Raw genomic sequence first — 54,354 nt, 5'->3', positions numbered from 1 at the left:
TTTACCCTGTGGCCATTATGTCCGCCTTTCGGTCATCGACGAGGGGGAAGGCATGGATGAACATACCCTCGCTCGGGCTCGTGAGCCGTTCTTCACCACCAAAGGCGTAGGCAAGGGCACTGGCCTCGGCCTTTCCATGGTCCACGGCTTTGCCCAGCAGTGCGGCGGGTCGCTGATCATCTCAAGCGAGCCGGGACAGGGCTCGACTGTCTCACTCTGGCTCCCAGTGGCTGCTGATGAGATCGACGCGGAGGAGGACGAGTGCCAAAGTCCGACCATCGTTGAGCCCACAGATCAGCCGCTTGTCATATTGGCGGTCGATGACGATGACTTGGTTCTCACAAACACGGCGGGCATGCTCGAGGAATTGGGACATGCCGTATTTCAGGCAGGGTCAGCAGTTGATGCCCTACGAATGCTGACAGAGGGTGACGTGGATCTTGTCATCACCGACCACGCAATGCCTCATATGACGGGAGCGCAACTGGCGGACGCCCTGACTGAAAGCCATCCCGGCTTGCCCGTCATCATCATCACGGGATATGCTGAACTGCCCACCGGCGCCACAAAACGGCTGAGGCTCGACAAGCCATTCAAACAGGCCGATCTAGCGCGCATGGTGGCCTTGGCCCATCATGATCGGGCCGCTGACCGGGTGATTCCGTTTGGGCGATCAGAAGGCTTTTGATCGACCCAATCATTTCTTCAGCATCTCCCACTTTGGTACGCTAAGAGCGGGCACCCCGCTCACTATCACCATCAATTTTCTCAAAAATGCTGCTATAATGATTAAGTTATGATGCTGGCCGTCCAGAATCGCGGAGTGCTCCCGAGGACATGAATATCACCCCAAATTTTGCCAGCCCGCTTGGCGAATGTCCGGACAACGTCGCCACCCTAAGCCCGACATCACATTTCTTCACTTCGCTGCGCACTCGCCTGCATTATGTGGATTGGGGGAACCGCTCCGCTCCCACCTTGATCCTGTTGCATGGCGCCCTGGATCATGCGCGTAGTTGGGATTGGACGGCCCGGGCACTCGCGCGTGACTTCCATGTCGTGGTTCCTGATCTTCGGGGCCATGGCGACAGCGCATGGTCTACCGAAGGCACCTATCTTACGGCGGACTTCGTCTATGACCTCGCCCAGCTAGTGGAGCAGGTTGGGCGGGACAAGGTTGTTCTGGTGGGCCATTCGTTGGGAGGGTCTATCGCGTTGCGCTATGCGGGGCTCTTCCCGGAGCGCGTCGACCGCCTGGTCGCGATCGAGGGGCTGGGCCTTTCCCCCGAGAGGCTTAAGGACAGGGCAGCCCATCCCGCACCCGATCGCTGGCGCGAATGGATCGAGCAGCGCCGCGCGAGCGCTCGCAGGCAGCCGCGTCACTATCCCACGCTCGAAGCGGCAGTCGCGCGCATGCGGGAACGGAACGACCACCTGTCAGGAGAACAAGCGCTGCATCTGACGGTTCATGGCGTGAACCGCAATGAAGATGGCAGCTATGATTGGAAGTTCGATCCATATCTTCGCCAAACGCCGCCGCAAGACATGGTTGGGGATGATCTACCTCAGTTCTGGTCGCGGGTTCACTGCCCCGTACTCCTTTGCTTGGGTCTGGACAGTTGGGCATCGAATCCGGTGAATGACGGCAGGGCAGCGCACTTCCGTGATGCGCGACTGGTAGAATTTGGCGAAGCCGGACACTGGTTGCACCACGACCGGTTTGACGCATTCCTTGCAGCACTACGCGCCTTCCTTTGACTGGAAGGATGCAATGGCATCAAGGTACTGCGCCTTCAATTGCTCTATGAATGAAGCGGCGGGCTGAATTTTCTCGACCGCGCCAATGCCCTGGCCCGCCCCCCAAATGTCGCGCCAGGCCTTTTTCTCATCCTCCGCCATAGCGGCGATATCCATGCCGGCGGCATTCGCCAGCTTGTCGGGGTCCAGCCCGGCGGCCGTAATGCTCGGTCTCAGGTAATTGCCATGAACGCCGGTGAAGTGATCCGAATAGACGATGTCGGCCGCGCTACTGTCTACGATCATTTGCTTATATTCGGGGTCGGCGTTCGCTTCTTCCGTCGCGATGAAAGCAGAGCCGATATAGGCCAGATCAGCCCCCATCATGCGGGCAGCCGCAATCGCTCGGCCGGTTGCGATCGCACCTGACAGGATCAAAGGGCCGTCAAACCATGCGCGGATTTCTTCAACCAGCGCGAACGGCGACAATGTGCCAGCATGGCCTCCTGCCCCCGCGGCAACCGCAATCAGGCCGTCTGCCCCCTTTTCGATCGCCTTCCTCGCGAACATGTTGTTGATGACATCGTGGAACACAAGGCCACCGTAACTGTGGACCGCTTCGTTGACGTCGGCGCGAGCGCCCAGCGAGGTAATCACGATCGGGACGCGATATTTCACGCAGAGAGCCAGATCCTCCTCCAAGCGGGCATTTGTCTTGTGGACGATAAGGTTGACCGCGAAAGGCGCGTCATCCTCAGTCAGCTCCCGGCGGAGAAGTTGAAGCCACTCTTCGAACACGCCTGAAGGCCGTGCGTTGAGCGAAGGAAATGAACCCACGATGCCAGCGCGACATTGAGCGATCACAAGCGCGGGCTGGGACACGATGAACATCGGAGACGCTATCAGCGGCAAGGATAAACGATCTTCAAACAGTTTCGGCAAAGTCATCATCGGCCTTATTCGTCGTTGGCTCTGGCACCCCTTATCGGCGGCCACCTTTGGTCTTCGCGATATCGGACACTCGCAATCAGAAACAGCGCTAATCCCGCACAATCTTAAGCAATCTGCGCTCGACGGGCGCAAGAATGCCCTGAAGTTCAGCACCTCGTTTTAGGATGCTCCCGGCCTCCCCGATCAGCGCCCACATTCCTTGCCGATGACGGAGCGAAGGCCGCTTCTCGATGCGATATTCCGGGCGTTCGGCGGCCCGCCGAAAGGCGGAAAAAACTGCTGCGTCATGGCCAAGATCAATCGCATAGTCACGCCAATGACCGGCGGACACCATCCGGCCATAAAGATCCATGATGCGTTGCAATTCCAGTCGGTCGAACCCCGTCTGCCCCATCGGATTGGCTTGAGATGGGAACGGGGTCACATTGCTCATCAGGCGCGACCACGCTCCTGGAACAAGGGGATATCATCATCACGGGGTTCATGAGCCCCTTCCTGCCGCTGCTCCAGCAGCTCTGCCAGACGCTTCTGCAACTCCTCGATTTCTTGCTGAAGCTGTTCCAGCTTATATTTTTCCGGATCATGGCAGTCGCTACAGGGCGTACCATAGGGCAGGAATTCACGCTGATAAGCGGTGACATCGACAACCATTTGCCGAGCCGGAATACCGACCATGGTTGCGCCATCGGGCACATTTTTCGTGACCACTGCGTTAGCACCCACGCGCGCGCGCGCGCCGACATATACAGGACCAAGCACCTGAGCGCCCGATCCGACGATGACCCCATCGGCCAGGGTTGGGTGACGCTTGCCTGCAATGCCGTTCGCGGGATCGGTGCCGCCAAGTGTCACATTCTGATAAAGAGTGACATCGTCACCGATTTCAGCCGTTTCACCAATCACTGTGAAGCCATGGTCAATGAAGAACCGCTTGCCGATGCGCGCACCGGGATGGATGTCGTTGCCGGTGAGAAAGCGGGAAAAATGATTGACCGCGCGCGCCATGAAATAGAGCCGAAGACCGTAAAGCCTGTGTGCGACGCGGTGAAACCCAAGAGCCCAAACCCCCGGGTACAGGAGAATTTCAGCCCGCGAGCGCGGAGCCGGGTCACGCGATTTGACCGAGTCCAAATAGCCAATAAGATTGCGCAGCATACAGCGGCCCCTGAAAACCGAAGGCTACTACATAGGCCCGCCATAATCCGTTTTCCAGATGCGTGGCTATTTCGGCTTCTGACCATAAAACAGAATGTTTCTTGGAGAGCTATGATATACCAAGCAATGCGGTAGACAATCAACAGGGGCCTTTGAATGACCGATCCCATCCTCGCTCATCTCAGCGAACTTCTACCCTTTATCCTGATCGGTTTCGGCGCCCAGATGATCGATGGTGCTTTGGGAATGGCGTACGGCGTGATTTCCAGCACCCTGCTTCTTGCGTTGGGCGTGCCGCCCAGCCGGGCGTCCGCCAGCGTACACGCCGCCGAAACTTTCACGACCGCTGTCTCGGCCATAAGCCACATCGCCCACCGGAACGTAGATTGGCGGCTATTTTCACGCCTCATCATTCCCGGCGTCATTGGCGGCGTGACGGGAGCCTACATTCTTTCAAACATCGACGGATCAGTGATCAAGCCTTTCGTTCAACTCTACCTGACCGCAATTGGCGTTTATCTGATCTGGCGCGGCTTTCACCTGCCACCTCATCCAAGAGACCCGAAGTGGGTAGCGCCGCTTGGCCTTGTCGGTGGTTTCATGGACGCCTCGGGCGGCGGCGGCTGGGGGCCGATCGTCACCTCGAACCTCCTTATCCAAGGGTCCAGTCCACGGCATACTATCGGCACGGTCAACACCGTCGAGTTCGTTCTGACGCTGGCGATCAGCCTCACCTTCATGCTCCATCTGGGCTGGGAGGCTTTCACGACCTACACCGTCGGTCTGTTGCTCGGAGGCATAATAGCGGCACCCTTTGGCGCAATGCTTGCCCGTCACGTCGCACCCCGGATGCTATTCACAGCGGTTGGTACAATCCTGACGCTCACATCCCTGTTCGGCGTAGCCAAATGGCTTGGATATATCGGCTGACGCTCTTATCTTCGGCTTTCTAATCGAGAAAGGCGATCGATGTCGAGTTACATGCCCACGCTGAAACAGCTGCAATATCTTGTTACGCTGAAACAGCACGGGCATTTCGGCAAGGCAGCCGACAGCTGCTATGTCACGCAATCCACGCTTTCGGCGGGTATCCGCGAACTGGAATCGCTGATCGGCGTGACGCTGGTTGAACGGACGCGAAGGGTGGTGCGCTTCACGGCTCTGGGCGACCGTATCGTGGAGAAAGCGCATCGCGTTCTGCGCGAAGCGGAGGAACTTGCGGCTATCGCCGAAGCCTCGGGCAAGCCGCTCACCGGTGAGTTGCGCATGAGCGTGATCCCAACGATCGCGCCTTTCTTGCTGCCTCGCCTGCTCCCCCGCCTGAGAGCGGACAGGCCCGAACTCAAGCTTTACCTCCGGGAGGAGACGACGCAGACGGCAATCGAGTCACTTCGTCACGGCAACGTGGACTGTGTCCTCCTTGCCCTACCCTTTCCCACCGGGGAGCTGGACAGCGAACTGCTGTTCCAGGACCGGCTATATGTCGCATTTCCTCAAGATGATCCACGCGACCCGCCCGAGTGGGTGGCGCCTGACATGATCGATGAGACGAAGCTGCTATTACTGGAAGATGGTCATTGTCTGAAGGACCATGCTCTTGCCGCGTGCAACCGCCCCGAAATCCGTTCGAGCGCGATGATGATGGGCACTTCCCTCCATACACTGGTTCAGATGGTCGATAATGGCCTTGGTATGACGATCATGCCGGAAATGGCCATTACGGGCGGTATATTGGATCACACACAGATCGCCGTACGGCCTCTGCGATCCGACCGATCGCACCGTGACATTGCTTTGGTCTGGCGTAAGAATAGTCCGAGGGAAAAGGAATTTCGCCTGCTCGCCGAACTTCTGCGCGATGCCGCCGATTTGCCGCAATCCAGTGTAGCCGCCTGATCTTCAGCGGGTCCAATCGCGCGCCTTCGTCTCATCCTCGACGCGCGCCTCCACCCAGGCGGCCGCTCCATCGGCAAAATGCTCCTTCTTCCAGAAGGGCGCGTCAGACTTCAGCCAATCGATCAGAAAGGCGCAACTTTCCAGCGCGGCTGCCCTATGACGAGAGGCCGTGCCGACAAAAACGATGTGCTCACCTGGCTTGAGCTTTCCAAAGCGATGAATCACGCTCACGGCCAAAAGCGGCCAACGCGCGGTCGCTTGGTCGATTATCCGCTCGACCTGAGCTGCCGTCATCGCCGGATAATGCTGAAGTTCGAGTGAAACTAGCGCATTATCGCCGCGCACGACCCCTGTGAAACTGGCAACAGCCCCGCCTCCCGCAGCTTCCAGCAGCGCCAACTCGGCGCCGACGTCGAAATCCTCCGTCTGGATGGCAGCGCGGTTCATCCGCCAGTGACCGGGGGAAAGATCGCCAGCTCCTTCGCTTGCCCGATCAACGTTTCGAGTGGCACAAAGCGCTGATCCAACGCTGCGCGCAGCCGCCCAGTATCACCGAACGCCTCAGCATAGCGGCCTCCCCGTTCCGCAAGCTGCGCAATCAAATTTGCGACACTCATATCGGCGCCAGGCCGATCGACCTGTTCACCATCGCAGCCGATGCTTTCTCGCACCCAAGCGAAATAGAGGATTTCGAGTTTAACCACGCATCAGTCCATATGCTTGATACCGACCCGCAGATAGTCCCAACCGGTGATCAAAGTCAGTATTGCTGCGGCCCAGAGGGTCACGATACCCAGCAACTGAACCAAGGGAAATGCGGGCACCGCGCCCGCCAGGATCAGTGCGCCCAAGGCTATCAGTTGAAAGGTGGTTTTCCATTTGGCCAAGCGGGACACCGGCACGGAAACCTGAAGTCCTGCCAAAAACTCCCGCAGCCCTGACACGGCGATTTCACGCAGTAGAATGATCATGGCGGCAGCAATGTGAATACCCGCGATGTCCCGAGTGGCGGCCAACATCAAGATGACTGCGCCCACCATGATCTTGTCGGCGATGGGATCCAGAAAGACGCCCAGCTTCGAAACGGTTCCTTGGGCTCGCGCCAGATAGCCATCGAAATAGTCGGTGATGCCCATCAAACAATAAAGCCCAAAGGCAAAGGCATAGCCGGTCGTCCAGCGAGCACCGACCTCTGCGGGCCAGAGCAACGCGACAAGCAACGGGACGGTCAGTATCCGCGAAAGCGTCAGCAGATTGGGCAGCGTCAGCATGGCGGCGGACTGCCACAGTCCGCCGCATAGCACAAGCAGCCGTGATGAGGGGCTCGACCGCTTCTCATCCGGATGCGTTGGACAGCCGACGCGGCAGCCGCTAGACCCCGCTCCGCTCGTCCACAGCGAAGAAGACCTTCTTGCCTATGCAAGCCTCACTCAGGCTCCTTAACAAGCGACGTTTCCTGCCGCTTTTCATCACTCAATTGCTCGGGGCCTTTAACGACAACCTGTTCAAAAATGCGATGGTGCTGTTCGTCGTGTACAGCGTCTATAATGACGAACGGTCGGAAACCTGGTTCAGCGCCTTGGCGACGGGCATATTCATCCTGCCGTTTTTCCTTCTGTCCGCGCTGTCGGGCCAACTCGCCGATCAGCGGGACAAGGCCGTCATCATACGATATGTAAAAGCAGCCGAGATCGCCATAATGCTGGTTGGCGCCGTTGGCCTGGGGCTGATCTGGAGCGGCATAGCGATCCATGGCGTGGCCATTCCGCTGTTGCTTTGCGCACTCTTTGCCATGGGCGTCCATTCCACTTTCTTCGGCCCGATCAAATACGCCATCCTGCCTCAGCACCTGCATGATGACGAAGTGCTTGGCGGCACAGGCCTGGTAGAGGCTGGAACTTATATCGCCATCCTTGCCGGAACGATCCTGGCGGGCCTGATTCCCGTGGAGGTCGCAGCCATCGGCATCGTCGTGACAGCTGCGATCGGCTATGTGGCAGGCCGAGAAGTTCCACCCGCGCCTTCGTTGCTGGAAAGGCAGCCGATCGACTTCCACATCATCCGGTCATCGATCGCGCTGGTGCGGGGTACAATGCATATCCGGCGCCTCTATCTGGCCATCATGGCAATCAGCGTCTTCTGGGCCGTCGGCTCAATCCTGTTCATCCAGTTCCCGCCGCTCGTCAAAAATGTGCTGGCGGCGGACAAGTCGGTGGCCAGCTTGTTCCTGGCGATCTTTTCCGTGGGCATCGCGATTGGATCGATTGCGATCAACCGGCTGCTACAGGGGCATGTGTCGGCGCGTTACGCACCCGCATCCGTCATTGGCATGGGCCTGTGCATCGTCGCATTTCACATTGTGTGTGATCTATGGACGCCTGACGGAAGCGGCGCGATGCTTTCGCTGAAGGGCTTTCTTGCCCATCCCCTGGCGCTAGCATTATCGGCATGTCTGCTTGGTGTGGCGACATTCGGCGGCATGTTCGTGGTGCCGCTTTATGCATTCCTCACGACGACGGTCGAAAAGTGCGAAGCTGCCCGCACCGTAGCCGCTAACAACATCGTCAATTCAGGCGCCATGGTTCTCGGATCATTTTTTGCAATTGGCCTCAGCATCGCAGGCATGTCTGTCATCGACCAGCTTTTGCTGGTGGCGGCGCTATGCCTCCCCTGCGCATGGATCGCATGGACCCTTCACAAAGCCTGCGACTGAGGCCCCCGGATCAGAAGATGAAGCTGTAGAATGCCGTAAAAAATGCGCAGAAGCTGAGGACAAATAGCTTCCAGTCACTCTCGTCCGAGGTGGAGGCCGAAACTTCCTTCACCGTCAGGACGTGACGAGGGAGCCGCTGACGAAAAGGATGGCGGGCAGCTTCGTTCGTAAGGATAAGCGGACGCGTTCGCATGGCATCGAGTTAACGCCTGATTCACCATTTCGGCCACCCATTATCGTGGTTAACCCGAGAGTGTCCCGAGACAGGACGCTATTGACTGTATCAATCTGATAATACAGCATGCTGGAGCCAATGAAAGATCCCCTGCCCGCGCCTCAGCCCGATCAGCCACCCCGCGAGTTCGGAGCAGGGCCACCCAGCGCCTTCGCTCCATCCACGCCCTGGCGAAGGCGGTTGCATGTCACAGGATGGATCATCGCTGGACTGCTCGCACTGCTGATGCTCGTGATAGCCTGGCTGGCAGTCACCGCGCCGCTTTCTCGATCGTTGAAGCCGATCGCACCGCCAAGCGTCAGCCTTATGTCCGCCGACGGTCATCTCATCGCCCGTCGCGGCGCGATAATCGATCGCCCCGTTTCGATGGCAGAACTGCCCAAACATGTGCCTCAAGCTTTCATGGCGATCGAAGATAGGCGCTTTTACAGCCATTGGGGCGTCGATCCGAGAGGCATAGTACGAGCCGCTTGGCATAATCTATGGTCGGACGGTTCGTCGCAGGGAGGGAGCACCATCACCCAGCAGCTTGCCAAGGGTGTGTTCCTTTCCAGCGACCGAACTTTCGGACGAAAAGCGCGGGAGGCGCTGATTGCCTTCTGGCTGGAAGCATGGTTGACCAAGGATCAGATTTTCGAACGCTATCTGTCGAACGTCTATTTCGGCGACAATGTCTATGGATTGCGCGCGGCTTCGCTGCACTATTTCAGCCGCCAGCCCGAACGGCTCACCATTCCGCAGGCCGCAATGCTCGCGGGATTGCTGAAGGCGCCCTCTCGCCTCGCGCCGACTACAAATCTGAAAGGAGCACGGGAGCGCGCCGCCCTCGTGACGCAGGCGATGGTGGACGCTGGCTATATCAGCAAGGCCGAACGCAACGGGCTGCGCCCAGCGCGGCTGGACGTGCGCGAAACGCCCGATCCGACGACCGGCACTTATTTCGCCGACTGGGTGCTGCCCGAGGCGCGGGACCGCGCGGGCGCGGTTTATGGAGCACAGACTGTTCCAACAACGCTCGACTGGCGGGTCCAGCGCCTGGCCGAAGCCGCAATCCGCCGGGCACCTCTGGGCCAGGCCGAAGCAGCTCTGGTGGCGATGAAGCCCGACGGCAGCGTCGTGGCCATGGTCGGCGGCAAAAATTATCGCGCCAGCAGCTTCAACCGGGCCGTGCAAGCAAAGCGGCAGCCCGGATCGACCTTCAAGCTCTTCGTATATCTGGCCGCATTCCGATCCGGAATGACGCCGGAGGATTTTATCGAGGACACGCCGATCACCAGCGGGACCTATCGGCCCGCCAACCACGGCGGCAAATATCGCGGGCGCATCACCTTGCGTCAGGCATTCGCGGCGTCGAGCAATGTGGCGGCAGTCAGATTGACACAAAAGGTGGGCGTTGATGCTGTCATAAAGGTGGCGCGCGACCTGGGCATCACGGCACCGCTGACAGAAGATCTCAGCCTTGCGCTGGGCACGTCCGAAATTCCGCTCATCCAGCTCGCGCAGACTTATGCCACCGTGGCTGCGGGTGCCTATCCCGTCATCGCCCACGGCCTGCCTCCGGAAGAACAGGGGTGGTTCGGCCGCCTGATGAGCCGTCAGCGTCACTTCAGCCAGGATCAGCTCGAAATGATCCGCGATCTGTTGTCGTCAGCCGCAAACCGGGGAACGGGCAGCGCAGCGGCACTTCGCACCAGCACATTCGGCAAGACGGGAACCACTCAGGATAGCCGTGACGCGATCTTCGTCGGTTATGCCGGTGGGCTGGTGACGGCCGTCTGGATCGGCAATGATGATAATGCCCCGCTCCCCGGCGGCGCGGCAGGCGGCGGCGTTCCTGCGCGCATCTGGCGAAACTTCATGGCCGGAGCAATCAACGAACCTGTCGAAACACCGCCCGAACAACAGGATAGCGACCTCGTCAACGCAATCGCCAATGTGACGGTGGAAGGGGGCCTGGGCAATATGAGCCTGGGTGTCGATGAGGACGGGGTGTCGGTCAACATAGGCCCCAATCAGCTGCGCCTGCCCATCGGCCAGCCTGAAGCGCCACCCGCCCCCGCCGTCCCGGCTACGCCGCCGCCGCGGATCGTGCCGACACAGCCGACCGATGGAGACCAGGAACCTTGATGTGATTGACGGGTGAGCTGGGCTGGCGGCATGCCACGGCGCGACGACATGCCGCCAATGCCGCAGCCAAACTGCGAATAATCTACCGATGATATCTGCGGCCTTTCTCAGGCGGCCTAGCTGTCCTACAGGGGAAGGATGAGCGCCCCCCTCTACAACAAGGACATATTGCGCCTCGCCGCCAGTATCCCGCATCACCGGCGACTGGCACAGCCGCAGGCAACCGCAGAAAAACGATCGCCCACTTGCGGATCACGAGTGACAGCTGACGTAAGAATGGAAGGTGGGAAGCTGGTCGAGCTAGGTCTGGACGTTAAAGCCTGCGCACTCGGCCAGGCTTCGGCTGCGCTTATGTCGGCTCAGGCAATTGGCCTGACAACAGCCGAACTCGAGACCGCGCGAGACAAGTTGACTGCGTATCTCACTGGCGAAGGCGATGATCTGAATTTCTGGCCGGGGTTGACCGTCCTCGCTCCAGCCCGTGGATATCCGGCGCGTCACGCCTCCATCCGGCTTAGTTTCGAGGCGGTGGCAGAAGCCGCACGCGCGGCGGAGGCCTGATGCCTACTCCCCCTGCGGCGGCGGCGCACGCGCCCCTCAACGCAACCGACCTCCTGCTGTCTGAAGGCGTAATCCTGCTGGGGGCGGCGGTGCTGTTCGTCATGCTGTTTCGCCGTTTCGGCCTTGGCGCAGTGCTGGGCTATCTGGTTGCCGGGGCGTTGGTCGGCCCACAAGGTCTTGGCCTGGTAGGCGGGGCGGAATCGAAGCTGGCGATTGCCGAAATCGGCATCGTCCTGCTGCTTTTCCTCGTCGGCCTTGAACTTCATCCGGCACGGCTCTGGCGATTGAAACGTGACATCTTTGCCCTTGGCCTTGCTCAGGTGGTGCTCTGCGGTTTGGCTTTGACCGCGATCATCTATTTTTCGACCGGCTTCACCTGGGGCGCAGCTATCGCGCTCGGCCTCCCCCTGGCGCTGTCTTCCACGGCACAGGTTCTGCCCAGCCTTAAAAGCAGTGGACGCATCAACTCTCCTTTTGGCGAGAAAGTCTTTTCGATCCTGCTTTTTCAGGATCTGTCGATCGTCCCGCTAATCACCATAGTGGCGGCATTGTCACGCAACCCCGCGGATGTTGGAGGCCCTCCAGGCATCCAACTTGCGGGCCATACGGTTGCTGCCATCGCAGGACTGGTACTGGCTGGGCGTTTCATCCTTCGCCCTCTGCTTCAGCTAGTGGGACGGTTGGGCGAGCGTGAATTGTTCGTGGCAGTCGGATTGTTCACGGTTCTTGCCGCCGCTGCCCTCATGCATGCGCTTCACCTGTCGACGGCGCTGGGCGCGTTCGTCGCAGGCGTGATGCTGGCCGACTCCCCCTATCGGCATGAAATCGAAGCGGATGTAGAACCATTCCGATCGATCCTGCTGGGTCTGTTCTTCCTCGCGGTCGGGATGGTGCTGGACCTGCATGCTGTCGCGGCGAACCCCTTGTTCGTCATCGGCATGGCGGTGATGCTCGTCATGACAAAGGCATTGCTGATCACCGGCCTTGCCCGGCTGTTCGGCATGGAATGGACGCAGGCGATCGGCGCGGGCCTGTTGCTCAGCCAGGGCGGCGAATTCGGCTTTGTTCTTTTCGCCCAGGCGCAAAAGGCCCTTTTGATCGCTCCTCAGGGCGCCAGCCTGTTCAGCGCGATTGTGACCTTTTCCATGGCCACGACGCCATTTCTCATGCTCTTTGCCCGAAGGCTGGAGTTCGCGCAGCCGAAAGGTCAGCGGAATCCCGCTGGCCCGGACGAGGCAACGCGCGGAACCGCGATCATCGTGGGCTATGGGCGTTTCGGACAGACTGTGGCCCAGATGCTGATGGGGCACGGGTTCGAGGTCGTATTGATCGACAAGAAGCCCGCCCAGATCGAGGTATCGAGCCGGTTCGACATGAAAGTCTATTATGGCGATGGCACGCGAATCGATTTGCTCCGCCGATCCGGAGCCGAAGAAGCTCGCTTGATCGCTTTCTGCCATGACGATCCGTCGCTGGACAGCCGGGTACTGGAACCTATCGCCGAGGCATTCCCTCAGGCCGCACTGCTCGTTCGCGCCTTCGACCGGCGGCAATTGCTCGCGTTGAAGGATATGGATCTTGCAGGGATTGTCCGCGAGGTTTTCGAATCCGCCATTTGCATGGGAATCCAGGCGATGGACACGCTGGGCGTGCCGCAGGCGGAAATAGAAGAGGTTGAACGCAAATATCGCGAAAATGACGATCAGCGGCTGACGGTCCAGGGCGAGCAAGGAACGTTGCTGGCCGCCAAGGAACTGATGTTCAGGCCCGGCAGGCGGATGCGCCTGATGGCTCGGGGAGAAGAAGAGGAAAACGCATGATCCCGGTCCTGGCCTCGCTTTCAGCAGCACTCGCCATCGCTGCTGGCGCTTTCGGTGCCCATGGCGCATCCAGCCACGAAGCGGCTGAATGGTTGCGGACTGGCGGCTTATATCAGTTGATCCACGCAGTTGCCGCACTGACACTGTCTAATGGCGCGCGCGGCCCGGCGTTGCTGCTTCTGGCGGGTGCCGCGATGTTTGCATTCACCCTTTATGCCATGGCCGCAGGAGGTCCCCGCTGGCTAGGCGCTGTGACGCCTATCGGTGGCACGTTGATGATTGCGGGGTGGTTGTGGGCGGCTTGGGCCTATTGGCGCGCCTGACAGGCCGCCCTTGCCCCCAAACCCACCCACGCATAGATTGACCCATATGGCCGAACACCATCATCATCACGAACCCACTGGCGCAAGCCTGGCCGACGCAGCCCGCAACGCGCTGGAAGCGCAGAACGAGCAGTGGACGCCGATGCGCGCTGCGATATTCGATGCGCTCGCCGCCGAAGAAAAGCCGACGTCGGCCTATGACATTGCCGACAGCGTCTCCAAGGTTCGCGGAAAGCGAGTGGCGCCGAACAGCGTCTATCGTATCCTCGACCTGTTCGTGGCGAACAACATTGCCATGCGCGTGGAAAGCGCGAACGCCTATATCGCCAACGCACATCCGGGCTGCCATCATGATTGCATCTTCCTCGTCTGCCGCAACTGCAAGGAAGCGACCCATGTCGATAACGATGTGGTGACGAACAACGTCCGCGCCGTGGCGGAACATCAAGGATTCCGGGCAGAACGGCCCGTGATCGAGATACTCGGGACCTGCGCCAAGTGCGTGGCGTGACGCAGGCGTTGCGCTTTGATCCGGAACGGCTTAGCGCGCTTGGGAGTCTATGCCTTTAATGAATGACAGTCCCACAACGCCGCTGCTCGACCAGGTCACCTGGCCCGCGGATCTGCGCACGCTCAAGCCCGAGCAGCTCCCTCAGCTTGCCGACGAACTCCGGCAGGAGGTGATTTCTGCCGTCGGGGTGACTGGCGGCCACCTGGGGTCAGGGCTGGGAGTGGTCGAACTCACCACCGCCATCCATTATGTTTTCGACACGCCCAATGACAAGCTGGTCTGGGATGTGGGCCACCAATGCTATCCGCATAAGGTCCTGACCGGTCGGCGCGACCGCATCCGTACCCTTCGCCAGGGCGGCGGCCTTTCGGGCTTCACCAAGCGGGCCGAAAGTGAATATGACCCCTTCGGCGCGGCCCATAGTTCGACATCCATCAGCGCGGCACTGGGCTTTGCCGTGGCCAGCAAGCTCGCAGGCAAGCCGGGCAAGGGCATAGCAGTGATCGGCGACGGCGCCATGTCCGCGGGCATGGCGTATGAAGCCATGAATAACGCGCGCGAGGCCGGAAACAGGCTGATCGTGATCCTGAACGACAATGACATGTCGATCGCCCCCCCGGTTGGCGGCCTTTCCGCCTACCTCGCGCGCCTGGTATCGAGCCGCGAATTTCTGGGCCTGCGCGACCTAGCCAAGCGGCTTGCGCGCAAATTGCCCCGCCCCCTCCACAATGCCGCCCGCAAAACCGATGAATTTGCCCGCGGCATGGCGATGGGTGGGACCTTGTTCGAGGAACTGGGCTTCTACTATGTCGGCCCTGTCGACGGCCATAATCTCGATCAGTTGATACCCGTTCTGGAAAATGTCCGCGATGCCGCTGAAGGGCCGTGCCTCGTTCATGTCGTGACCCAGAAAGGCAAAGGCTACGCTCCAGCGGAAGCGGCAGCAGACAAATATCATGGCGTCCAAAAGTTCGACGTCATCACCGGTGCGCAAGCAAAGGCACCTCCGGGGCCGCCCAGCTATACTGCGGTGTTTGCCAACGCCCTGGTCGCCGAGGCCCGGCGCGATAGCACTATCTGCGCGATTACCGCTGCCATGCCGTCGGGTACGGGTCTCGACAAGTTCGCGGAGGCTTTCCCTGAACGTTCCTTCGACGTGGGGATTGCCGAACAGCATGCGGTGACCTTCGCTGCTGGGCTTGCGGCACAGGGCATGCGGCCTTTCTGCGCGATCTATTCGACCTTTCTCCAGCGCGCCTATGATCAGGTCGTGCATGATGTCGCGATCCAGAATCTCCCGGTGCGCTTTGCTATCGATCGGGCCGGGCTGGTGGGTGCAGACGGTTCAACCCATGCGGGCAGCTTCGACATCACCTACCTCGCCACGCTTCCCAATATGGTCGTTATGGCCGCTTCCGACGAAGCAGAGCTGGTCCACATGGTCCGCACTTGCGCCACTCATGACAGCGGGCCGATCGCCGTCCGTTATCCACGTGGCAATGGCGTGGGCGTGCCGTTACCCGCGACGCCCGAGAAGCTGGAGATCGGCAAGGGACGAATCGTCCGGGACGGCCGACAAGTCGCCATATTGTCGCTCGGCACCCGTCTTGAGGAAGCGCTGCGCGCCGCTGAGGCGCTGGAAGCGAAGGGCCTATCCACCACGGTAGCGGATTTGCGCTTCGCCAAGCCCTTGGACGAAGCGATGATCCGTCGCCTGCTCACCACCCACGAAGTTGCCGTGACGGTAGAGGAAGGCGCCATCGGGGGCTTGGGCGCCCATGTGTTGACGCTGGCGAGTGATCTGGGGCTGATCGACAATGGCCTGAAGCTGCGTACGCTGCGCCTGCCGGATGTTTTCCAGGATCAGGACAAGCCGGAATTGCAATATGCAGACGCGCGGCTGGATGCAGCAGCGATCATCGACACCGTGTTGACGGCGTTACGGCATAACAGCGCCGGTATAGCGTCAGAAGCCCGGGCCTAGGAACAACCAAATGGTTGCATATCAGGAAGCAAAACGCATATAAGCAGCCTGGAGGTTGCTTATATGGTGGATTCTATCAGTAAAAGCATCGAAATCGCCGCGTCGGTCGAACGAGTTTGGGACGCGCTGATTGATCATGAAAAGTTCGGAGCCTGGTTTCAGGTCGCTCTGGATCAGCCTTTTGTCGCGGGTCAGGCATCGACGGGGCATATGACCTATCCCGGTTTTGAAGAATATCGCTGGGAAGCGCGGGTCGTTGCAATCGAGCCCATGAGGCGCTTTGCCTTTGAATGGCCTGCGACTGGCGGAGACAAGCAGTTGATGGACAGCGGCGTACCGGTGCCGGAATGGACGTTGGTCGAGTTTCTGCTTGAACCCGCGGGCAGCGGCACATTGCTGACGGTCACGGAAAGCGGGTTTGACAAGGTGCCTGAGCCGCGCAGGAGTAATGTCATGCGCTCCAACGACGGCGGTTGGGCAGAGCAGGTGAAGAATATCCGAAAATATGTTGAAGGTTGAGGAAGCGCCTGCGCGGCTGTTTGCCGCATTGGGTGACGTCACACGCTTAGGGTTGATTGGGCGGCTTTCCGATGGGACGGAACGATCGATCGCGCAATTGGGTGAGGGCCTGCTGATCAGCCGTCAAGCGGTTGCGAAGCATCTCGACGTCCTGCTGGGCGCGGGACTGGTGCGCCGCACACGATCCGGGCGTGAGGTGCTTTTCACCCTCGAGCCTGAAGCGATCGCGGACGCGCGAGATTGGCTTGCTCAGGTCTCAAGCCAGTGGGACGAGACTTTGGGCAGGCTCAAGAACTTCGTCGAGAGCCAGCCCTAGTTTCTTACTGCCTTACTGCTGCGGGATCGCAGCGCGGGCGTCCTGCCCGTCACCTTCCGGCGCGGCGATGATTTCGCGGGTCGCGGCGCCCTTGTCGACGACTTCCGTGCCCGGATCGCCAACGGAGGAGCGGATGCCTGCCGCCGCATTGGCACGGCCTGCTTCGTTCAACGCCGCGCTTTCAGCCGCGCTGCGCTGGGCAGGACCGCCGAACATGGTTTCCATGGCAGCACGGCTCGAATCAACCGACGCAGCGGCAGGCGTACCCGGCGCAGGCGGGACCAGCGCATAATCAGGCGGGATCACGAGCGGCGCCTGACGCGAGACGGCGAACTCATCGGGGCGAGCCCGATTAAACAGGCCGCCGCCGCCACCGCAGGCGGACAGCATGGAAATCAGGCCAGCGGCGAGGATCAGTTTACGCATCAGTTCAGTGACTCCGTCTTTGCGCTCTTCTCGCGCAGCAGCAACGCCCGTGCAAGCAGGATCAGCACGCCGATCGTGATCGCGGCGTCGGCCAGGTTGAATATGAGAAATGGCCGCCATTCGCCAAAGTGCAGATCGGCATAATCGACAACATAGCCCAAGCGAACACGATCAACGATATTTCCAATGGCACCCCCGAGGACCAACCCAAGGGCCGCGACATCCTGCCGCGCCTTTTCCCGCCACATCCACACGCCGACAAAGCCAGCGATCAGCATCGTCATGCCCACGAGAAGCCAGCGCATCATGTTCGTGTCGGCATGGAAGAAGCCCATCGAAACCCCACGATTTTCCAGCCAGCGCAGGCGGAATATCGGCAGGATCTCGATCCCTTCATCCATCCGGCTCTTGAGCGCGAGCGGATAGGTGACGGTATATTTGATGAGCTGGTCCAGCGCGAGCGTGACGATCGCGACGATCAGGCCGAGCGGGCGGTGATTGACAGTTGCCATCAGTGGCGCACCACATGCTTTTTTGGTGATGAAGGTGACACGAACATATCCCTGAAAAGCGCCATCATAATATTGTTCACCTGCCGCCGGGCGGTAGGCCGTGGGCTATAGCCGAAGCCTGCGCCTGTAGGACAGAAGGTTTTCAACCTGCCAGCACTTCGTCGCAGCGGTTGCAGAGTGTGCCGTCCTCCTCGACTTCGGGCAGCAGACGCCAGCAGCGACCGCATTTGTGCCACTCGCTCGGCTTGACCACGATGCCGTCTCCGACACCCGTTTCGATGCGGGCGACGATGGCGATTTCGGCGAAGTTCACACCGTCGCTGGCAACCTTCATGCCCATGGCCACATCGGCTTCAAGGCTGGAGCGGATGACCTTTTCGCGGCGGAGGGGTTCGATGGCTTCATTGACCTGATCACGCTGGTTGCGGATTTCAGTCCATTTGTCGTCCAAGCCTTGGTTAAGCCAAGCTGCGTCAACCTCTGGCCATTCCAGAAAATGCACGCTTTCTTCGTGGTTTGGATAGCGACTTTGCCAAACTTCCTCAGCCGTGAAAGGGATGATCGGCGCGGCGTAGCGGACGAGCGCGTGGAAGAGCGTGTCGAGCACGGTGCGATAGGCACGGCGCTTGGGATCGGTCTTCGCGTCGCAGTAGAGGCAGTCCTTGCGGATGTCGAAGAAGAAGGCCGAGAGGTCGCTATTGGCGAAATCGAACAGCGCGCGGGTGTAGCGGCTGAACTCTAGCCAGTTTTCGCTTCCCGCAGCCTTTTCGACCACGCCCTTAAGCTCTGCGTCGAGAGCCGCGAGGCGGTGGAGCATGTAGCGCTCCAACTCCGGCATTTCCGTGACGGGCAGCCTCTCTTCTTCCGAAAAATCCGAAAGAGCGCCTAGCAAGTAACGGAAAGTATTGCGAAGTTTTCGGTATGCGTCGGATGAGCCAGCCAGCACTTCCTTGCCGATGCGGACGTCATCGAAATAGTCGGTACTGGCAACCCATACGCGCAGGATGTCGGAGCCGCTTTCGGCGATGACCTTCAGCGGATCGACTACATTGCCGAGGCTCTTCGACATTTTGCGCCCCTGCCCGTCCAGCGCGAAGCCGTGGGTGAGGACGGCGTCATAAGGCGCGCGGCCACGGGTGCCGCTGCTTTCGAGCAGGGAGGACTGGAACCAGCCGCGATGCTGGTCGGACCCTTCGAGGTACAGATCGGCGCGGACGCCTTCGCCATAGCGGCTTTCTACAACGAAGCTGTGGGTCGAACCGCTGTCGAACCAGACGTCGAGAATGTCGTTGACCACCTCATAGTCGTTGAGGTCGTAGTCGGGGCCGAGCAACGCCTGATGGTCAGCGCCGAACCAAGCATCCGCGCCCCCTGCCTTGAAGGCTTCAACGATACGCTGATTCACGGATTTATCAACGAGATACTCGCCGGTCTTGCGGTGGACATAGAGGGCGATAGGCACGCCCCAGGCGCGCTGGCGGCTGATGACCCAGTCGGGGCGGCCCTCCACCATCGAGCGGATGCGGTTGATCGACCGTTCGGGCACCCAGCGGGTGTTCTCGATCGCGTCGAGCGCCGTACCACGCAGGGTCGCGCCATTGCCTTGGCGGGCGAGGATGGCCTCTTCCTCGGCGCAGCGTGGGATTACGCCATCGCTGATCGCGCGGTCCATTGGGATGAACCATTGCGGGGTGCAGCGGAAGATAATCTTGGCCTTGGAGCGCCAGCTATGGGGATAGCTGTGCTTGAAGTCATCGGACGCGGCGAGCAGGCCGCCCGCTTCGCGCAGATCGGTGCAGATCGGGCCGTCCTTGCTGACGAATTTCGGATTGATGACGCTTCCCTGACCGCCGAGCCAGAGCCAGTCCTCGCGATATTTCCCGTCATTCTCGACGGCGAACACCGGGTTGATGCCGTTCGCCTTGCAGAGCGCGAAGTCGTCCTCGCCATGGTCGGGTGCCATGTGGACGAGGCCGGTGCCCGCGTCGGTGGTGACGAAATCGCCCGGGAGGAACGGGCGCGGCTTGGCAAAGAAGCCGCCGAGGGCGTGCATCGGGTGGCGGGCGACGGCTCCGGCGAGTTCGGCGCCTTTGAAGTGCTTGTGGGGCTGGGCATGGACCAGACCAGAGCGCTCCTTGAACGCGCCGATCAGCGCTTCGGCGACGATGAACTTGCGGCCCTCCCCTTCAAGCAACACATAGTCGACCTCCGGCCCATAGGCCAAAGCCTGATTGACCGGGATCGTCCAGGGCGTCGTCGTCCAGATCACCGCATGCGCGCCGACCAGTTCAGGCGCGTTCGGTGCTTCGACGATCTCGAACGCCACGTCGATCTGCGTCGAGACGATATCCTCATATTCGACTTCCGCCTCGGCCAGCGCGGTTTTTTCGACCGGGGACCACATGACGGGCTTGGCGCCGCGATAGAGCTGGCCGCTCTCAGCGAACTTCAGCAGTTCAGACACGATGGTAGCTTCGGCATCGAACTTCATGGTGAGATAGGGATCGTTCCAGTCGCCCATGACGCCGAGGCGCTTGAACTGCTCCTTCTGCACGCCGACCCACTTGTCCGCATAGGCGCGGCATTGGGCGCGGAATTCCTGCGCGGGAACCTCGTCCTTATTCTGCTTCTTCTTGCGATATTCCTCCTCGATCTTCCATTCGATCGGAAGGCCGTGGCAGTCCCAGCCGGGGACATAGGGCGCGTCCTTGCCAAGCAAGGATTGGCTGCGGACGATGATGTCCTTCAGCACCTTGTTCATCGCATGGCCCATGTGGATGTCGCCATTGGCATAGGGCGGGCCGTCGTGGAGGATGAAGCGTTCGCGGCCCTTCCGCCGTTCGCGCAGCTTGCCGTACAGGTCCATTTCTTCCCAGCGCGCGAGGATCGCCGGTTCCTTTTGCGCAAGGCCCGCCTTCATCGGGAAGTCGGTTACGGGAAGGAATACGGTGCTTTTATAGTCTTTGGTTTCTTGGCGAGGCTGGTCGGTCATGTGGGACTATCTACAGACTTCCGTTCGTTTCGAGCGCAGTCGAGAAACGCGGCGCTGCACTATCTGCTTCTCGACTTCGCTCGAAGCGAACGGGGTTGGAAATGAATGGGCGGGCATTAGGCGAGGTGCGGCGTTCTCGCAAGGATTTGCCGCGCGGCGTCGCAGTCCCTGGCGATCTGGGCCGTGAGGGCTTCCAGGCCTTCATATTTCGCTTCGGGTCGGAGGAATTCGATCAACTGCACCTCGATGCATTGATCGTAGAGGCTTTCGGAGAAATCGAAGAAGTGCGGCTCCAGCAATTCCTTCGGCGGATCGAAGCTGGGACGGATGCCGAGATTGGCCGCGCCGTCGAGGACACGGCCATCGGGCAGCAGGCCGCGTACCGCATAGATGCCATAGGCCGGGCGGATGTAATGGCCGAGATCGACATTGGCGGTGGGGAAGCCAATCGTGCGGCCGACCTTGTCGCCATGCTGGACCAGCCCTTGCACCGCGAAGGGGCGTGTCAACAGCCGCGTTGCCGTGGCGCAGTCTCCGGCTTTTAGAGCGGCACGGATGCGGCTGGAGGAGACCACCTCCCCGCCTTCGTCCGTGATCGGCGCGACGGCTTCGGCGCTCATGCCCCGCGCGGCGCCGAGTTCGGCAAGCGTGGCGACAGTGCCGGTGCGGCCGTGGCCAAAGGTGAAATCCTGTCCCGTGACCACACCCGCGACGCCCATGCCGTCTACCAGCAGATCGACGAAATCCTGAGGACTCAAGGCGGCGAGTTGGCGGGTGAAGGCGAATACCAACATCGCGTCGGCACCGGCGGCGGCGAACAGGCGCTGCCGCTGGTCCAGGCTGGTGAGGCGGAACCAGGGGTTTTCCGGGCGAAACAGGCGCATCGGATGCGGGTCGAACGTCGCGACGATGACGGGACGGCCTTCCGCGCGGGCACGCTCCACCGCGCGGCCAACGACAGCCTGATGACCGAGGTGAAATCCGTCAAAATTGCCCAGCGCCATGATGCTCCCGCGCAAATGGGCAGGGATCGGGACGCCGCTTTCCAGCCGCTCCATGGCGCTGGCTATAGGGAGATGGTCGGGCGCTGGCAATGCGACATCATGGCGCAGCGCGGCGGCGGAAAGTGACGAAGCTGTAGGCGGGATAGGCGCCCTCCGCCGGATGATCGGCGCGGGCTGCCTCCTCCCACTGCGTAGTGTCGGGATAAGGGATCACGGCGTCGCCGGGGGCATCGAAATGCACTTCCGTTAGTTCAATGCGGTCAGCGTGGGGCAGATAGAGCTGATAGACCTCTGCGCCGCCGATCACCATGGCGGCGGGGCCGTCGGCGAGGCGAAGGGCGGACGTGACGTCATGCGCGATTTCTGCCCCCTCCCCGATCCAGCCAGTATCGCGGGTTAGGACGATGTGGCGGCGGCCGGGCAGCAGGCCGGGCAGGCTGTCGAAGGTCTTGCGCCCCATGATCATTGGGTGGCCGATGGTCAGCGCCTTGAAATGCTTGAGGTCGGCGGGCAACCGCCAGGGCAGCCCCCCGTCCTTGCCGATCACGCCATTATCGGCACGGGCGAGGACAAGGACGACTTCCTGGGCCTCGCTCACAGGGTAAGCCGGGTGACGTGGCCCATCTTGCGACCAGGGCGGGCCTCATGCTTGCCATAGAGGTGCAGATGCGCGGCGGGATCGGACAGGATCGCAGCCCAAGCGTCGGCTTCTTCACCGATGAGGTTGTGCATCTGCACTCGCCGTGCCGCCAGTCTAGTGTCGCCCAGCGGCAGGCCGCAGATGGCGCGGACATGGTTTTCGAACTGGCTGGTGACCGCGCCCTCGATCGTCCAGTGGCCGCTATTGTGGACGCGGGGCGCCATTTCGTTGAAGACGGGGCCATCGGCGCTGGCGAAGAATTCCAGCGTCAGGACGCCGACATAACCGAGCGCTTGCGCCACCTGCGCAGCCAGGGCGCGCGCCGCTTCAACTTGTACCTCTATGCGGGGGCCAGCGGGGGCGGTGGAGGTGGAGAGTATGCCATCGACATGGACGTTGGCGGGCGAATCCCAGAAGCGAACTTCGCCGCCCGCGCCGCGCACGAGGATGACGGAAAACTCCTCCTCGAAAGTCACGAAACCTTCCAGGATCGCGCTTTGCTGGCCGATGGCGTCCCAGGCGGCGGGAGCGTCCGCGGGATCATTGATGCGCGCCTGCCCCTTGCCATCATAGCCCATGCGGTTGGTCTTCAGGATCGCACGGCTGCCGATCGCGGCGATGGCCTGATGGAGATCATCAAGGCTTTCGACCGACGCGAAGGGCGCGGTGAGGCCGCCGAGATCACGGACGAAATTCTTCTCGGCGAGGCGGTCCTGCGCCACGCGGAGCGCCTGCGCGCCGGGGCGAACGAGGCCGTGGGTGGAAAGGACTTCGACGGCAGAAGGGTCGATATTCTCGAACTCGTAGGTGACGACGTCGACGCTGTCGGCGAAGGCGGCGAGCGCGGCGGCATCCTCATAGGCGCCGCGAGTCCAGGAGCGGGACACGTCTGCGGCGGGGCCGCTTTCTTCCGGCGCATAGATATGCGTGCGGTAGCCAAGCTGCGCGGCGGCGATCGCGATCATCCGGCCGAGCTGGCCGCCGCCAAGGATGCCGATGGTGGAACCGGGCGCGATGGTCGTCATCTTATTCTGGCGTCTCTGCGACATCGTCGGTCTGTTTTTCGCGCCACATGTCCAGCCGTTCGGCCAGCGCATCATCAGTGGTGGCGAGAATCGAGGCGGCGAGCAGCGCCGCATTGATCGCGCCGGGCTTGCCGATGGCAAGGGTGCCGACAGGGATGCCACCGGGCATCTGGACGATGGAAAGCAGGGAATCCATGCCCTTGAGCGCCTTGGATTCCACTGGCACGCCAAGAACTGGAAGGCGGGTCATAGACGCGGTCATACCGGGAAGATGGGCCGCGCCCCCTGCCCCGGCGATGATGACCTTCAGACCACGGGAAACCGCGCCGGTCGCATAGTCATAAAGGCGTTGCGGCGTGCGATGAGCGGACACGACCTTGCATTCGTGCGGGACGCCAAGCGCGCTCAGCGTCTCGGCCGCGTGGCGCATGGTTTCCCAATCGGATCTCGATCCCATGATAATGCCGACGGTGGCGGCGCTCTCTCCGGTCATTCGCCTGACTTCCCCTGATGGCGCGGAAAGCAAAGCCCCTTAGCCGGAGGACCGGCAAGGGGCAATGCGGGATTTGCGGACTTAACGCTCCGACAGATAATAGCGGTCCTTGGCGGTCAGATCGTCGGCCAGGTCATAGACGATCGGCTGACCGGTCGGGATTTCCAGTTCGGTGATCTCATCGTCCGGAATGCCCGACAAATGCTTCACCAAAGCGCGCAGCGAATTGCCATGAGCCGAGATGAGTACGCGCTTGCCCGCCTTCAGCTCCGGTACGATGCGGCTTTCCCAATAGGGCAGCACGCGGGCGATGGTGTCCTTCAGGGACTCCGTCGAGGGGATGGCGATGCCGTCATAGCGGCGGTCCTTCGACAGGTCGAACTCGCCGCCCGGCTCCAGCACCGGCGGCGGAATGTCGAAGCTGCGGCGCCAGACCTTCACCTGCGCATCGCCATGCTTGGCAGCGGTCTCTGCCTTGTTGAGGCCGGTAAGGCCGCCATAATGGCGCTCATTGAGGCGCCAGTCCTTTTCGACCGGCAGCCAGAGGCGGCCCATTTCCTCAAGCGCTAGGTTCAGCGTCTTGATCGCCCGGGTCTGAACCGAGGTGAAGCAGCGGTCGAAGTCTAGGCCCTTGGCCGACATCAACTGACCGGCAGCCCGCGCTTCCTCCACCCCCTTTTCCGTCAGGTCCACGTCCCACCAGCCAGTGAAGCGATTTTCCAGGTTCCAGGCCGATTGGCCATGACGGATCAGAACGAGTGTGGGCATGAAACGCTTCTCCTGCACATAAGCGCGAATGTTGGCGCCTCCCATAACGCCGGAAATGACGGGCGCAAGCTTGTGCGCCGAGCGGAGCGTCCCACATTGCAGTCGGCCGGACGATCGGATAGCTCGGACAAGCAAGCATAAGGAAGCGGCAATTTGGCATTTGTGAAGGGCGTTTGGCGCATATTGGTCGCGGTCAAGGACGGGCTGGTTCTGCTGTTCCTGCTCGGCTTCTTCGGCCTGCTTTATGCGGCGCTTTCATGGTCGCCCAAGCCCGCGCGCAGCGTGAGCAGTGGCGCACTGCTGCTGAAGCTGGACGGCACCATTGTCGAGCAACCGGCAGAGGTGGACCCCTTCTCGTTGCTGACATCGTCCGGGCCGCAGTCGAAGGAATATCGCCTTTCCGAGATTGTGGACGCGCTGGAAGCGGCCAAGACAGATGGCAAGGTCAAGGCGGTGGTGCTGAACCTCGACGGGTTTCTGGGCGGCGGTCAGGTGGCGCTTTCCCGCGTGGGCAAGGCGCTGGATGCCGTCCGTGCAGCAAAGAAGCCGGTCTTCGCCTTTGCCACCATCTACAGTGACGACAGCTATCAACTGGCCGCCCATGCCAGCGAGGCATGGGTCGATCCCCTTGGCGGCGTAGCGATCCTCGGGCGCGGCGGCTCTGGCCTTTATTACAAGGGGTTGATCGATAAGCTGGGCGTCAACACGCATGTCTACCGCGTCGGCACCTATAAGAGCTTCGTCGAACCCTTCATCCGGACGGATCAATCGCCTGAAGCGCGCCAGGCCAATCAGGCGCTGGCCGATGCCTTGTGGCAGGATTGGCAGGAGGAAGTTGGCAAGGCACGGCCGCGCGCGAAGCTGGCCGCCTATGCCGCCAATCCTGCGGGTGCGGCGGAAGCTGCGCGCGGCAATCTCGCCAAGGCGGCGCAGAGTGCCGGGCTGGTCGACAAACTGGGCGACGAAGCTGCGTTCGGCAAGCGCGTCGCGGAGGTGGCGGGCGAACCCTCCGACGATCGCGTGGGTGATTTTGCCAGCATCGACCTCAGAAGCTATGCGAAGGCCCACCGCGCGCCCAATGATGGCCAGATCGGCGTGATTACCGTGGCGGGCGACATCGTCGATGGAGATGGTGGGCCGGGTAGCGCAGCCGGTGATACGATTTCGGCTCTTCTCTACAAGGCGCTGTCGGAAAAGGACCTGAAGGCGCTGGTCGTCCGGGTCGATTCCCCCGGCGGTTCGGTCATGGCGTCGGAAAAGATTCGGCAGGCCATCATGGAAGCCAAGCGCGAGGGCCTGCCGATCGTCGTGTCGATGGGCAATGTCGCGGCGAGCGGCGGCTACTGGATTTCGACGCCTGCCGACCTGATCTTTGCCGAACCGGACACGATTACCGGCTCCATCGGGGTGTTCGGGATATTGCCGAGCTTTGAAGGAACGTTGGCGAAGCTAGGCATCACGACCGATGGCGTGCGGACCACGCCGCTGTCAGGGCAGCCGGACATTGCGGGCGGCACGACGCCTGAATTCGATCGCATCATGCAGATGGGGATCGAGGATATCTATGGCCGTTTCGTGGGGCTGGTCGCGCAGGCACGGCGTAAATCGCCTCAGCAGATCGACGCCATTGCTCAAGGCCGCGTGTGGGACGGCGGCACGGCGCGGCAGATCGGGCTGGTCGATCGCTTCGGCGGGTTGGAGGAAGCCGTCGCCGAAGCGGCGAAGATGGCCAAGATCGATCCTGCCAAGGCGAAGGTTTACCGTATCGAGAAGGAGCCCGACAAGTTCGCCGAGCTCATCAAGTCGATGTCAGAACGGGACGATGAGGATGTGGATGCTCCCCGCGACATGTTGAGCAGGCAGGCGATGATCCAGCGGCGTTGGGCCATGCAGGCTGTCGCGGATATGCGTGGACTGATCAGTGGCGCGGGTGTGCGGGCTGATTGCCTGGAATGCCGAGGCTATGGCGCACCGCGGCGGGTGAGTGCCGCCGATGAGCGGGGCCTGATGGGGTTACTTGCCAGCCTTTGGCGGTGATGTAGCGCTTTTCCCCTCCACCGCCTGCGGCGGTCCCCCTCCCCATCTGCGATGGGGAGGATTTATGCGTTCTGAACTGTTAACGATCAGCTTTGTAGGTGGGGAGGCCAATGCTTCGCCAGATCGCGAAGGCGCGCAAAAGGAAGCCTAGCAGCGCCGCGACGACGCCCGCTACCGGCACGTCCAGCCCCCACCAGCGCAGCATGACGAACAAGCCGGAAGCGAGGGCCGCTGCCGTTACATAAAGTTCGGGGCGCAACAATATGGACGGCTCATGGGCGAGGAGATCACGCAAGATGCCGCCGACGCAGCCGGTGACCACGCCCATCAGGGCGGCAACGAAGGGCGGAATGCCGTAGCTCATCGCCTTGGCGGCTCCGAACACGGCAAAGGAGACGAGGCCGATGGCGTCGAGCCAATCGAGCGCGCGATCGCTCCACAAGCGGCGCGGCGTGAACCAGATCAGGAGCGCCGCGACCATGCATGTGATTGCCGGAACGGGATCATGCACCCAGAAAACCGGTGCGCCGATCAGCAGGTCGCGAAGGGTGCCGCCCCCTACCCCGGTCACCAGCGCGAAAAACGCAAAGGTCACTAGCGTCTGCCCCAGCCGGGCCGCCGCCAGCGCCCCAGACGCCGCAAACACGAAAATCCCCACGATGCTGAGCGTTTCCAGCACCGGGCCGATCTGTTGAAAGGCGGTGGCGGGCGAAAGCATGAGGCGACCAGCACGGCGAGACATCGGAACCGGCGCCGTGAACAGCGCCGACCCCGATGCCTGTCCCTTATTTCGCCAGTTCAGCCTCGATAGCGGATACCAGCGCCGGATCATCAGGCGTCGTGCCGGGCGCAAAGCGCGCGGCGACGGAGCCGTCCTTGGCAATCAGGAACTTTTCGAAATTCCAGAGCACTTCGGGCTCTTCGGTCGGCGTCATGCCATAGCCGCGAAGCTTTTCGCGAAATTCATCGCCCTCACCCGCAGCTTTGGGCTGCTCGCTGGTCAGGGCGGCGTAGAGCGGATGCTTTTCCGGGCCGGTCACGACGATCTTTTCGAACATCGGGAAATCGACACCGAAATTGGTGGTGCAGAATTCCGCGATCTCGTCATTGCTTCCCGGTTCCTGGCCGGCAAAGTCATTGGCGGGGAAGCCGGCGACCACCAGCCCCTTGTCCTTGTAATCGCGATAGAGCTTTTCCAGCCCTTCATATTGCGGGGTCAGGCCGCATTTGGAGGCGACGTTGACCGCCAGCACCACCTTCCCCGCATAGTTGGCGAGGCTGGCGTCGGCGCCCTTGATCGTCTTGATCGGAATTTGCTGGATCGCAGTCATGATCTTCTCCTTGGGAATCCGGATGGCGCGGACCTTGCCATCATATCGCCGCGCCGAAAAGCCTGCCTGCACCTGCCGTGATCGCCATTGCGAGTACGCCCCAGAACAGCACCCGGCCGACCGACCGGCCTAACTTGCCGCCACCCAGCCGCGCGCCTGCATAGCCCAGCAGGGCAAGACAGATTAGCGAGGTCATAACGACGCTCGCCAGCGCATGGGGCGCCGGGCTGACCGCCGCCGCGATGACCGGAGCGATCGCACCGACGGAAAAGGTCGCTGCCGAAGTCAGTGCCGCCTGAACCGGCCGGGCCGTGCTGATATCCGAAATACCGAGTTCGTCGCGGGCGTGGGCGGCAAGCGCGTCGGCGTCCATCAATTGTCGCGCGACTTCTCCAGCCAGTTCGGGGGTGAGGCCCCGCTCGATATAGATGCCGCGCAGCTCCTGCCATTCCACATCTGGCTGCTGAGCTATCGCATGTTTTTCCTTGGCGAGATCGGCCCGCTCCGTGTCCGATTGCGCGCTGACCGACACATATTCTCCCGCCGCCATCGACATGGCGCCAGCAAACAGGGCCGCTATGCCGGACAGCAGAATGGTTTCGCGCGACGCGCCCGACGCGGCGATACCCGCAAGCAGACTGGCGGTCGATACGATGCCGTCATTCGCGCCGAGAACAGCCGCGCGCAGCCAGCCGACGCGATTGACATAATGAACGGCATGATGCGAGCGCGCCTGGTCAAGAGCGCCTGAAGCTGATCCGTCCATCGCCGCCATTCCTATTCCCCTTCGTTCAGCCGCTCAGTCCCTCGGCCTTTTCCGCGAGTTCCAGCCAGCGTTCCTCGGCCGAATCCTTGTCGGCGCGTGCCTGCTCGATCGCCTTTGTCAGCGCCGCGAACCGCTTGGGATCGCGAGTGTAGAGCGATGGGTCGGCCAATGCCTCCTCATCGCGAACAATGTCCTGTTCCAGCTTTTCGATGGTTTTGGGCAGCAAGTCGAGATCCCGCTGATCCTTGTAGCTGAGCTTGGTCGACGCGGATTTTGGCGGGGGCGGAGCGGCGGCAGCCTTTTTCTCTGCCCGAGGCGCGTTCTTCGGCTGTCGCTTGGCGACCCAGTCCGCATAGCCGCCGACGATCACATCGACTTGCCCCGAACCATCCAGACCAAGCGTCACCGTCACCGTGCGATCCAGAAAGTCGCGGTCATGGCTGACGATCAGCACTGTGCCGTCATAGTCGGCGATCACTTCCTGCAACAGGTCGAGCGTTTCGAGGTCGAGGTCGTTGGTCGGCTCGTCGAGCACCAGCAGGTTCGATTCGCGGGCGAACTCACGGGCAAAGAGCAGGCGTGACCGCTCGCCCCCGGACAGCGTGCCCACGCGCGCCTCGGCCAGCGAGGGGTCGAAGAGAAATTCCTTGAGATAACCGTGAACATGCTTTCGCACGCCCCGCACATCGATCCAGTCGCCGCCCTCCGCCAGCACGTCGCGGACACGCTTATCGGGCTGCATCAGGCTGCGCTGCTGGTCGATGAAGATCATGTCGAGCGACTTGGCCTGTTTGACGACGCCGCTATCAGGCGCGAGTTCGCCGGTCAGGAGCTTCAGCAATGTCGTCTTGCCCGCACCATTACCGCCGACGATGCCGATCCGGTCGCCGCGCTGGATGCGCAGGGAGAAGTCCTTGATGACCGTGCGGTCACCGAAATTCTTGGTCACATGTTCGGCGGTGATGATGCTCTTGGTCTTGCTATCGTCGGCAGCGACGGCGATCTTCGCGACGCCTTGAGGGCCGACCATCGCAGCACGCTGCGCCCGCATTTCCCAAAGCTTGGCGAGCCGCCCCTGATTGCGCTTGCGGCGCGCGGTGACGCCGCGTTCCAGCCAGTGCGCCTCGATCTTTAGCTTGGCGTCGAGCTTCTCGGCGGCACGGGCCTCCTCAGCATAGACGGCCTCCATCCAATCCTCAAAGCCCCCAAAGCCGATCTCGCTGCGGCGGATCGACCCGCGATCCAGCCACAGGGTCTGGCGCGTCAGGCGTGTCAGGAAAGCGCGATCGTGGCTGATGACGATGAAGGCGCCCGAATAGCGGGCAAGCCAGCCCTCCAACCAATCGATGGCGTCGATGTCGAGATGGTTGGTCGGCTCGTCCAGCAGCAGCAAGTCGGGCTCGCTCGCCAGCGCCCGGGCAATCGCTGCGCGGCGGCGCTCGCCCCCGCTGGCGGTCGCGGCCTCGCGCGACAGGTCGATGCCAAGCTGGCTGGCGATCGCCTCCACCTCATGCGCGGGGGGCGCATATTCGCCCGCCAGCGCGAAATCATGCAGGGTGGCGAAGCTGCTGACGTCGGGGTCCTGCTCCAGCATGATGACGCGCGCGCCCGGAACAACCGACCGCGTCCCTTCGTCAGGCTCGATCTGCGCCGCGATCAGCTTCAGCAGCGTGGTCTTGCCCGCGCCATTGCGGCCGATCAGCGCCAGCCGGTCACGATCGCCGACAAAAATGTCGAGATGACGGAAAAGCCAATGGCTTCCTTGGCTGAGACCAAGATTTTCGAAGGAGAATATAGGGGCGGCCATGGCCGTGCAGCTAGGACTTCCGGCGCGCCGGGGCAAGAGCGCGTGGAACCGGATGCTGTCTGACGGCTTTCAACGCCTGTCAGCGTCCATTCATCGCAGCCGTTACAAACGGGCTGCATCGCTTTTCAAGGAGATACGCTCATGAAGTCCGCCCTGGCCCTGATGGCCGCCGCCGCTGTATCGATTCCTGCCATGGCGGTCGCGCAGACCAACGTCACCATCGCCGAAACCGCTCCTGTCGTGACGCTCAACGTAACCGAGACCGTCGAAGCGGCGCCGGATCAGGTCGTGGTCGGCACGGGCGTCCAGACTCGCGCGCCCACAGCCGCGCAGGCTATGCGCGAAAATGCGGCGAAGATGGACCGTCTGATCGCCACCCTTGCCAAGGCCGGGATTCCAAAGAAGGACATTCAGACGAGCGGCATTAATCTCAACGCCCAATATGACTACAGCAATCAGAACGGTCAGCCTGCCGGGCCTCGTTTCATTGGTTATGAAGCGTCGAACCAGCTGACGATCAAGCTGCGCGACATCAAGAAGACGGGGCAACTGCTCGACACGCTGGTCGAAGCGGGCGCAACCAACGTCAACGGCCCGTCCTTCTCTATCGAAGACCCCACCCCGATGCTGGTACAGGCGCGCGGCGCGGCGTTGAAGAGCGCCAAGGCGCAGGCGGATTTCTATGCACAGGCGGCGGGCTATCGTACCGCGCGGCTCGTCTCCATCGCGGAAAGCAATAGCGGCGGCCGTCCGCCGATGCCGATGATGACAGCACGCTTCAAGGCCGATGCGGCGGAGGCGACGCCGGTGGAACCGGGCCAGGTTGGATCGTCCGTGACGCTAACCGTCCAATATGCGCTGGAACGCTGACCGGCACCTGTCACCGCGCTGACGCCACCATTCACCACCTGTTCAATGCTTGTCGCCTATGGCATGCCACATGACGATGAAGCTTAGCAGCCTGATTGCGGGTATGGCCGCCATCGCCGCGATGGTGGCCGTGCCCTCCTCCGCTGAGGCCGGTCAGCGTGGCGAGCAGGACGCTGCGCGCCGGGCTATGCTGGACGGGCAGACCATGCCATTTTCCCTCATCAAGCGGCGCGTAGATGCCGCCATGGGCGGGGCGACCTACCTCGGCGCGGAATTCAATCCATCCTCCAACCGCTATCGCCTGAAATATGTGAAGGACGGCAAGGTGGTTTGGGTTGATGCGGACGGGCGCACAGGCGATATAACCGGCTGGGCGCACTGACGCGCCAATGGGCAAAATACAAAGAAACGGAGCCATATGCGTCTGCTGATCGTCGAAGATGAACCAAGCCTTGGGCAACAGCTCCGCAACACGTTGGAGGGCGCTGGCTATGCCGTCGACCTTGCGACCGATGGCGAGGATGGACACTTCCTGGGCACGACGGAAAGCTATGATGCCGTGGTCCTCGACCTTGGCCTGCCCACGATCGACGGGCTGACGGTGCTGGACCGCTGGCGCAAGGAGGGACGAAGCTTCCCGGTGCTGGTGTTGACCGCGCGGGACAGCTGGTCCGACAAGGTCGCAGGACTGGACGCAGGCGCGGACGATTACCTAGCCAAGCCGTTCCAAAGCGAGGAACTTATCGCGCGGTTGCGCGCGCTCATCCGCCGCGCTTCGGGCAATGCATCGAGCGAACTGATCGCGGGCGACGTCCGGCTGGACACGCGCTCGGGCAAGGTCACGCTGAAGGGCGAGCCGGTAAAACTGACTGCGCAGGAATATAAGCTGCTGTCCTACCTTCTCCACCATAAGGGCAAGGTGGTGAGCCGCACCGAGTTGATCGAGCATATCTACGATCAGGATTTCGACCGCGATTCCAACACGATCGAAGTGTTCGTTACCCGCATCCGCAAGAAGCTGGGCGCGGACGTCATCACGACGATACGCGGTCTTGGCTACAGCCTGGACGAGCCCGCCCGCTAAGGTCTCAAATTCTGCCTCGGGCTGGTTCCGCCAAAGCCCCCTTTTCTGCCGGGACGATCTTCGGCAAGCCCGGGCGAACGGAGTGGGCAACAGACAGCTGTAATGACCAGTCCAGCCTCCCCTCCCACGGTCCATTCGACCGGGTCGCTCAGTCGGCGCATGATCGGCATCGCGGCGCTGTGGATCAGCATCCTGCTGCTGGGTGGCGGACTGGCGCTTGACCGTGTCCTGTCGCAGGCAATCACACGCAATTTCGACGACGGGCTCAATTATGTTCTGACGGCGATGATCGCTTCGGCCGAGATCGGGCCGGATGGCGAAGTGCTGTTCAATCGCCCGCTTGCCGATCAGCGCTTTCTGGAGCCCAACAGCGGTCTCTATTACCAGATCAGCGCCAAGGGGCATGAGGATTGGCGATCGCGCTCGCTATGGGACCGGGCACTGAGGGTGCTGCCCGAGCATGATGATCGCAGCTTCCACGCTTATGACAGCAAGCAGTTTCCGGGCGAAGACTTGCGGATCATGGAGCGGACCATCGTTCTGCCGGGTTCGAATACGCGCTGGATGTTCATGGTCGCGGCTGCCCGTGCCGGGCTGGACGACCAGATCACCACGTTGCGATCCACGCTGACCCAGAGTTTTGCCCTTCTCGCGCTCGGCCTGATCGTACTGACCACGCTTCAGACGCTTTACGGACTGAGGCCGCTGCGCCGGGTGCGCAAGGAAATCGTCAGGATGCGGGCGGGCGAAAAGAGCCGCGTCACCGAACCGATGCCCTCCGAAGTGCTACCCATGGTCGAGGAACTGAACGCCCTTCTCGCTCATAATGAGCGGCAGGCGGAAGAGGCGCGAACCCATGCGGGCAATCTTGCCCACGCGCTGAAAACGCCGCTGACCGTCATCATGAACGCCGCGACCGCGCAATCGGCAGACCTTGGGGAAACCGTCATTCGGGAAGCCACGACGATGCGCAGGCAGGTCGATCACCATCTGGCACGCGCCCGCGCGGTCGGGCGGCGCGGCGCGGCGCAGAGCCGGGCGGAAGTATGGACAAGCCTGCAAGCGGTCGAGCGCGCCGTCCAGCGCCTCTATCCCGAAGCGCGGATCGACATGGATGGCGACAAGGAGGTTGCCGTCAGGGTGGAGCGTCAGGACCTGGACGAGATGCTGGGCAACCTTATCGAAAACGCGGCAAAATATGGTGGCGGCAGCGTGTTCGCCACAGTTGGCCGCGCCGGAACCATGGTCGAGATATTGGTCGAGGATGACGGCCTGGGTATCCCGCAGGAGGAACGGACCCGCATCTTCGACCGTGGCGTCCGGCTGGATTCCGGTAAGCCCGGCACCGGCCTTGGCCTGGCCATCGTGCGCGACGTCGCGGAAATCTATGGCGGGTCGGTGGCGATGGAGGAAAGTGAAGATTTGGGCGGGCTGATGGTACGGCTGCGGCTGCCCGCCGCCTGATGAGGCGGGCGCTTTATCTTGCCGTCGGCTTTATGTCGCTGGGCCTTGGCGCGCTGGGCATTGTCCTCCCCCTGCTGCCCACGGTGCCCTTCATGATATTGGCGGCATTCTGCTTCGCCCGGTCAAGCCCGGCACTGGAGGCCAGGCTGCTCGATCATCGGCATTTCGGGCCGCATATTCGTCGTTGGCGCGACAAGGGTGCGATCAGCCGCCGGGGAAAGCAGGCGGCGCTTGCGGCTTTCACATTCAGCGCAGTGCTGGCGCTGTTCCTGGTGCCTTTCCCTTGGTTCCTGGTCCCGGTCGCGGCCGCACTAATTGGCGGAACATGGATATGGTCGCGACCGGAAGGCGGCGCTTAGCCCTCGATCAGTTCATCGCCAAGATCATGTTGCGGACCTGCGGGAAAACTTCCTTCTCCCACTTACTACCGGAAAACACGCCATAATGACCGGCGCCGATTTGCAGGTGATGCCGCTTCAGATGAGGCCGCAATCCCGTGCAAAGCGCGTGCGCCGCCGCCGTTTGCCCGACCGCGCAGATATCGTCCTTCTCTCCCTCGACCGTCAGCAGCGCCGTCTTGCGAATGGCACCCGGATTGACGAGTCGACCGCGGTGCTTGAGTTCGCCCTTCGCGAGAAGAGTCCGCTGAAACACGCGCTCAACCGTCTCCAGGTAGAATTCGGCAGTCATGTCCAGAACCGCGAAATATTCCTGATAGAAATCCTTGATCTTCTCGGCTTCTTCTTCCTTCCCATCCGCCAGCAACTGATAAAGCTCGCGATGTTGGGCGCCGTGGCGTTCCAGGTTCATCGACAGGAAGGCGGACAGTTGCAGGAAGCCCGGATAGACCCGCCGCCCGGCACCGCGATAACGCATCGGGACGGAAGTGATGAGTTGCCGTTCGAACCACTCGATCGGCCGCTCATTGGACAATTCATTAACGACGGTCGGCGCCGCACGCGGATCGATGGGGCCGCCCATCAGCGTCATGGATCGTGGTGTCGCGGCATCGCCATCTTCGGCCATCAGCGCGACAGCGGCAAAGGCCGGTACGCAGGGCTGGCAAACGGACAGCATGTGCGCGCCGGGGCCAAGCTCCTGCATGAAGGTGATGACATAATCGACATAGTCGTCAAAGCCGAAGCGCCCTGCCGACAACGGAACATCGCGCGCATTCTTCCAATCGGTGATGTACACGTCATGATCGCGCAGCAAGGTCCTCACGGTGCTGCGCAGCAGGGTCGAGAAATGGCCTGACATCGGCGCCACGAGCAGCACGCGCGGCTGTTCCGTTTCCACGTCATCCTTCGCGAAGTGGAGCAGGTTGCCAAAGGGCAGGTCCAGCAGCACTTCTTCCCGCACCGCAACAAGAGCATTCCCGCTACGGACTTCGTTGACGCCATAGGCGCGACGCTTGTGCGTGAGCCGGGCACCTTGGAATACGTCTATTAGCGCGAACATGCGGCGGGGCATGGGCCAATCAGCCACCGGACCCATCTTGTCGCGGAGATTCAGGGCCAGTTCGGCGCCGAAGCGCGCGGGAGCCAGCATGTCTTCCAGAGCCTGATAGCCACTATACAGCATCGTCATAATATGAACGGCGCCCCAAAATGTTCCCCCGGCCGATTCGGCCGCCGTCGTTCGTTATACTGATTTTTCTGTATTGCGCTGCATCATGTTTGATGGAAAACTATAAACATCGGGAGGATCGTCATGGCCGTTGCGGAATTGACCATATCGAGCAAGATCTATTCCTCTTGGTCGCTGCGGGGCTGGCTGCTGTGCCGCCTCGCCGGACTACGCGTCACCGAGAAGATGATCGCTCTTGAAAATCTGGAAAACCGCGCCGAGCTTCTACTGCTGACGCCTTCCGTGCTGGTGCCGCGCCTCACTCATGAAGGTGCGAGCGTCTGGGACACGCTGGCTATCGCAGAATATCTGCATGAACTATATCCGAACGCAGGCATGTACCCCAAGGATCGCATCGCACGCGCCCATTGCCGTTCCATATCGGGTGAAATCCATTCCGGTTTCGCCAACCTGCGATCCGCCCTGCCGATGAACCTGAAAGTCCGGCACAAGAAGTTCCCGATCTTTTCAGGCGCCAAGCCGGATATTGAGCGGGTCGAGGCGATCTGGGCCGAATGTCTGGGTTCCTACGGCGGCCCCTGGCTGTTCGGCGACAGCCCCACGGTGGCGGACGCCATGTTCGCGCCGGTCGTGCAGCGGTTCCTCACTTATGCCGTGGCGTTGCAAGGCCCCGCAGCCGCCTATTGCGACACGGTCAACAGTTGGGACCTGATGCGCGAGTGGATCGAGGATGCCCGGAAAGAGCCGGATGAGGTCGAGGAACTGGACGTCGAATTCTGAATTCCGGCCCAGCCCGTCAACCGCTTAACTTCGCCAGCCAATCGCCGATCATGGCGCGGCCCGCCGAGACCGCGCCCGGCCCATGTTCATCATGGTCGCGCCGCAGGGCCACGCCGCACTGTTTGGCGATGTCGAGATCGGCCCAGAAATGCGTCAACCAGTCTTCGAAGCGGGGGTCCTCGCCCATTTCGGCATGGAATTGCAGCGCCAGCAGATTGCGCCCCCGGCGGAATGCCTGATGCGCGTACGCATCGGTTGAGGCCAGCAGTTCGACGCCACGCGGCAGCTCGAACGTATCGCTATGCCAGTGCAGCACTGGCACGTCCTGAATATGCCGCAGAGGCGAATCCGCGCCCGATCCGTTCAGCGTGACAGGTGCGAAGCCGAGTTCCATCGCCTCACCGGGATAAACGCGCGCGCCGAGCGCCGCCGCGATCATCTGGCTGCCCAGGCATACTCCCAGAGTCGGCAGGTCCTGTTCCAGCCGTGCGGCGAGCTTATCGATCTGCACCGGAATCCAGGGATGAATGTCATGCTCATAAACGCCCATCGGGCCGCCCATCATGATCAGCAGATCGGGCGTACACAAATCCACATGGGCGAATTCGGGGCTGGCGACATCGATCCGCTCAATCTCATAGCCAGCCGCCTCGATCGGCTGGAGAAACCCGGCCGCTCCCTCTCGCGGCACATGACGGACGATCAGTGCTTTTTTCATTGCTGATGAGATGCCTAATCGATCGAACGTGCGCCCGCCACCCCAGCCTTTCTTGAGGAGGCGATAACCCTCCTATCGACCATTCGCAGTCTTGGCCCGCCAAATCCGCCACAGGGCCGTAAAACCGATAGCGCTCCAGACGATGTTGAGCACCATGGATGGAATAGCGCCATGCCACCAGGTGTTGAGCACGAAGAAAGCTGCGCCGAGCGCGTTCATCCACTGGAAAACCACTGAGCTGCCCGACAGTCGCCCGGCCGAAACGAGGATATAGGCGCCCAAAACCAGAAGCGCGCCGAGCCAGCCGACCAGTTCGATGAAAATTGTCATGCCGACCCATTATCAGCGACTTGGGCAAGGCGTGAATAGTTTTCGCGGTGGCGGAGAGGCCGCAGAGATGCCCATAAAAAAAGGCTCTCTCCTTTCGGAGAGAGCCTTCTTCTCTAGCAATTATCCCCGGCTGATCAGGCAGCCAGCTTGCGCAGGACGTACTGAAGGATGCCGCCGTTCATGAAATATTCCAGCTCATTGACGGTATCGATCCGGCAGAGCGCGGTGAAGGTGAAGGTCGAGCCATCGGCGCGCTTCACGATCACATCCACATCCTGACGCGGCTTGAGGCCAGCGACATTCTGGATGGTGAAGGTTTCATCGCCGGTGAAGCCGAACGTGTCCTTGCTCTCGCCATTCTTGAACTGGAGCGGCAACACGCCCATGCCGACCAGGTTCGAACGGTGGATGCGCTCGAAGCTTTCGACGATCACGGCGCGGACGCCGAGCAGGTTGGTGCCCTTCGCCGCCCAGTCGCGCGACGATCCGGTGCCATATTCCTTGCCACCGATGACGACCAGCGAAGTGCCGTCCGCCTTGTGCTTCATCGCCGCGTCGTAGATCGGCATGACTTCGCCGTCATAGCGGGTCATGCCGCCTTCAACGCCGTCCAGCATCAGGTTCTTGATGCGGATGTTGGCGAACGTGCCGCGCATCATCACTTCATGATGACCGCGACGCGCGCCGTAGCTGTTGTAGTCGGCCTGCGCGACCTGATGCTCGCTCAGCCACTTGCCAGCGGGCGAGGTCGCCTTGATCGAACCGGCCGGCGAGATGTGGTCGGTGGTGATCGAGTCGCCGAAAATCGCCAGCGGCTTGGCTTCGACAATGTCGGTGACCGGCGCCGGGGTCATGCTCAGCCCTTCGAAATAGGGAGGGTTGGCGACATAAGTAGAACCGGCCTGCCAGCTATACGTGGCCGAACCCGTGACGTCGATCGCCTGCCAGTGCGCATCGCCCTTGTAGACGTCGGCATAGCGCGCCTGGAACATCGGGCGGTCCATGCAGCCCGCCATGGTGGTGGCGACTTCGTCATTGGTCGGCCAGATGTCCTTCAGATATACATCCTGACCGTCCTTGCCCTGACCGATCGGCGTGGTGATGAAGTCCTCGATCACCGTGCCCTTGAGCGCATAAGCGACGACCAGCGGCGGCGAGGCGAGGAAGTTGGCGCGAACGTCCGGCGACACGCGGCCTTCAAAGTTGCGGTTGCCGGAGATCACGGCTGCGGCGACGAGGCCGTTGTCGTTGATCGCCTTGCTGATCGGCTCAGCCAGCGGGCCGGAGTTGCCGATGCAGGTGGTGCAGCCATAGCCGACGAGGTTGAAGCCGACAGCGTCGAGGTGCTCCTGAAGGCCAGCCTTAGCGAAATAATCGGTAACCACTTGGCTACCGGGTGCAAGCGATGTCTTGACCCAAGGCTTGGGCTTCAGGCCCAGTTCGTTCGCCTTCTTGGCCACCAGACCAGCGGCGACCATGACGCCGGGGTTCGACGTGTTGGTGCAGCTCGTGATCGCGGCGATGGTAACGTCGCCGTCACCAATGTCGAAATCCTTGCCTTCAACCGGAACCCGCTGCTGCGCCTTCTTGTAGACGTTCGCCAGGTCGGCGTTGAACACATCATCAACTTCGGGCAGCGAAACGCGGTCCTGCGGACGCTTCGGACCGGCGAGGCTGGGGACGACGGTGGCGAGGTCCAGTTCCAGCGTGTCGGTGAATACCGGCTCAACGGCGGGGTCGATCCAGAAGCCCTGCTCCTTGGCATAGGCTTCGACCAGCGCGATATTCTCTTCGGTACGGCCGGTCAGGCGCATGTAATCCAGCGTCTTGTCGTCGATGCCGAAGAAGCCGCAGGTCGCGCCATATTCCGGTGCCATGTTGGCAAGCGTCGCGCGGTCGGCCAGCGACAGCGAGGCAAGGCCGGGACCGAAATATTCAACAAAGCGGCCGACGACGCCCTTCTGGCGCAGCATGGCCGTGCAGGTCAGCACGAGGTCGGTGGCGGTCACGCCTTCCTTGAGTTCGCCGGTCAGCTTGAAGCCGACGACTTCGGGGATGAGCATGGAGACGGGCTGACCCAGCATCGCGGCTTCCGCCTCGATGCCGCCGACGCCCCAGCCCAGAACGCCCAGGCCGTTGATCATCGTGGTGTGGCTGTCAGTGCCGACGCAGGTGTCGGGATAGGCGACGGTAACGCCATCGGGGCCTTCGCTCGACCACACGGCCTGCGCGATATTTTCCAGGTTCACCTGATGGCAGATGCCGGTGCCGGGGGGCACGGCGTAGAAGTTGGCGAGCGACTTGCTGCCCCACTTCAGGAAGTCGTAGCGTTCCATGTTACGCTGATATTCGATTTCCACATTCTGTTCGAACGCCTTGGGCGTGCCGAATTCGTCGACCATGACCGAGTGGTCGATGACGAGGTGGACGGGAACCTGCGGGTTGATCTTGCTGGCGTCGGCGCCCAGCGCGGTCATCGCGTCGCGCATCGCCGCGAGGTCGACGACGCAGGGAACGCCGGTGAAGTCCTGCATCAGCACGCGCGCGGGGCGATACTGGATCTCGCGCTCCGCCTTGCCCTTGTCATTCTGCCAATCGACGATCGCCTTGATGTCGTCGGTGGTGACGGTCACGCCATCTTCGAAACGGAGCAGGTTTTCCAGCAGCACCTTCATCGAAAAAGGCAGGCGCGAAACGTCGCCGAGCTTCGCAGCAGCCTTCTTCAGCGAATAATAGGCAATGTCCTTGCCGCCGACCTTCAAAGTGTCGCGCGTGCCGAGAGTGTCCTGTCCGATGGCGGTCATGAGTCGTGCGTCTCCTCGCAATGCCCGGCCAAGGGGCTAGGAGGATAACGACATTCCGCCGGGAGCCTGACCCGCACATCGGATGACGGGGGGCAAGATGGCGGGATGCGCCCCAACCGATGGCCGAAGCGGGTATGTCCCTTGATGGCCGCCGCCATAGCGACTGCCGTCGCCAAGTCAATGCGAAGGCGCGAAATGGGACGTTCTGCAAATCTTTATTGTAGACGGCGTCCCTGCACGCGGGATACATTGAGGTGTAATCGCGTTCTGGCAGATGGAGCGGGTTACCAGGAAATAAAGCGGGTCGCGCGCTCTGACTTAAGTCGTTGTATCGCAGTGTTTTGAAATATCGACGATATTCTTCGCTGGATGACCGATAAAATATGTCTGAGGAGGAAGAGACGATGCGCCCAGTTTCCAACCTCGTAACCGGCAAGTCATTTGACCCGGCCCTAAGGGGATACATCATCCATTATCATGTCGGGGAAGCCAATCACTGCCCCAGCTGTGGCCGAAGCCAATGGATGGTAGGCCGCCTGATGGCCGAATGCGCCTATTGCGAAACCGCACTCCCGCTGGAAAACAACCGCGGCGTGGGTGCTTGCGCACGTTTCGTGCAGACTCACACGACCGTTCCGCCGGGCGATCCCCTTACCGCCTGAACCGTGATCGCTGCCAACAGACTAATTCAAATGGCAGCGACGCCCTCCACCTCCACGGTTTCATCGCCTGCATAATAGCCCTGCACGCGAACGCGCTTTTCCACATGGTCTACAGGAACGCGCAGCAGAATCAGGCGGAAAGTCCCGCCCAGATCGCGCTGGAGCAGGAAACCGGCTTCGTCTCGCGTCAGCCTACCGGTTTCGTCAACTCCAGCGCCAATCTCGATCATGCACTCAATCTATGGCGTTCTTGATCCCTTTTCCAGCAAGCAAGCCGAGAACAAGGAAGATCACAAACAGCGCGATCGCCAGGAAGAAGAGAATCTTTGCAATGCCGACAAAGGTGCCAGCCGCGCCGCCAAAGCCGAGAATGGCCAGCACCGCAGCGATCACCAGCGAAATGATGGCAAGACGGATCATGATGTAATCCTTCGCTATAAATAGATATTGGCTGAACCGATGACGGCGCTAGCCGGTTCCACAGCCGTTAGGGCTGCGATCTGTTCCCCTCGCTTCAGAAACGTGGGGTCAGAACCAGAAACGAACGCCCATCATGAAACTGGCGACAGATGCGTTATCCCCATTGGCCCTTGCCATGCGAGCCGTTCCGCCCAGCTTGCGCTCCCAGTTCACGCCCGCATAAGGCGCAAACTCGCGGGCGATTTCATAGCGCAGCCGCAGCCCCAATTCGACGTCCGACAATCCCGATCCTATGCCAAGCTCTGGAACATCCTGGGCGGCGAAGTTCAGTTCCGCCGCCGGTTGCAGGATCAGCCGCTGCGTGATGCGCTGGTCGTAGCTTGCCTCCAGCCGCAAATGCCCGTCGCCCTTGTTGGACAGGAACGCCTGAGCGCTCACTTCAAACCAGTAGGGAGCAAGCCCATCAATCCCGGCCACCACATAAGTGCGGTCGGGATCGGGGCCAAAGTCCTGCCTCACGCCCGCCTCCAGATTGAACCAAGGGTCGATCGCCCGGCTGTAGAGCGCCTGCACCTCCGCATGCTCAAGCCTGCCGCTCGCCTTGCCCTCGCCTTCCGATTTGAAAGCCAGACGGTTGATGTCGCCACCGATCCAGCCCTCGCCTTCCCAATGATAGGTGTCGCCACCCTTGCCAGCGCGATATTCCAGCCGGTCCAGCATCAGTTTGGAAAAACGCATCCCGCCGTTCTCCTCGAGCATGGCGTTGCGGGCGCGCGCCATTTCGTCCGTGCTGTAGAAGGCATCGGCGGCATGGTCGCTGGGCGGTGCTGGCGGCGTTCCTTGAGGAATATCCTGATCGGCAGCAGGCTCGCCTTTGCTCGCGTCGGCATGGGAATGCGACGAATGATCCTCCTGCGGCACCTGCTCCATGGAGCCATGGTGCATGTGGCTGTGGTCCATTTGCTGAGCCTGCGCGGGCGACGTGGGAGAAAGCAGCAGCAGCGCCGCGAGGATGACCCTCATGCCGCCTCCTCCTCATGCCGCACCGTCACGACGCGCATCATACCCGAATGCATGTGCATCAGCATGTGGCAGTGAAATGCCCAATCCCCCAAGGCATCGGCGGTCAGGTCGAAACTCACCTTGCCGCCGGGAAGAACGTTCACCGTATGCTTGAGCGGATTATGTTCGTCCGCCCCCGTCACGAGTTCGAAGAAATGTCCGTGCAGATGGATGGGATGGGGCATCATCGTGTCGTTGATAAGGTTCACGCGCACCCGCTCCATGTGGCGGAACGGGATGGGCTCGGCGCCGTCGGATAGCTTCGCCCCGTCGAACGACCACATATAGCGTTCCATGTTCGCGGTGAGATGGATGTCGAGCGTTCGCGATGGCGTCCGCCGGTCCTTGTGCGGATGCAGTGATTTGAGGTCAGCATAGGTCAACACGCGATGCGGAACATTTTCCAGCCCCGTCGGCCGATCAGCCGTTCGGTCCACAGGCATGGGAGAAAGCGTGGCGACGCCCGGCCCCATGCTGACCTGCGGCGCGACGGACTTGTCCCGCATCTTCATGGAATGTCCAGACATGCCTTCATTGGCAGGCTGACTGAGGTCGATGACGCCGCCGTGCCCCATGTCCATCCCGGACATGTCCATGCCCATATCCTTCATGCCCAATAGAGGACGCTCACGTAGCGTTGGCACCTCCGCAGCCATACCCATGCGCGGCGCCAGTGTAGCGCGGACCAGGCCAGACCGGTCGATCGCTTCCGCAATCAGGCCATAGGGCTTAGGCTCGGCGGGCTGAACCACGACATCATAGGTTTCCGCGATGCCGATCTGGAACTCGTCCGTTTCCACCGGCTGCACATGCTGTCCGTCGCATTGCACCACCGTCATCGCCAGCCCCGGCAGCCGGACATTGAAGTTGGTCATGGCCGAAGCATTGATGATCCGCAGGCGCACCCGCTCACCCGGCGTGAAAAGGCCGGTCCAGTTTTCCGCTGTGCCGTGCCCATTGACGAGGAAGCTGTATGTCGACCCGGTCACGTCCGATATATCGGTCGGGTCCATCCGCATCGCGCCCCATTGCAGGCGCTCTTTTGCGGCCTGATCCTTGCCCGCCAGCAACCCGGCCAGCGTCTGCTTCTGCATGTTGAAATAGCCGCCCATCTGCTTCAACCGCTTCAGCAGCATATGGGGGTGGACCGGACTCCAGTCAGACAGGACGATCACATGCTCGCGATCCGCCTGCACCGGGTCGGCGTCGGCGGGATCGATGACGATCGGGCCGTAATGGCCGACCGCTTCCTGCATGCCCGAATGGCTGTGATACCAGTAGGTGCCTGATTGCCGCACCGGAAATTCGTAGGTGAAAGTCTCGCCCGGCCGGATGCCGGGGAAGCTGACGCCCGGCACGCCGTCCATCTGGAAAGGCACGATCAGCCCATGCCAATGGATCGACGTATCTTCCTTCAGCTTGTTAGTGACCGACAGGCGGACATTCTGCCCTTCCCTCAAGCGAATGAGTGGCGCGGGCAGCGTGCCATTCACCATGACCGCATGCGCCGAGCGTCCGCCCGTGGAAAAATGCCCTTCGTCGATGGTCAGCGCGATATCTTCGCCGCTCAACACCCCTGATTGAAGCGTCAGTCCCGGAGTGCCGCTTCGCGCCCAAGCAGGGAATAGCGGGCTCAGCGCCAGAACGCCGCCCAATCCCCGGATCACACCGCGACGGTCATGGCCGCTCATGATCCCAGTCCCCTTTCCCGAAAGATATATGCTGCACCTTCCAAAGCCTCATGCAAAAATTTATGCCCATCCTTGCGAGGTCAGGGAAGCCGCCCATATCCCGTGAGCAAAGAATTACCGGAGTTCAGCATCATGCGCCCTACCCTGTTCGCCGCCGCCCTTATGTTGGCCGCCATGCCCTCCCTGGCAAGCGCACAGCCGAAATTGCTGTCCTCCACCCCTGCGGCCAATGCTACCGTCAGCAAGCCTGCAAAGCTCAGCCTGACCTTCTCCGAAAAGCTGCTTCCGGGCTCGAGCGGCGTCGATCTGGTCATGACGGGGATGCCGGGGATGGCCAGCCATGCGCCGATGCCAATCAAGGGCTTCAAGACATCGGTCGAAGGCGATGGCAGGACCTTGACGGTCACCCTTCCCCGCGCTTTGCCCGTGGGTAGCTATGACCTCAACTGGCATGCGGCTGGCGCCGACCAACACAAGATTTCGGGGAAATACAGCTTTACGGTCAAATAGTCCGCTCTGCCGCCTGCAATCTAGACCCAGCCTTCCAGCACCTGATTGGGCGGGCGGTGTCCGTCGGCCCAGCTGCGGATGTTGGCGATGACGCGGGCGCCGGTGGCATCCCGTCCCTCGAAAGTCGCCGATCCCATGTGCGGCAGCAGCACCACGTTGGACAATGCGAGCAGGCGCGGGTCAACGGCTGGCTCATGCGCATAGACGTCGAGGCCAGCTCCGGCGATCCGCCCCTCCGCCAGCGCCGCGATCAAGGCAGGCTCATCAGTGATTTCCGCGCGGGAGGTGTTGATGAGATAGGCGTCGGGCCGCATCAGCGCGATACGCCGCGCGTCGATCAATGCCCTGCTGTCGGCGTTGAGCGGACAGTTGATCGACACGATGTCACATTCGCTCAGCAGCGTATCGACATCGTCATGCCATGTGGCATGCAACTCTTGCTCGACCTCAAAGGGCAGGCGATGACGATTATGATAGCTGATCGACAGACCGAAGGCCGCCGCACGCCTCGCGACCGCACGACCAATCCGGCCCATGCCGATAATGCCCAGCTTCTTGCCGCCGATGCGATGCCCCAGCATGCCCGACGGGCTCCAGCCGGGCCAGGTGCCTGATCGCACCAGCTTCTCACCCTCGGCCAGTCTGCGGGGTACGGACAGGATCAACGCCATCGTCATGTCAGCAGTGTCTTCAGTCAGCACGCCGGGCGTATTGGTGACGATGATGCCCTTCCGCCGTGCCGCGCTGAGGTCAATATGATCGACCCCGCTGCCGAAGCTGGCGATCAGTTGGAGGCGTTCGGGCGCAAGGTTGATGAGCGTCGCGTCGATCTGGTCCGTCACAGAAGGCACCAGCACGTCGCATTGCGCCATCGCCCGGGTCAACGCCGTGCGGTCCATGGGCACATCGCCCACATTGAAAACCGTATCGAACAGTTCGGCCATCCGTGCCTCGACATTGGGAGGCAGGCGGCGCGTCACGACGACGCGCGGCTTGGCGGGACGCGGTTTCTTGGCCATGATCAGCCGCTATTCCTGGCGATGGCGGTGGTCAAGCGCTTATGGCACAGGCCCAAGACAATGGTTGTCGGGCGCATCGGCCCAACGCTATAACCGGCTGTCACTTCAAGGGGAAAAGATCGGGGATGAAGAGGTATCTGCCTCAAGCGGGGATCGTCGCCGCCGCACTGTGGTTCGCCAGCGGCACATCGGCGGCGCCATCCAAACCCGTCCCCTACTGGGCCTCGCTCAGCCAGGACGAAGCGCGCATGCGCGTCGGACCCAGCCTCGACTATCCTTCAAGCTGGGTCTATCGCCGCCGCGACTTGCCGGTGAAGGTGGTGCAGGTTCTGGGCTTGTGGCGCAAGATTGAGGATCCGGGCGGAACGCAGGGCTGGATGCACGTCCGGCTGCTCAGCGACACGCCGACCGCGATCGTCACAGCATCGGTCGCGCCCATGCGGGATTCCGCGCGCGATGGAGCACGCACCGTTTTCCGCGCGGAAAAGGGCGTGGTGGGTCGGCTGTCATCCTGCAACGACGGCTGGTGCGGTTTCGACGTCGGCGGTCAGCGCGGCTTCATTCGCGCCACCGATATTTGGGGCGCGACCTCCTGACGGTTCAGGCCGGTTTGTCGCTTGCACGATCGACTATGGCGAAGCTATCCCGCTGCGCCTCAGCCTCTGCGCCCTCTTCGCCGCCCAGCTTATCGGCATGCATCAACCGCTTCACCAGCGGCGCGATGACCATCACGAAGACGCCGATACCGATCGACCACCAGCCGATCTCGCCATAGACGCTCAGCACGCCGTCCCTCGATGCCGCGCCCTCCGTGCCGCCGGTGGCTGCCGCGATCATCCCGGCGACATATTCGCCAAGCGCCATCGCGAGGAACCATATCCCCATCATCAGGCCGATCATCCGCGACGGGGCCAGCTTCGACATAGCCGACAGACCAACCGGAGACAGACACAATTCTCCCAGCGTGTGGCAAAGATAGAGAAGGAAGATGAACAGGATCGGCGTCAGCGTTCCGGGCATGCCAGCCCCTGCCACCAATATCAGAAACCCTGCGCCTACCAATATGAGCGCCAGACCGAACTTTGCAGGCGTCGATGGCTCCCGCCCTTTCTTCGCCAGCGCGATCCACAAGGCGGCCATGACAGGCCCGAAGATAAGGATATAGGCGGCATTGACAGACTGGAACATCGAAGCGGGCACTTCAAAGCCGAGGATGTTCCTGTCCGTATAGCGATGGGTGAAGAGACTGAGCGACGAACCCGTCTGCTCATACAGGCCCCAGAATAGCGGGTTGATCACCAGCAGGAACAGCGCCGCCAGCATGCGGTCTCGCCCAACCCGCTCCATCCGGCCGAACGCTTCCCACAATATGTAAATCACCATCAGGACACTGGCGCCCGCCAGCATCCATCCGACGACCGCATGTTGCTGGATCATCAGCCAGCACAGCAGGATGGACAGAAGGCTGGACAGATAGACCAGCCATTCCCGGCTGATGATGCCGCCAACTCGCTCCGCCAGCCGCGCCGGATCGGGCGGTTCCCCCCTGCCCTGCAACAGCGGCTTGCACAGGACAAAGCCGATGACGCCCGCGATCATTCCGACAGATGCCGCGCCAAAGCCCCAGTGCCAGCCCCAGCGCTGTCCCAGATAGCCGCAGATCACCGGCCCGATCGTGGCGCCGACATTGATACCCATGTAGAAAATCGTATAGGCCGGATCGCGCCGCATATCGTCGCGCGGGTATAGCTGACCCACCATTGCCGACACGCTGGCCTTAAGAAATCCGGTGCCGACGATGACCGTCGCAAGGCCCAGCCAGAAGAGGCCAAGCCCCATGCTGTTCGCCGATCCGTCCGCTTCCATGCCCAGGATGATGTGCCCGGCGGCGATGACGATGCCGCCGAACAGCACCGCCTTGCGCTGCCCCAGATAACGGTCGGCGAGATAGCCACCCATCAGGGGCGAGATATAGATTAGCGACATATAGGCGCCGTAAGAATGGGCGGCGTCACGATCCGAAAACAGGAAATGCTGCGTCAGGTAGAAGATCAGCAGCGCGCGCATGCCGTAGAAGGAAAAGCGCTCCCACATTTCGACGAAGAACAGCAGGAACAGCCCGCGCGGATGGCCAAGCCATGTCCTGCCCGAAGCGGGCGTCATAGGTGAAGAGGTCGCCATCCGTTTCCCGTCCCGACCAAGGTGGGGCGAAACCTAGATCGGAAATCCCGCCCCTGTCAAAGCAGCCCGCACTTGCGCCCCGCGTGGCGCCGCGCCATTTGAAGCCCCATGTTCAACGACGCAACCACTCCGCTCTCGCTCCTGCGCACCCGCCGTTCCGGTAAGCCGCGCGACCTTATCGCGCCCGGCCCCGACGCCGGACAGTTGCGCGAGATATTGGAGATCGCGCTGCGCACGCCTGACCATGGCAAGCTGGCGCCCTGGCGGTTCGTCATCGTGCCGGATGATAAGCGCGAAAGCCTCGCGACCCTGTTGGAGGACGCCTATCGACGCGAGAAACCGGATGCAGGGCGGCTGGAACTGGAGGCGATGCGCCAGTTCGCTCTTCAGGCGCCCACCCTCGTCGTTGCTCTTTCCGATCCTGTCGCCGGGAGCAAAATTCCGGTCTGGGAACAGCAATTATCCTCTGGCGCGGCGATCATGAACCTGCTGCACGCCAGCCATGCGCTGGGCTTTGCGGCGGGGTGGCTGACGGGCTGGCCAGCCTATAATGAGGATGTGCGCAAGGCCTTCGCCCAGGGGGAGGAACGCCTTGCCGGGTTCATATTCATCGGCACGCCGGGACGGCCACAGGAAGAGCGACCTCGGCCAGAATATGACAAAATAGTTTCCATTTGGGACAGATAGATAGACGATTGCGGTGACGGACACCGCTCATCGCATTGCCTGCATCGCTGTATTATGGCACTGATGCACTTATGGCCGATGAGTCAAAACCCGTCTATCTGCGGCTTCGCGACATCATTACTGCATCGATACTCGACGGCAGCTACCGCGATGGCGACATCCTCCCTTCCGTCCGTGCGCTCGCCGCTCAAGAAGGCGCCAATCCGCTGACGGTCGCCAAGGCCTATCAATGTTTTCAGGATGACGGCCTGATAGTGGTCAGGCGCGGGGTCGGTATGTTCGTGGCCGAAGGAGCGGCGCGCCGCCTGCGCGAAGCGGAACGGCGGCGGTTCCTGGACGAGTTGTGGCCGCCGGTCGCCGATCAGATCAAGCGGCTGGGCATTTCGGCTGAGGACCTCGGGCTCGAACTAGCCTGATGACTCAACCCTGTATCTGATATTGTTTGAGCAAGTCGTACAGAGTTGGGCGACTGATCCCCAACATCTTCGCCGCGCCTGAGATATTGCCGTCCGTCCGCGCAATCGCCCGCCTGATGACGCGCCTGTCCGCCATTTCCCGCGCGGCCTTCAGATTCACGAAGTCACCGCTCTCCGTCCGATCCCCATCCAGGTCCAGATCGGCGGCCGTGACATGCTTGCCATCGGCCATGATGACCGCGCGTTTCATACGGTTTTCCAGCTCGCGCACATTGCCCGGCCAAGTCCATGCATCGAGCGCGGCAAGAGCGTCGGGGGCCAGCCCCTTCACCTGCGGATTCATCTCCTTCGCGAAGCGGTTGAGGAAATGCCGTGCCAGCAACGCCGGATCTCCGGGCCGATCCTTCAAGGGCGGTATCCGCACGACGATCTCGGCGAGGCGATAATATAGGTCCTCGCGGAAGCCACCCGCGCGGATCATCTCCTCCAGGTCCTGATGCGTTGCGCACAGGATGCGCGTGTCCACCATGACCGTCTCCGGCCCGCTGGCGACCAGCCGATCCTGTAGGAAGCGCAGCAGCTTCATCTGCATAGCCAGCGGCAATTCGCCGACTTCGTCCAGAAACAATGTCCCGCCCTGCGCGCGCTCGATCTTGCCCGGCGCACCGTCCTGGCCGAACAGTTCGGCTTCCAGCAACGCCTCCGGGATCGCGGCGCAGTTCACGGCAACGAAGGCGCTATTCCGGCGCGGGCTCACATCATGCAGCCCCTGCGCAAGCAATTCCTTGCCCGTTCCACTCGCGCCGGTCAGCAGGACCGAAACCTGTGCCGCGGCAACCCGCTCGATCGTGCGGGCGACCTTCAGCATTTCCGGCGCCGCCGTGATCAACCGTCCCAGCACACGTGCTTGCTCAGGGGCGACCTCAGCCAGCCGGGCATTTTCCCTCTCCAGCGCGTGAACGTGGAAGGCCCGGCGGACGATCAGCCCCAGCTCGTCAATATCGACCGGCTTCTGGTAAAAATCATAGGCACCACCGGAAATGGCGTTGAGGGCACTTTCGCGCGCCCCATGACCCGAGGCAACGATGATCTTGGTATCCGGCTTGATCTGGAGCATTTCGCCAAGCGTCGCGAAACCCTCACTGGTGCCGTCCGGATCAGGCGGCAGGCCAAGGTCCAGCGTAACAACGTCGGGAGCCTCTGCCCGCAACATCTCGATCGCTTCCTCCCGGTCGCCCGCGATGAACAGCTGATAATCCTCATAGGCCCAACGCAATTGCCGTTGCAGGCCGGGATCATCCTCCACGATCAACAATTTGGGTCGCGTGTCGCTCATCAGGCGGCCATCCCCTCTGTACCATGCAGCGGCGCGACCGGCAGCCGCACCGTAAAGCGGCTTCCCTGCCCCGGCTTGCTTTCCACCTCGATGCTTCCGTCCATTCCCTGCGCCAGCGCCCGTGCTTCAAAAGCCCCGATGCCAAAGCCCCCGGCCTTGCTGGAGGAAAAGGGCTTGAACAGATCACGGCGGACATATTCGGCGGTCATGCCGCAACCCCGGTCGATCACTTCAATCATCGAGTAACGGCCATCCCCGCCCAGCCGGATTTCGACCGGCTCGCCCGCCGCACTTGCGTCGATCGCATTTTGCAGCAGGTGGACGATGATCTGCTCAACCCTCGCCGGATCAGCCATGGCGAGGGGGGCGTCACCTGTCAGCCGAACCTCATGCTGGCGCGATCGGCTCCGGGCAACCTTCTCCGCAATGTCTTGCAGGGAAACCGGCTGGCGCTCGGCAGTGCGCGCCTTGTTATGCTGGGACAGACGCGCCAGCAGGTCGTTCATCTTGCCCACCGATTCCTTGAGCGTCAGCACCATGTCCGCGCGGAATTCGGGATTATCGGCATGCCGCTCCGCATTTCGGGCGAGCAACGACAGCTGGCTGACCAGATTCTTGACGTCATGGATGATGAAGGCAAAGCGGCGGTTGAACTCGTCGAAACGCTGGGCATCGTCCAACGCTTGCTGCCCCTGCGCCTCGCTCAGATAGCTCGCCGCCTGACGGCCCGCCGTGCGCAGCATGTCGAGATCTTCCCAGTCCAGCCGCCGGTCCATTGCAGGCCGCGCCAGCAGGATGGCACCGATCAGCTTGCCGAAATGGATCAGCGGGACCAACGCCCAAGCGCGCGCGTCCGCCCGCATCCATCCGGGCGCTTCACGGCCCTCACGGCGCGCAAGATCCTGGTCGATATCGATGATCCAGCCACTCCGCTCAACCAGCAGCGCGAAAGGCGCAGGCACGGTCGCATCATGAGCGAGCTCACCATCCCAGTTCCAATGGGTTTCCAGCGCGAGGGAGCCGTCCTCGGCGCGCAGCATCAATATGGCGGCGGGCGAATCGGTGATGTCGGCCACTGCCTTCGCCACCCGTTCGCCCAGCGGCGGCGCGTCGTTGCCCGGTCTGCCGATCGTCTCGCCAAAACGCATCCATTCGGTGCGATAGTCATAGCGATGCTGGAAGAAATGCTTGGCGACCTGGACCTTCCAAAGCGCCCGTATCCGGGGCGAAGGCAGCAGTATCAGCGCGCTGACGGCCATGAAGAAGACACAGCCAATCTGGATGATCCGGGCATAGGGGCCAGCAAGCAACTCGATCGCCAGCGCAGCCGCCGCGATGAGGATCATGTAGAGCGTCATCGAAACAAGCGACAGCGCACGGAAGGTCAGCAATCGTGACAGTTGAACCTGCGCCGCCATATCCCGCCGCATGCCCACCGCAATCACCGGAGCGAGCAGCGCCATCAGCGGGCCACGAAGGGCATACAGCGCATTCGCCCGCTCGATCGCGAAATAGCCGATCACATAAAGATTGAAGTCATAGGTCCACATCGCCGCCAGCGCGCCGAGCAGCAACGCCACCCGGCCCCGCTGCTGCGGAGGCCAGCTGATATAAAGATGGTGGACCAGCATCAGCCCGCCGACCGCCGTCATCATGTGCAGGCTAAGTGACACCTGTACCAATGTGTGATGCAGGTCGCTGGCGCTGGGCAATTGCCGCCAGATGAGGTCGGTGAAGGTCTGGAGCAGGATCAGCCCCGCCACAGCGGCATAGACCGACCCGATCGCCACCATCGATCCCGCGCGTGCAGCCGCGTCCCGGCGCAGCATCATGAACAGCAACAGCAGCCATGCCGCGTTGCGGATATTCTCACCAATGCCCGTCAGCGGCTTGTCGACCCCGCCGAAGGATACATAGAGCGACCAGCAGGATGTCAGCAGCAGGGCGACGGCCAGCATCCGCTGGTCTGCCGCTTGCTCCCGGCGGCGCAGGCCGAATATCCCCACCGCCGCGAACAGCACGGCGGCCAGCGCGTGGCCCCAATCTCCGACAAATTGCAGCAGCCCTCCCATCGCCGCGCCTCAGCGCGCCCCTTCCGGCCACAGGATGACGCGCAGGGTCTGGATCAGGATCAGCAGGTCGAGGAAGGGCGTATAATTTTTGGCGTAGTAGAGATCATATTCCAGCTTGTTCCTGCTGTCCTCGATCGACGCGCCATAAGGATAGTTGATCTGCGCCCAGCCGGTGATGCCCGGTTTCACCATGTGGCGCTCAGCATAATAACGCAGATGCTGTTCCAGATCCTCGACGAACTGGCGCCGCTCCGGGCGAGGACCAACGAAGCTCATCTCGCCCTTCAGCACCGTCCATGTCTGCGGCAGTTCATCAATGCGCAGCTTACGGAGCCAGTAGCCGAGCCGGGTGATCCGGGGATCGTCCTTTTCCGCCCAAACCGCCTGCCCGCTGACTTCCGCATCCTGCCGCATGGTGCGCAGCTTCACGATCCAGAATTCCTCGCCGAACAGGCCGACGCGCTGCTGCCGGTAGAAAGCAGGGCCTTTACTATCGAGCTTCACCAGGATCGCCGCGATCAGGATGATAGGGCCAGTCAGCAGCAGAAGGATGGAACTGGCGATGACGTCGAAGAGCCGCTTGGCGATGCTGGACAGGCGGCGGCCTGCGGAGAAACCATCCGAAAAAATCAGCCAGCTGGGATTCACGCTGTCGAGATCGACCCGTCCCGTCTCCCGTTCGAGGAAGGTCGATATCTCGTTCACATGGACGCCGGTCGTCTTGATACGCAGGAGATCGGACAGGGGGAGCGCGTTGCGCCGCTCCTCCAGCGCCAGCACAACCTCGCTGGCGGCCAGCCGCACCACGAAATCCGCCAGATTATAGATGGCGCTGCGGTTGATCGCTTCGGGGATCACCTGCGTCCCGTCATTCATCGCGATATAGCCGACGATCAGGAATCCCGCCCCCTTACGCTGTTCCAGTTCGCGGATGCGGTTGGCGCGATCGCCCGCGCCCAGCACGACCAGCCGACGCTTGAACGCCTCACCACCGAGCATCGACCCCAGCAGCAGCCGCACCGCCAGCAAGAGGGCGATAGCAAGCGCCATGGCATAAAGTGAATTGGACCGCCAAAGCGTCAGGTCTGGCAGCATGAAATGCATGACCGACAGGAATATGACGCCCAGCGAAATCGCCACCAGCAGCCGCGCGAAGGCGAAACGGATGGACTGAAGCGCTTCGGTGCCATAGACGCCCACCGCGATCATGGCAGTCTGGATCGACAGCGCGAAGCTGATCAACGGCGCGGCGCGCGTCGTGATCTGATCGACATCCATGCCGATCTGCCGAGCCCTCAATATCCATCCAGCCTCGGCCGCGCCCAGCAGCAGGACAAGATCAAGCAGCCCCAGTAGCAGCACGGCATGCGGCACATAATGTTTGAAAAGCCTGATCATCAGTCGCGCGCATTCCCGGCGCTGCCGTTGGCAAAGGCAGCCTTGTTGGCATCGGAATCGCTTACAATGACTGTAAGGAAATCCGACAATGCGCTGACTGTGGAGGAAATTCCCAAAGATTTTCTGAAGATGGCCTGCGCCGCCGCCTGTTCCTTTTCAGCGCGTCTGTCCGCAGGTCAGTTCCGGCTGTTCAGCCGCTCCGCCTCATTTTGAGCAGCATCGCCGACGACATGCGCTGCGCTATCGGGTGAATCGGCCGCTTCGATCAGCGTGTCGCCCACTCGACTTTCGCGTTCCTTTGTCAGGTAGAAGAAGCCGATAGCCAGGATCAGGGCAATCGCAACCAGCGCGAAAATCACGGTACTACCGCGAGACCGCTGGGTTTCGATCATCTGGTCCCGTTTTTCGCGGTCCAGAGGAGGGTCTCTCCTTCCACCCTCAACCATAGTCCTTCTCCCATGCCCCTTCCCATCCGGGAAGGTCGGCAGGAACCGGCCTTATACGTCATCGGCATCCAGGTCGGGACTCTGCCTAGTCTCACGCCCACGACTGAGGCGATCGACATCGTCCATGATCTCGTCCAGCACGGCTGTCTCTCTGGTCTCCTGCGT

General features: G+C 61.6%; 58 protein-coding genes and 1 pseudogene (2 of these 59 only partly in view). 25 read left to right on the top strand and 34 right to left on the bottom strand.

What is annotated here, in order from left to right; genetic code table 11:
• Nucleotides 1-688, top strand: partial view of a hybrid sensor histidine kinase/response regulator gene (locus ACZ5ZH_RS03460; protein WP_464772186.1) — the 3' portion only. 1,277 nt of this gene lie to the left of the window's left edge; 688 of the gene's 1,965 nt are visible here — the last part of the coding sequence; its start codon lies beyond the left edge, outside the window; it ends in the stop codon at nucleotides 686-688.
• Between the two features lie 149 nt (nucleotides 689-837).
• Nucleotides 838-1,758: an alpha/beta fold hydrolase gene (locus tag ACZ5ZH_RS03455; protein WP_460987875.1), complete on the top strand. Its 921-nt coding sequence runs from the start codon at nucleotides 838-840 to the stop codon at nucleotides 1,756-1,758.
• On the opposite strand, the gene ACZ5ZH_RS03450 is transcribed toward ACZ5ZH_RS03455, so the two are convergent.
• From ACZ5ZH_RS03450 to epsC, 3 genes are all read right to left on the bottom strand, one after another.
• The gene (locus ACZ5ZH_RS03450; protein ID WP_464772583.1) at nucleotides 1,741-2,685 is read right to left on the bottom strand and encodes an NAD(P)H-dependent flavin oxidoreductase; all 945 of its coding nucleotides are present in this window, start codon (nucleotides 2,683-2,685) and stop codon (nucleotides 1,741-1,743) included. The two genes, ACZ5ZH_RS03455 and ACZ5ZH_RS03450, sit on opposite strands and share 18 nt — an antisense overlap.
• A 91-nt stretch (nucleotides 2,686-2,776) precedes the next feature.
• Nucleotides 2,777-3,121: a DUF2794 domain-containing protein gene (locus ACZ5ZH_RS03445; protein WP_449471930.1), complete on the bottom strand. Its 345-nt coding sequence runs from the start codon at nucleotides 3,119-3,121 to the stop codon at nucleotides 2,777-2,779.
• Complete coding sequence (gene epsC, locus ACZ5ZH_RS03440) at nucleotides 3,121-3,843, bottom strand: serine O-acetyltransferase EpsC (protein ID WP_464772185.1); 723 nt, start codon at nucleotides 3,841-3,843, stop codon at nucleotides 3,121-3,123. The genes ACZ5ZH_RS03445 and epsC overlap by 1 nt, the downstream gene beginning before the upstream one ends.
• 156 nt (nucleotides 3,844-3,999) lie before the next feature.
• On the opposite strand from epsC, the gene ACZ5ZH_RS03435 reads away from it, so the two are divergent.
• Nucleotides 4,000-4,773, top strand: a complete 774-nt coding sequence (locus ACZ5ZH_RS03435) for a sulfite exporter TauE/SafE family protein (protein WP_464772184.1) — start codon at nucleotides 4,000-4,002, stop codon at nucleotides 4,771-4,773.
• 39 nt (nucleotides 4,774-4,812) lie between these two features.
• The gene (locus ACZ5ZH_RS03430) at nucleotides 4,813-5,739 is read left to right on the top strand and encodes a hydrogen peroxide-inducible genes activator (protein WP_464772183.1); all 927 of its coding nucleotides are present in this window, start codon (nucleotides 4,813-4,815) and stop codon (nucleotides 5,737-5,739) included.
• 3 nt (nucleotides 5,740-5,742) lie between these two features.
• Here ACZ5ZH_RS03430 and ACZ5ZH_RS03425 read toward each other — a convergent pair whose 3' ends face one another.
• The 3 genes from ACZ5ZH_RS03425 to pgsA are packed head-to-tail and all read right to left on the bottom strand — an operon-like array spanning nucleotide 5,743 to nucleotide 7,010.
• A complete protein-coding gene (locus ACZ5ZH_RS03425) occupies nucleotides 5,743-6,186 on the bottom strand; it encodes a molybdenum cofactor biosynthesis protein MoaE (protein WP_460987870.1) in 444 nt (147 codons plus the stop codon).
• A complete protein-coding gene (locus ACZ5ZH_RS03420) occupies nucleotides 6,183-6,443 on the bottom strand; it encodes a MoaD/ThiS family protein (RefSeq protein WP_460987869.1) in 261 nt (86 codons plus the stop codon). Before ACZ5ZH_RS03420 ends, ACZ5ZH_RS03425 begins: the two co-directional genes overlap by 4 nt.
• A gap of 3 nt (nucleotides 6,444-6,446) precedes the next feature.
• On the bottom strand, nucleotides 6,447-7,010 hold the full coding sequence (gene pgsA / locus ACZ5ZH_RS03415) for a CDP-diacylglycerol--glycerol-3-phosphate 3-phosphatidyltransferase (RefSeq protein WP_460987868.1): 564 nt from the start codon (nucleotides 7,008-7,010) through the stop codon (nucleotides 6,447-6,449).
• A gap of 146 nt (nucleotides 7,011-7,156) precedes the next feature.
• Here pgsA and ACZ5ZH_RS03410 point away from each other — a divergent pair, with 146 nt between their 5' ends.
• On the top strand, nucleotides 7,157-8,452 hold the full coding sequence (locus ACZ5ZH_RS03410) for an MFS transporter (RefSeq protein ID WP_460987867.1): 1,296 nt from the start codon (nucleotides 7,157-7,159) through the stop codon (nucleotides 8,450-8,452).
• Between the two features lie 10 nt (nucleotides 8,453-8,462).
• On the opposite strand, the gene ACZ5ZH_RS03405 is transcribed toward ACZ5ZH_RS03410, so the two are convergent.
• Nucleotides 8,463-8,645, bottom strand: coding sequence for a hypothetical protein (locus tag ACZ5ZH_RS03405; protein WP_464772182.1), 183 nt, complete (start codon nucleotides 8,643-8,645; stop codon nucleotides 8,463-8,465).
• A gap of 108 nt (nucleotides 8,646-8,753) precedes the next feature.
• Here ACZ5ZH_RS03405 and ACZ5ZH_RS03400 point away from each other — a divergent pair, with 108 nt between their 5' ends.
• The 8 genes from ACZ5ZH_RS03400 (at nucleotide 8,754) to ACZ5ZH_RS03365 (ending at nucleotide 16,848) form a co-directional block, all read left to right on the top strand.
• Nucleotides 8,754-10,814, top strand: coding sequence for a transglycosylase domain-containing protein (locus ACZ5ZH_RS03400; protein ID WP_464772181.1), 2,061 nt, complete (start codon nucleotides 8,754-8,756; stop codon nucleotides 10,812-10,814).
• A gap of 138 nt (nucleotides 10,815-10,952) precedes the next feature.
• Nucleotides 10,953-11,375, top strand: coding sequence for an iron-sulfur cluster assembly scaffold protein (locus tag ACZ5ZH_RS03395; protein ID WP_464772180.1), 423 nt, complete (start codon nucleotides 10,953-10,955; stop codon nucleotides 11,373-11,375).
• Complete coding sequence (locus ACZ5ZH_RS03390; RefSeq protein WP_464772179.1) at nucleotides 11,375-13,195, top strand: cation:proton antiporter domain-containing protein; 1,821 nt, start codon at nucleotides 11,375-11,377, stop codon at nucleotides 13,193-13,195. The genes ACZ5ZH_RS03395 and ACZ5ZH_RS03390 overlap by 1 nt, the downstream gene beginning before the upstream one ends.
• Nucleotides 13,192-13,518, top strand: a complete 327-nt coding sequence (locus ACZ5ZH_RS03385; RefSeq protein WP_464772178.1) for a DUF423 domain-containing protein — start codon at nucleotides 13,192-13,194, stop codon at nucleotides 13,516-13,518. Before ACZ5ZH_RS03390 ends, ACZ5ZH_RS03385 begins: the two co-directional genes overlap by 4 nt.
• A 46-nt stretch (nucleotides 13,519-13,564) precedes the next feature.
• Nucleotides 13,565-14,029, top strand: a complete 465-nt coding sequence (locus ACZ5ZH_RS03380; RefSeq protein ID WP_449471907.1) for a Fur family transcriptional regulator — start codon at nucleotides 13,565-13,567, stop codon at nucleotides 14,027-14,029.
• Between the two features lie 49 nt (nucleotides 14,030-14,078).
• A complete protein-coding gene (gene dxs / locus ACZ5ZH_RS03375) occupies nucleotides 14,079-16,013 on the top strand; it encodes a 1-deoxy-D-xylulose-5-phosphate synthase (RefSeq protein ID WP_464772177.1) in 1,935 nt (644 codons plus the stop codon).
• Between the two features lie 63 nt (nucleotides 16,014-16,076).
• Entirely contained in the window at nucleotides 16,077-16,532 is a 456-nt protein-coding gene (locus ACZ5ZH_RS03370; RefSeq protein ID WP_464772176.1) for an SRPBCC family protein, read from the top strand.
• Nucleotides 16,519-16,848: an ArsR/SmtB family transcription factor gene (locus ACZ5ZH_RS03365; protein ID WP_464772175.1), complete on the top strand. Its 330-nt coding sequence runs from the start codon at nucleotides 16,519-16,521 to the stop codon at nucleotides 16,846-16,848. The genes ACZ5ZH_RS03370 and ACZ5ZH_RS03365 overlap by 14 nt, the downstream gene beginning before the upstream one ends.
• Nucleotides 16,849-16,860: 12 nt before the next feature.
• On the opposite strand, the gene ACZ5ZH_RS03360 is transcribed toward ACZ5ZH_RS03365, so the two are convergent.
• The 8 genes from ACZ5ZH_RS03360 to gpmA all read right to left on the bottom strand — a co-directional run bounded on the left by ACZ5ZH_RS03360 (nucleotide 16,861) and on the right by gpmA (nucleotide 24,708).
• Nucleotides 16,861-17,274, bottom strand: coding sequence for a DUF3035 domain-containing protein (locus tag ACZ5ZH_RS03360; protein ID WP_464772174.1), 414 nt, complete (start codon nucleotides 17,272-17,274; stop codon nucleotides 16,861-16,863).
• A complete protein-coding gene (gene lspA / locus ACZ5ZH_RS03355) occupies nucleotides 17,274-17,786 on the bottom strand; it encodes a signal peptidase II (protein ID WP_449471899.1) in 513 nt (170 codons plus the stop codon). The genes ACZ5ZH_RS03360 and lspA overlap by 1 nt, the downstream gene beginning before the upstream one ends.
• Nucleotides 17,787-17,928: 142 nt before the next feature.
• Nucleotides 17,929-20,778, bottom strand: a complete 2,850-nt coding sequence (gene ileS / locus ACZ5ZH_RS03350; RefSeq protein ID WP_464772173.1) for an isoleucine--tRNA ligase — start codon at nucleotides 20,776-20,778, stop codon at nucleotides 17,929-17,931.
• Between the two features lie 116 nt (nucleotides 20,779-20,894).
• Nucleotides 20,895-21,836 (bottom strand): bifunctional riboflavin kinase/FAD synthetase, encoded by a 942-nt coding sequence (locus ACZ5ZH_RS03345; protein WP_464772172.1) that lies wholly within the window; start codon nucleotides 21,834-21,836, stop codon nucleotides 20,895-20,897.
• Between the two features lie 43 nt (nucleotides 21,837-21,879).
• Nucleotides 21,880-22,380, bottom strand: coding sequence for a dihydrofolate reductase (locus ACZ5ZH_RS03340; RefSeq protein ID WP_464772171.1), 501 nt, complete (start codon nucleotides 22,378-22,380; stop codon nucleotides 21,880-21,882).
• Nucleotides 22,377-23,447 (bottom strand): 5-(carboxyamino)imidazole ribonucleotide synthase, encoded by a 1,071-nt coding sequence (locus ACZ5ZH_RS03335; protein WP_464772170.1) that lies wholly within the window; start codon nucleotides 23,445-23,447, stop codon nucleotides 22,377-22,379. The genes ACZ5ZH_RS03340 and ACZ5ZH_RS03335 overlap by 4 nt, the downstream gene beginning before the upstream one ends.
• A gap of 1 nt (nucleotide 23,448) precedes the next feature.
• A complete protein-coding gene (gene purE, locus ACZ5ZH_RS03330) occupies nucleotides 23,449-23,940 on the bottom strand; it encodes a 5-(carboxyamino)imidazole ribonucleotide mutase (RefSeq protein WP_449471893.1) in 492 nt (163 codons plus the stop codon).
• 81 nt (nucleotides 23,941-24,021) lie between these two features.
• A complete protein-coding gene (gpmA, locus tag ACZ5ZH_RS03325; protein ID WP_464772169.1) occupies nucleotides 24,022-24,708 on the bottom strand; it encodes a 2,3-diphosphoglycerate-dependent phosphoglycerate mutase in 687 nt (228 codons plus the stop codon).
• Nucleotides 24,709-24,861: 153 nt separating this feature from the next.
• On the opposite strand from gpmA, the gene sppA reads away from it, so the two are divergent.
• Nucleotides 24,862-26,745 (top strand): signal peptide peptidase SppA, encoded by a 1,884-nt coding sequence (gene sppA, locus ACZ5ZH_RS03320; RefSeq protein ID WP_464772168.1) that lies wholly within the window; start codon nucleotides 24,862-24,864, stop codon nucleotides 26,743-26,745.
• Between the two features lie 79 nt (nucleotides 26,746-26,824).
• Here sppA and ACZ5ZH_RS03315 read toward each other — a convergent pair whose 3' ends face one another.
• From ACZ5ZH_RS03315 to ACZ5ZH_RS03300, 4 genes are all read right to left on the bottom strand, one after another.
• The gene (locus tag ACZ5ZH_RS03315) at nucleotides 26,825-27,463 is read right to left on the bottom strand and encodes a trimeric intracellular cation channel family protein (RefSeq protein ID WP_460987852.1); all 639 of its coding nucleotides are present in this window, start codon (nucleotides 27,461-27,463) and stop codon (nucleotides 26,825-26,827) included.
• 67 nt (nucleotides 27,464-27,530) lie between these two features.
• Nucleotides 27,531-28,076, bottom strand: coding sequence for a glutathione peroxidase (locus tag ACZ5ZH_RS03310; protein ID WP_464772167.1), 546 nt, complete (start codon nucleotides 28,074-28,076; stop codon nucleotides 27,531-27,533).
• A gap of 40 nt (nucleotides 28,077-28,116) precedes the next feature.
• Nucleotides 28,117-28,842, bottom strand: coding sequence for a VIT1/CCC1 transporter family protein (locus ACZ5ZH_RS03305; protein WP_464772582.1), 726 nt, complete (start codon nucleotides 28,840-28,842; stop codon nucleotides 28,117-28,119).
• Nucleotides 28,843-28,867: 25 nt separating this feature from the next.
• Nucleotides 28,868-30,649: an ABC-F family ATP-binding cassette domain-containing protein gene (locus ACZ5ZH_RS03300; RefSeq protein ID WP_464772166.1), complete on the bottom strand. Its 1,782-nt coding sequence runs from the start codon at nucleotides 30,647-30,649 to the stop codon at nucleotides 28,868-28,870.
• A 141-nt stretch (nucleotides 30,650-30,790) separates the two neighbouring features.
• Between ACZ5ZH_RS03300 and ACZ5ZH_RS03295 the strand changes: the two genes are divergently transcribed.
• The 5 genes and pseudogenes from ACZ5ZH_RS03295 to ACZ5ZH_RS03275 all read left to right on the top strand — a co-directional run bounded on the left by ACZ5ZH_RS03295 (nucleotide 30,791) and on the right by ACZ5ZH_RS03275 (nucleotide 34,426).
• Complete coding sequence (locus tag ACZ5ZH_RS03295) at nucleotides 30,791-31,519, top strand: SIMPL domain-containing protein (protein ID WP_464772165.1); 729 nt, start codon at nucleotides 30,791-30,793, stop codon at nucleotides 31,517-31,519.
• 45 nt (nucleotides 31,520-31,564) lie between these two features.
• Nucleotides 31,565-31,901, top strand: a pseudogene (locus tag ACZ5ZH_RS03290) (hypothetical protein).
• A 36-nt stretch (nucleotides 31,902-31,937) separates the two neighbouring features.
• Nucleotides 31,938-32,603 (top strand): response regulator transcription factor, encoded by a 666-nt coding sequence (locus ACZ5ZH_RS03285; RefSeq protein ID WP_449471888.1) that lies wholly within the window; start codon nucleotides 31,938-31,940, stop codon nucleotides 32,601-32,603.
• 159 nt (nucleotides 32,604-32,762) lie between these two features.
• Nucleotides 32,763-34,067, top strand: coding sequence for a sensor histidine kinase (locus ACZ5ZH_RS03280; protein ID WP_449474606.1), 1,305 nt, complete (start codon nucleotides 32,763-32,765; stop codon nucleotides 34,065-34,067).
• A complete protein-coding gene (locus ACZ5ZH_RS03275; RefSeq protein ID WP_460987848.1) occupies nucleotides 34,067-34,426 on the top strand; it encodes a YbaN family protein in 360 nt (119 codons plus the stop codon). The genes ACZ5ZH_RS03280 and ACZ5ZH_RS03275 overlap by 1 nt, the downstream gene beginning before the upstream one ends.
• A 7-nt stretch (nucleotides 34,427-34,433) precedes the next feature.
• Here the strand turns inward: ACZ5ZH_RS03275 and ACZ5ZH_RS03270 are convergent, their stop codons facing one another.
• Nucleotides 34,434-35,657, bottom strand: coding sequence for a polyhydroxyalkanoate depolymerase (locus tag ACZ5ZH_RS03270; protein WP_464772164.1), 1,224 nt, complete (start codon nucleotides 35,655-35,657; stop codon nucleotides 34,434-34,436).
• 123 nt (nucleotides 35,658-35,780) lie between these two features.
• On the opposite strand from ACZ5ZH_RS03270, the gene ACZ5ZH_RS03265 reads away from it, so the two are divergent.
• Complete coding sequence (locus tag ACZ5ZH_RS03265; RefSeq protein ID WP_464772163.1) at nucleotides 35,781-36,437, top strand: glutathione S-transferase; 657 nt, start codon at nucleotides 35,781-35,783, stop codon at nucleotides 36,435-36,437.
• Nucleotides 36,438-36,453: 16 nt separating this feature from the next.
• Here the strand turns inward: ACZ5ZH_RS03265 and ACZ5ZH_RS03260 are convergent, their stop codons facing one another.
• The 3 genes from ACZ5ZH_RS03260 to acnA form a co-directional block, all read right to left on the bottom strand.
• Nucleotides 36,454-37,155, bottom strand: coding sequence for a glutamine amidotransferase (locus ACZ5ZH_RS03260; protein WP_464772162.1), 702 nt, complete (start codon nucleotides 37,153-37,155; stop codon nucleotides 36,454-36,456).
• A gap of 72 nt (nucleotides 37,156-37,227) precedes the next feature.
• A complete protein-coding gene (locus tag ACZ5ZH_RS03255; protein ID WP_460987843.1) occupies nucleotides 37,228-37,485 on the bottom strand; it encodes a CBU_0592 family membrane protein in 258 nt (85 codons plus the stop codon).
• 134 nt (nucleotides 37,486-37,619) lie between these two features.
• Nucleotides 37,620-40,289 (bottom strand): aconitate hydratase AcnA, encoded by a 2,670-nt coding sequence (gene acnA, locus ACZ5ZH_RS03250; protein ID WP_460987841.1) that lies wholly within the window; start codon nucleotides 40,287-40,289, stop codon nucleotides 37,620-37,622.
• Nucleotides 40,290-40,672: 383 nt separating this feature from the next.
• Here acnA and ACZ5ZH_RS03245 point away from each other — a divergent pair, with 383 nt between their 5' ends.
• Nucleotides 40,673-40,951: a hypothetical protein gene (locus ACZ5ZH_RS03245; RefSeq protein ID WP_230463325.1), complete on the top strand. Its 279-nt coding sequence runs from the start codon at nucleotides 40,673-40,675 to the stop codon at nucleotides 40,949-40,951.
• A 26-nt stretch (nucleotides 40,952-40,977) separates the two neighbouring features.
• Here ACZ5ZH_RS03245 and ACZ5ZH_RS03240 read toward each other — a convergent pair whose 3' ends face one another.
• The 4 genes from ACZ5ZH_RS03240 to ACZ5ZH_RS03225 form a co-directional block, all read right to left on the bottom strand.
• The gene (locus ACZ5ZH_RS03240) at nucleotides 40,978-41,181 is read right to left on the bottom strand and encodes a DUF5818 domain-containing protein (RefSeq protein ID WP_464772161.1); all 204 of its coding nucleotides are present in this window, start codon (nucleotides 41,179-41,181) and stop codon (nucleotides 40,978-40,980) included.
• Between the two features lie 4 nt (nucleotides 41,182-41,185).
• On the bottom strand, nucleotides 41,186-41,371 hold the full coding sequence (locus ACZ5ZH_RS03235; protein WP_062120434.1) for a DUF1328 domain-containing protein: 186 nt from the start codon (nucleotides 41,369-41,371) through the stop codon (nucleotides 41,186-41,188).
• A gap of 108 nt (nucleotides 41,372-41,479) precedes the next feature.
• Entirely contained in the window at nucleotides 41,480-42,394 is a 915-nt protein-coding gene (locus tag ACZ5ZH_RS03230; protein ID WP_464772160.1) for a copper resistance protein B, read from the bottom strand.
• Complete coding sequence (locus tag ACZ5ZH_RS03225; protein ID WP_464772159.1) at nucleotides 42,391-44,124, bottom strand: copper resistance system multicopper oxidase; 1,734 nt, start codon at nucleotides 44,122-44,124, stop codon at nucleotides 42,391-42,393. Before ACZ5ZH_RS03225 ends, ACZ5ZH_RS03230 begins: the two co-directional genes overlap by 4 nt.
• Nucleotides 44,125-44,253: 129 nt before the next feature.
• Between ACZ5ZH_RS03225 and copC the strand changes: the two genes are divergently transcribed.
• Nucleotides 44,254-44,634, top strand: coding sequence for a copper homeostasis periplasmic binding protein CopC (gene copC, locus ACZ5ZH_RS03220; RefSeq protein WP_449474605.1), 381 nt, complete (start codon nucleotides 44,254-44,256; stop codon nucleotides 44,632-44,634).
• Nucleotides 44,635-44,654: 20 nt separating this feature from the next.
• On the opposite strand, the gene ACZ5ZH_RS03215 is transcribed toward copC, so the two are convergent.
• Nucleotides 44,655-45,653, bottom strand: coding sequence for a 2-hydroxyacid dehydrogenase (locus ACZ5ZH_RS03215; RefSeq protein WP_464772158.1), 999 nt, complete (start codon nucleotides 45,651-45,653; stop codon nucleotides 44,655-44,657).
• Nucleotides 45,654-45,778: 125 nt separating this feature from the next.
• Between ACZ5ZH_RS03215 and ACZ5ZH_RS03210 the strand changes: the two genes are divergently transcribed.
• Nucleotides 45,779-46,249, top strand: a complete 471-nt coding sequence (locus ACZ5ZH_RS03210) for an SH3 domain-containing protein (protein WP_449471876.1) — start codon at nucleotides 45,779-45,781, stop codon at nucleotides 46,247-46,249.
• Nucleotides 46,250-46,253: 4 nt separating this feature from the next.
• Here the strand turns inward: ACZ5ZH_RS03210 and ACZ5ZH_RS03205 are convergent, their stop codons facing one another.
• Entirely contained in the window at nucleotides 46,254-47,834 is a 1,581-nt protein-coding gene (locus ACZ5ZH_RS03205; protein ID WP_464772157.1) for a peptide MFS transporter, read from the bottom strand.
• A gap of 108 nt (nucleotides 47,835-47,942) precedes the next feature.
• Between ACZ5ZH_RS03205 and ACZ5ZH_RS03200 the strand changes: the two genes are divergently transcribed.
• Complete coding sequence (locus ACZ5ZH_RS03200; protein WP_449471874.1) at nucleotides 47,943-48,521, top strand: nitroreductase family protein; 579 nt, start codon at nucleotides 47,943-47,945, stop codon at nucleotides 48,519-48,521.
• Between the two features lie 71 nt (nucleotides 48,522-48,592).
• On the top strand, nucleotides 48,593-48,937 hold the full coding sequence (locus ACZ5ZH_RS03195) for a GntR family transcriptional regulator (protein WP_449471873.1): 345 nt from the start codon (nucleotides 48,593-48,595) through the stop codon (nucleotides 48,935-48,937).
• Nucleotides 48,938-48,941: 4 nt separating this feature from the next.
• On the opposite strand, the gene prsR is transcribed toward ACZ5ZH_RS03195, so the two are convergent.
• From prsR to ACZ5ZH_RS03170, 5 genes are all read right to left on the bottom strand, one after another.
• Nucleotides 48,942-50,273 (bottom strand): PEP-CTERM-box response regulator transcription factor, encoded by a 1,332-nt coding sequence (prsR, locus tag ACZ5ZH_RS03190; RefSeq protein ID WP_464772156.1) that lies wholly within the window; start codon nucleotides 50,271-50,273, stop codon nucleotides 48,942-48,944.
• Nucleotides 50,273-52,345, bottom strand: coding sequence for an XrtA/PEP-CTERM system histidine kinase PrsK (gene prsK, locus ACZ5ZH_RS03185; RefSeq protein WP_464772155.1), 2,073 nt, complete (start codon nucleotides 52,343-52,345; stop codon nucleotides 50,273-50,275). Before prsK ends, prsR begins: the two co-directional genes overlap by 1 nt.
• A gap of 9 nt (nucleotides 52,346-52,354) precedes the next feature.
• Nucleotides 52,355-53,743, bottom strand: coding sequence for a TIGR03013 family XrtA/PEP-CTERM system glycosyltransferase (locus ACZ5ZH_RS03180; RefSeq protein ID WP_464772154.1), 1,389 nt, complete (start codon nucleotides 53,741-53,743; stop codon nucleotides 52,355-52,357).
• A gap of 176 nt (nucleotides 53,744-53,919) precedes the next feature.
• Entirely contained in the window at nucleotides 53,920-54,135 is a 216-nt protein-coding gene (locus ACZ5ZH_RS03175) for a hypothetical protein (protein ID WP_464772153.1), read from the bottom strand.
• A gap of 105 nt (nucleotides 54,136-54,240) precedes the next feature.
• Nucleotides 54,241-54,354: the final stretch of a sigma-70 family RNA polymerase sigma factor gene (locus ACZ5ZH_RS03170; protein WP_464772152.1), read on the bottom strand. Its footprint extends 555 nt past the window's final position; only the last 114 of its 669 coding nucleotides appear in the window; its start codon lies beyond the right edge, outside the window; its stop codon occupies nucleotides 54,241-54,243.

It is taken from the genome of Sphingobium sp. TomMM7A, from assembly GCF_055397305.1.
This window is presented reverse-complemented; position numbering and strand designations above follow the sequence as displayed.

Excerpts from the sequence above, each read along its gene's own strand:
- ACZ5ZH_RS03455 (WP_460987875.1), top strand. The coding sequence starts at position 838 with ATGAATATCACCCCAAATTTTGCCAGCCCGCTTGGCGAATGTCCGGAC.
- ACZ5ZH_RS03450 (WP_464772583.1), bottom strand. The coding sequence starts at position 2,685 with ATGACTTTGCCGAAACTGTTTGAAGATCGTTTATCCTTGCCGCTGATA.
- ACZ5ZH_RS03445 (WP_449471930.1), bottom strand. The coding sequence starts at position 3,121 with ATGAGCAATGTGACCCCGTTCCCATCTCAAGCCAATCCGATGGGGCAG.
- epsC (WP_464772185.1), bottom strand. The coding sequence starts at position 3,843 with ATGCTGCGCAATCTTATTGGCTATTTGGACTCGGTCAAATCGCGTGAC.
- ACZ5ZH_RS03435 (WP_464772184.1), top strand. The coding sequence starts at position 4,000 with ATGACCGATCCCATCCTCGCTCATCTCAGCGAACTTCTACCCTTTATC.
- ACZ5ZH_RS03430 (WP_464772183.1), top strand. The coding sequence starts at position 4,813 with ATGTCGAGTTACATGCCCACGCTGAAACAGCTGCAATATCTTGTTACG.
- ACZ5ZH_RS03425 (WP_460987870.1), bottom strand. The coding sequence starts at position 6,186 with ATGAACCGCGCTGCCATCCAGACGGAGGATTTCGACGTCGGCGCCGAG.
- pgsA (WP_460987868.1), bottom strand. The coding sequence starts at position 7,010 with ATGCTGACGCTGCCCAATCTGCTGACGCTTTCGCGGATACTGACCGTC.
- ACZ5ZH_RS03410 (WP_460987867.1), top strand. The coding sequence starts at position 7,157 with ATGCAAGCCTCACTCAGGCTCCTTAACAAGCGACGTTTCCTGCCGCTT.
- ACZ5ZH_RS03405 (WP_464772182.1), bottom strand. The coding sequence starts at position 8,645 with ATGCGAACGCGTCCGCTTATCCTTACGAACGAAGCTGCCCGCCATCCT.
- ACZ5ZH_RS03400 (WP_464772181.1), top strand. The coding sequence starts at position 8,754 with ATGCTGGAGCCAATGAAAGATCCCCTGCCCGCGCCTCAGCCCGATCAG.
- ACZ5ZH_RS03395 (WP_464772180.1), top strand. The coding sequence starts at position 10,953 with ATGAGCGCCCCCCTCTACAACAAGGACATATTGCGCCTCGCCGCCAGT.
- ACZ5ZH_RS03390 (WP_464772179.1), top strand. The coding sequence starts at position 11,375 with ATGCCTACTCCCCCTGCGGCGGCGGCGCACGCGCCCCTCAACGCAACC.
- ACZ5ZH_RS03385 (WP_464772178.1), top strand. The coding sequence starts at position 13,192 with ATGATCCCGGTCCTGGCCTCGCTTTCAGCAGCACTCGCCATCGCTGCT.
- ACZ5ZH_RS03380 (WP_449471907.1), top strand. The coding sequence starts at position 13,565 with ATGGCCGAACACCATCATCATCACGAACCCACTGGCGCAAGCCTGGCC.
- dxs (WP_464772177.1), top strand. The coding sequence starts at position 14,079 with ATGCCTTTAATGAATGACAGTCCCACAACGCCGCTGCTCGACCAGGTC.
- ACZ5ZH_RS03370 (WP_464772176.1), top strand. The coding sequence starts at position 16,077 with ATGGTGGATTCTATCAGTAAAAGCATCGAAATCGCCGCGTCGGTCGAA.
- ACZ5ZH_RS03365 (WP_464772175.1), top strand. The coding sequence starts at position 16,519 with ATGTTGAAGGTTGAGGAAGCGCCTGCGCGGCTGTTTGCCGCATTGGGT.
- ACZ5ZH_RS03360 (WP_464772174.1), bottom strand. The coding sequence starts at position 17,274 with ATGCGTAAACTGATCCTCGCCGCTGGCCTGATTTCCATGCTGTCCGCC.
- lspA (WP_449471899.1), bottom strand. The coding sequence starts at position 17,786 with ATGGCAACTGTCAATCACCGCCCGCTCGGCCTGATCGTCGCGATCGTC.
- ileS (WP_464772173.1), bottom strand. The coding sequence starts at position 20,778 with ATGACCGACCAGCCTCGCCAAGAAACCAAAGACTATAAAAGCACCGTA.
- ACZ5ZH_RS03345 (WP_464772172.1), bottom strand. The coding sequence starts at position 21,836 with ATGGAGCGGCTGGAAAGCGGCGTCCCGATCCCTGCCCATTTGCGCGGG.
- ACZ5ZH_RS03335 (WP_464772170.1), bottom strand. The coding sequence starts at position 23,447 with ATGACGACCATCGCGCCCGGTTCCACCATCGGCATCCTTGGCGGCGGC.
- purE (WP_449471893.1), bottom strand. The coding sequence starts at position 23,940 with ATGACCGGAGAGAGCGCCGCCACCGTCGGCATTATCATGGGATCGAGA.
- gpmA (WP_464772169.1), bottom strand. The coding sequence starts at position 24,708 with ATGCCCACACTCGTTCTGATCCGTCATGGCCAATCGGCCTGGAACCTG.
- ACZ5ZH_RS03315 (WP_460987852.1), bottom strand. The coding sequence starts at position 27,463 with ATGCTTTCGCCCGCCACCGCCTTTCAACAGATCGGCCCGGTGCTGGAA.
- ACZ5ZH_RS03310 (WP_464772167.1), bottom strand. The coding sequence starts at position 28,076 with ATGACTGCGATCCAGCAAATTCCGATCAAGACGATCAAGGGCGCCGAC.
- ACZ5ZH_RS03305 (WP_464772582.1), bottom strand. The coding sequence starts at position 28,842 with ATGGACGGATCAGCTTCAGGCGCTCTTGACCAGGCGCGCTCGCATCAT.
- ACZ5ZH_RS03300 (WP_464772166.1), bottom strand. The coding sequence starts at position 30,649 with ATGGCCGCCCCTATATTCTCCTTCGAAAATCTTGGTCTCAGCCAAGGA.
- ACZ5ZH_RS03295 (WP_464772165.1), top strand. The coding sequence starts at position 30,791 with ATGAAGTCCGCCCTGGCCCTGATGGCCGCCGCCGCTGTATCGATTCCT.
- ACZ5ZH_RS03285 (WP_449471888.1), top strand. The coding sequence starts at position 31,938 with ATGCGTCTGCTGATCGTCGAAGATGAACCAAGCCTTGGGCAACAGCTC.
- ACZ5ZH_RS03280 (WP_449474606.1), top strand. The coding sequence starts at position 32,763 with ATGATCGGCATCGCGGCGCTGTGGATCAGCATCCTGCTGCTGGGTGGC.
- ACZ5ZH_RS03275 (WP_460987848.1), top strand. The coding sequence starts at position 34,067 with ATGAGGCGGGCGCTTTATCTTGCCGTCGGCTTTATGTCGCTGGGCCTT.
- ACZ5ZH_RS03270 (WP_464772164.1), bottom strand. The coding sequence starts at position 35,657 with ATGACGATGCTGTATAGTGGCTATCAGGCTCTGGAAGACATGCTGGCT.
- ACZ5ZH_RS03265 (WP_464772163.1), top strand. The coding sequence starts at position 35,781 with ATGGCCGTTGCGGAATTGACCATATCGAGCAAGATCTATTCCTCTTGG.
- ACZ5ZH_RS03260 (WP_464772162.1), bottom strand. The coding sequence starts at position 37,155 with ATGAAAAAAGCACTGATCGTCCGTCATGTGCCGCGAGAGGGAGCGGCC.
- ACZ5ZH_RS03255 (WP_460987843.1), bottom strand. The coding sequence starts at position 37,485 with ATGACAATTTTCATCGAACTGGTCGGCTGGCTCGGCGCGCTTCTGGTT.
- acnA (WP_460987841.1), bottom strand. The coding sequence starts at position 40,289 with ATGACCGCCATCGGACAGGACACTCTCGGCACGCGCGACACTTTGAAG.
- ACZ5ZH_RS03245 (WP_230463325.1), top strand. The coding sequence starts at position 40,673 with ATGTCTGAGGAGGAAGAGACGATGCGCCCAGTTTCCAACCTCGTAACC.
- ACZ5ZH_RS03240 (WP_464772161.1), bottom strand. The coding sequence starts at position 41,181 with ATGATCGAGATTGGCGCTGGAGTTGACGAAACCGGTAGGCTGACGCGA.
- ACZ5ZH_RS03235 (WP_062120434.1), bottom strand. The coding sequence starts at position 41,371 with ATGATCCGTCTTGCCATCATTTCGCTGGTGATCGCTGCGGTGCTGGCC.
- ACZ5ZH_RS03230 (WP_464772160.1), bottom strand. The coding sequence starts at position 42,394 with ATGAGGGTCATCCTCGCGGCGCTGCTGCTGCTTTCTCCCACGTCGCCC.
- ACZ5ZH_RS03225 (WP_464772159.1), bottom strand. The coding sequence starts at position 44,124 with ATGAGCGGCCATGACCGTCGCGGTGTGATCCGGGGATTGGGCGGCGTT.
- ACZ5ZH_RS03215 (WP_464772158.1), bottom strand. The coding sequence starts at position 45,653 with ATGGCCAAGAAACCGCGTCCCGCCAAGCCGCGCGTCGTCGTGACGCGC.
- ACZ5ZH_RS03210 (WP_449471876.1), top strand. The coding sequence starts at position 45,779 with ATGAAGAGGTATCTGCCTCAAGCGGGGATCGTCGCCGCCGCACTGTGG.
- ACZ5ZH_RS03205 (WP_464772157.1), bottom strand. The coding sequence starts at position 47,834 with ATGGCGACCTCTTCACCTATGACGCCCGCTTCGGGCAGGACATGGCTT.
- ACZ5ZH_RS03200 (WP_449471874.1), top strand. The coding sequence starts at position 47,943 with ATGTTCAACGACGCAACCACTCCGCTCTCGCTCCTGCGCACCCGCCGT.
- ACZ5ZH_RS03195 (WP_449471873.1), top strand. The coding sequence starts at position 48,593 with ATGGCCGATGAGTCAAAACCCGTCTATCTGCGGCTTCGCGACATCATT.
- prsR (WP_464772156.1), bottom strand. The coding sequence starts at position 50,273 with ATGAGCGACACGCGACCCAAATTGTTGATCGTGGAGGATGATCCCGGC.
- prsK (WP_464772155.1), bottom strand. The coding sequence starts at position 52,345 with ATGGGAGGGCTGCTGCAATTTGTCGGAGATTGGGGCCACGCGCTGGCC.
- ACZ5ZH_RS03180 (WP_464772154.1), bottom strand. The coding sequence starts at position 53,743 with ATGATCAGGCTTTTCAAACATTATGTGCCGCATGCCGTGCTGCTACTG.
- ACZ5ZH_RS03175 (WP_464772153.1), bottom strand. The coding sequence starts at position 54,135 with ATGATCGAAACCCAGCGGTCTCGCGGTAGTACCGTGATTTTCGCGCTG.